Annotated in this window: 59 protein-coding genes and 3 tRNA genes (2 of these 62 cut by a window edge); 24 read left to right on the plus strand and 38 right to left on the minus strand. The window is 54.6% G+C overall.

Annotation, left to right across the window (positions count from 1 at the left end; genetic code table 11):
* Positions 1-70, minus strand: the start of a protein-coding gene (gene glmM / locus JMG82_RS07530) for a phosphoglucosamine mutase (RefSeq protein ID WP_201352095.1). It extends 1,271 nt beyond the left edge of the window; only the first 70 of its 1,341 coding nucleotides appear in the window; the start codon lies at positions 68-70; the stop codon falls past the left edge of the window.
* 95 nt (positions 71-165) lie between these two features.
* On the opposite strand from glmM, the gene rpsT reads away from it, so the two are divergent.
* The gene (rpsT, locus tag JMG82_RS07535; protein WP_201352096.1) at positions 166-435 is read left to right on the plus strand and encodes a 30S ribosomal protein S20; all 270 of its coding nucleotides are present in this window, start codon (positions 166-168) and stop codon (positions 433-435) included.
* Positions 436-457: 22 nt separating this feature from the next.
* On the plus strand, positions 458-1,525 hold the full coding sequence (prfA, locus tag JMG82_RS07540) for a peptide chain release factor 1 (RefSeq protein ID WP_201352097.1): 1,068 nt from the start codon (positions 458-460) through the stop codon (positions 1,523-1,525).
* 31 nt (positions 1,526-1,556) lie between these two features.
* On the opposite strand, the gene JMG82_RS07545 is transcribed toward prfA, so the two are convergent.
* The 5 genes from JMG82_RS07545 to JMG82_RS07565 form a co-directional block, all read right to left on the minus strand.
* Entirely contained in the window at positions 1,557-2,342 is a 786-nt protein-coding gene (locus JMG82_RS07545; RefSeq protein WP_201352098.1) for a glucosaminidase domain-containing protein, read from the minus strand.
* Positions 2,339-3,103, minus strand: a complete 765-nt coding sequence (dapF, locus tag JMG82_RS07550) for a diaminopimelate epimerase (protein WP_201352099.1) — start codon at positions 3,101-3,103, stop codon at positions 2,339-2,341. The genes JMG82_RS07545 and dapF overlap by 4 nt, the downstream gene beginning before the upstream one ends.
* Positions 3,104-3,181: 78 nt before the next feature.
* Positions 3,182-3,781: a dephospho-CoA kinase gene (gene coaE / locus JMG82_RS07555; RefSeq protein WP_201352100.1), complete on the minus strand. Its 600-nt coding sequence runs from the start codon at positions 3,779-3,781 to the stop codon at positions 3,182-3,184.
* 1 nt (position 3,782) lies between these two features.
* Positions 3,783-4,598, minus strand: coding sequence for a spermine/spermidine synthase domain-containing protein (locus JMG82_RS07560; RefSeq protein WP_201352101.1), 816 nt, complete (start codon positions 4,596-4,598; stop codon positions 3,783-3,785).
* A gap of 96 nt (positions 4,599-4,694) precedes the next feature.
* Positions 4,695-4,994 (minus strand): hypothetical protein, encoded by a 300-nt coding sequence (locus JMG82_RS07565; RefSeq protein ID WP_236579116.1) that lies wholly within the window; start codon positions 4,992-4,994, stop codon positions 4,695-4,697.
* Positions 4,995-5,057: 63 nt separating this feature from the next.
* Here JMG82_RS07565 and JMG82_RS07570 point away from each other — a divergent pair, with 63 nt between their 5' ends.
* The 4 genes from JMG82_RS07570 to JMG82_RS07585 are packed head-to-tail and all read left to right on the plus strand — an operon-like array spanning position 5,058 to position 7,406.
* Positions 5,058-5,369: an MTH1187 family thiamine-binding protein gene (locus JMG82_RS07570; RefSeq protein ID WP_201352102.1), complete on the plus strand. Its 312-nt coding sequence runs from the start codon at positions 5,058-5,060 to the stop codon at positions 5,367-5,369.
* A gap of 38 nt (positions 5,370-5,407) precedes the next feature.
* Positions 5,408-5,644 carry a phosphoribosylaminoimidazole synthetase gene (locus JMG82_RS07575; protein WP_201352103.1) on the plus strand — a complete coding sequence of 79 codons (237 nt, stop codon included), beginning with the start codon at positions 5,408-5,410 and terminating at the stop codon, positions 5,642-5,644.
* Positions 5,641-6,636 carry a phosphoribosylformylglycinamidine cyclo-ligase gene (purM, locus tag JMG82_RS07580; RefSeq protein WP_201352104.1) on the plus strand — a complete coding sequence of 332 codons (996 nt, stop codon included), beginning with the start codon at positions 5,641-5,643 and terminating at the stop codon, positions 6,634-6,636. Before JMG82_RS07575 ends, purM begins: the two co-directional genes overlap by 4 nt.
* Positions 6,633-7,406 (plus strand): YdcF family protein, encoded by a 774-nt coding sequence (locus JMG82_RS07585; protein ID WP_201352105.1) that lies wholly within the window; start codon positions 6,633-6,635, stop codon positions 7,404-7,406. Before purM ends, JMG82_RS07585 begins: the two co-directional genes overlap by 4 nt.
* A 78-nt stretch (positions 7,407-7,484) precedes the next feature.
* Here JMG82_RS07585 and JMG82_RS07590 read toward each other — a convergent pair.
* The 5 genes from JMG82_RS07590 to JMG82_RS07610 form a co-directional block, all read right to left on the minus strand.
* A tRNA-Asp gene (locus JMG82_RS07590) sits at positions 7,485-7,561 on the minus strand.
* Positions 7,562-7,577: 16 nt separating this feature from the next.
* A tRNA-Lys gene (locus tag JMG82_RS07595) sits at positions 7,578-7,653 on the minus strand.
* Positions 7,654-7,736: 83 nt separating this feature from the next.
* Positions 7,737-8,963 (minus strand): ArsS family sensor histidine kinase, encoded by a 1,227-nt coding sequence (locus tag JMG82_RS07600; RefSeq protein ID WP_201352106.1) that lies wholly within the window; start codon positions 8,961-8,963, stop codon positions 7,737-7,739.
* Positions 8,960-9,634, minus strand: a complete 675-nt coding sequence (locus JMG82_RS07605) for a response regulator transcription factor (RefSeq protein WP_201352107.1) — start codon at positions 9,632-9,634, stop codon at positions 8,960-8,962. The genes JMG82_RS07600 and JMG82_RS07605 overlap by 4 nt, the downstream gene beginning before the upstream one ends.
* Positions 9,635-9,653: 19 nt before the next feature.
* Complete coding sequence (locus JMG82_RS07610; protein ID WP_201352108.1) at positions 9,654-11,051, minus strand: DegQ family serine endoprotease; 1,398 nt, start codon at positions 11,049-11,051, stop codon at positions 9,654-9,656.
* 412 nt (positions 11,052-11,463) lie between these two features.
* Here JMG82_RS07610 and JMG82_RS07615 point away from each other — a divergent pair, with 412 nt between their 5' ends.
* Complete coding sequence (locus tag JMG82_RS07615) at positions 11,464-12,270, plus strand: DUF6544 family protein (protein ID WP_201352109.1); 807 nt, start codon at positions 11,464-11,466, stop codon at positions 12,268-12,270.
* The gene (pgeF, locus tag JMG82_RS07620) at positions 12,267-12,959 is read left to right on the plus strand and encodes a peptidoglycan editing factor PgeF (protein ID WP_201352110.1); all 693 of its coding nucleotides are present in this window, start codon (positions 12,267-12,269) and stop codon (positions 12,957-12,959) included. Before JMG82_RS07615 ends, pgeF begins: the two co-directional genes overlap by 4 nt.
* 109 nt (positions 12,960-13,068) lie before the next feature.
* On the opposite strand, the gene JMG82_RS07625 is transcribed toward pgeF, so the two are convergent.
* The 6 genes from JMG82_RS07625 to rsmA all read right to left on the minus strand — a co-directional run bounded on the left by JMG82_RS07625 (position 13,069) and on the right by rsmA (position 19,455).
* Positions 13,069-14,262, minus strand: coding sequence for a replication-associated recombination protein A (locus JMG82_RS07625; RefSeq protein ID WP_201352111.1), 1,194 nt, complete (start codon positions 14,260-14,262; stop codon positions 13,069-13,071).
* Positions 14,263-14,304: 42 nt separating this feature from the next.
* Positions 14,305-14,697 carry a secondary thiamine-phosphate synthase enzyme YjbQ gene (locus JMG82_RS07630; protein ID WP_201352112.1) on the minus strand — a complete coding sequence of 131 codons (393 nt, stop codon included), beginning with the start codon at positions 14,695-14,697 and terminating at the stop codon, positions 14,305-14,307.
* A gap of 6 nt (positions 14,698-14,703) precedes the next feature.
* On the minus strand, positions 14,704-15,540 hold the full coding sequence (locus JMG82_RS07635; protein WP_201352113.1) for a pseudouridine synthase: 837 nt from the start codon (positions 15,538-15,540) through the stop codon (positions 14,704-14,706).
* A complete protein-coding gene (locus JMG82_RS07640) occupies positions 15,537-16,502 on the minus strand; it encodes a KpsF/GutQ family sugar-phosphate isomerase (RefSeq protein WP_201352114.1) in 966 nt (321 codons plus the stop codon). Before JMG82_RS07640 ends, JMG82_RS07635 begins: the two co-directional genes overlap by 4 nt.
* Before the next feature lie 78 nt (positions 16,503-16,580).
* The gene (locus JMG82_RS07645) at positions 16,581-18,650 is read right to left on the minus strand and encodes a ribonuclease J (protein WP_201352115.1); all 2,070 of its coding nucleotides are present in this window, start codon (positions 18,648-18,650) and stop codon (positions 16,581-16,583) included.
* Positions 18,595-19,455, minus strand: a complete 861-nt coding sequence (gene rsmA / locus JMG82_RS07650; protein WP_201352116.1) for a 16S rRNA (adenine(1518)-N(6)/adenine(1519)-N(6))-dimethyltransferase RsmA — start codon at positions 19,453-19,455, stop codon at positions 18,595-18,597. Before rsmA ends, JMG82_RS07645 begins: the two co-directional genes overlap by 56 nt.
* A gap of 179 nt (positions 19,456-19,634) precedes the next feature.
* Here rsmA and hisF point away from each other — a divergent pair, with 179 nt between their 5' ends.
* Genes hisF through rlmN form a run of 3 tightly spaced genes read left to right on the plus strand, consistent with a single transcriptional unit; the run spans position 19,635 to position 22,046 of the window.
* A complete protein-coding gene (gene hisF / locus JMG82_RS07655; protein ID WP_236579215.1) occupies positions 19,635-20,396 on the plus strand; it encodes an imidazole glycerol phosphate synthase subunit HisF in 762 nt (253 codons plus the stop codon).
* Positions 20,393-20,980, plus strand: coding sequence for a 5'-methylthioadenosine/S-adenosylhomocysteine nucleosidase family protein (locus JMG82_RS07660; protein WP_201352118.1), 588 nt, complete (start codon positions 20,393-20,395; stop codon positions 20,978-20,980). Before hisF ends, JMG82_RS07660 begins: the two co-directional genes overlap by 4 nt.
* Entirely contained in the window at positions 20,961-22,046 is a 1,086-nt protein-coding gene (gene rlmN / locus JMG82_RS07665; protein ID WP_201352119.1) for a dual-specificity RNA methyltransferase RlmN, read from the plus strand. The genes JMG82_RS07660 and rlmN overlap by 20 nt, the downstream gene beginning before the upstream one ends.
* 198 nt (positions 22,047-22,244) lie before the next feature.
* Here the strand turns inward: rlmN and JMG82_RS07670 are convergent, their stop codons facing one another.
* Positions 22,245-23,177 carry an RluA family pseudouridine synthase gene (locus tag JMG82_RS07670; protein ID WP_201352120.1) on the minus strand — a complete coding sequence of 311 codons (933 nt, stop codon included), beginning with the start codon at positions 23,175-23,177 and terminating at the stop codon, positions 22,245-22,247.
* Between the two features lie 128 nt (positions 23,178-23,305).
* On the opposite strand from JMG82_RS07670, the gene purB reads away from it, so the two are divergent.
* The 7 genes from purB to JMG82_RS07705 all read left to right on the plus strand — a co-directional run bounded on the left by purB (position 23,306) and on the right by JMG82_RS07705 (position 30,489).
* Entirely contained in the window at positions 23,306-24,637 is a 1,332-nt protein-coding gene (purB, locus tag JMG82_RS07675) for an adenylosuccinate lyase (RefSeq protein ID WP_201352121.1), read from the plus strand.
* A gap of 35 nt (positions 24,638-24,672) precedes the next feature.
* Positions 24,673-27,036: a ribonucleoside-diphosphate reductase subunit alpha gene (locus tag JMG82_RS07680; protein ID WP_201354279.1), complete on the plus strand. Its 2,364-nt coding sequence runs from the start codon at positions 24,673-24,675 to the stop codon at positions 27,034-27,036.
* Between the two features lie 163 nt (positions 27,037-27,199).
* A complete protein-coding gene (locus JMG82_RS07685) occupies positions 27,200-28,222 on the plus strand; it encodes a ribonucleotide-diphosphate reductase subunit beta (RefSeq protein WP_201352122.1) in 1,023 nt (340 codons plus the stop codon).
* Positions 28,209-28,955 carry a carbon-nitrogen hydrolase family protein gene (locus JMG82_RS07690; RefSeq protein ID WP_201352123.1) on the plus strand — a complete coding sequence of 249 codons (747 nt, stop codon included), beginning with the start codon at positions 28,209-28,211 and terminating at the stop codon, positions 28,953-28,955. The genes JMG82_RS07685 and JMG82_RS07690 overlap by 14 nt, the downstream gene beginning before the upstream one ends.
* Positions 28,948-29,586, plus strand: coding sequence for a protein-L-isoaspartate(D-aspartate) O-methyltransferase (locus JMG82_RS07695; RefSeq protein WP_201352124.1), 639 nt, complete (start codon positions 28,948-28,950; stop codon positions 29,584-29,586). The genes JMG82_RS07690 and JMG82_RS07695 overlap by 8 nt, the downstream gene beginning before the upstream one ends.
* Before the next feature lie 92 nt (positions 29,587-29,678).
* Positions 29,679-30,377: a DUF3972 domain-containing protein gene (locus JMG82_RS07700; protein WP_201352125.1), complete on the plus strand. Its 699-nt coding sequence runs from the start codon at positions 29,679-29,681 to the stop codon at positions 30,375-30,377.
* A 34-nt stretch (positions 30,378-30,411) separates the two neighbouring features.
* Positions 30,412-30,489, plus strand: a tRNA-Pro gene (locus JMG82_RS07705).
* Positions 30,490-30,622: 133 nt separating this feature from the next.
* On the opposite strand, the gene JMG82_RS07710 is transcribed toward JMG82_RS07705, so the two are convergent.
* The 6 genes from JMG82_RS07710 to JMG82_RS07735 are packed head-to-tail and all read right to left on the minus strand — an operon-like array spanning position 30,623 to position 35,008.
* The gene (locus tag JMG82_RS07710) at positions 30,623-32,095 is read right to left on the minus strand and encodes a sensor domain-containing diguanylate cyclase (protein WP_201352126.1); all 1,473 of its coding nucleotides are present in this window, start codon (positions 32,093-32,095) and stop codon (positions 30,623-30,625) included.
* A gap of 16 nt (positions 32,096-32,111) precedes the next feature.
* On the minus strand, positions 32,112-33,413 hold the full coding sequence (locus JMG82_RS07715) for a nitroreductase family protein (protein ID WP_201352127.1): 1,302 nt from the start codon (positions 33,411-33,413) through the stop codon (positions 32,112-32,114).
* On the minus strand, positions 33,391-33,711 hold the full coding sequence (locus tag JMG82_RS07720) for a DUF309 domain-containing protein (protein WP_201352128.1): 321 nt from the start codon (positions 33,709-33,711) through the stop codon (positions 33,391-33,393). The genes JMG82_RS07715 and JMG82_RS07720 overlap by 23 nt, the downstream gene beginning before the upstream one ends.
* Before the next feature lie 7 nt (positions 33,712-33,718).
* A complete protein-coding gene (locus tag JMG82_RS07725; RefSeq protein ID WP_201352129.1) occupies positions 33,719-34,024 on the minus strand; it encodes a hypothetical protein in 306 nt (101 codons plus the stop codon).
* 10 nt (positions 34,025-34,034) lie between these two features.
* Entirely contained in the window at positions 34,035-34,532 is a 498-nt protein-coding gene (locus tag JMG82_RS07730; protein ID WP_201352130.1) for a YajQ family cyclic di-GMP-binding protein, read from the minus strand.
* Positions 34,533-34,534: 2 nt separating this feature from the next.
* Positions 34,535-35,008 carry a CZB domain-containing protein gene (locus JMG82_RS07735; protein ID WP_201352131.1) on the minus strand — a complete coding sequence of 158 codons (474 nt, stop codon included), beginning with the start codon at positions 35,006-35,008 and terminating at the stop codon, positions 34,535-34,537.
* Between the two features lie 168 nt (positions 35,009-35,176).
* On the opposite strand from JMG82_RS07735, the gene JMG82_RS07740 reads away from it, so the two are divergent.
* Positions 35,177-35,740: a PAS domain-containing protein gene (locus JMG82_RS07740; protein ID WP_201352132.1), complete on the plus strand. Its 564-nt coding sequence runs from the start codon at positions 35,177-35,179 to the stop codon at positions 35,738-35,740.
* 43 nt (positions 35,741-35,783) lie between these two features.
* Here the strand turns inward: JMG82_RS07740 and JMG82_RS07745 are convergent, their stop codons facing one another.
* The 9 genes from JMG82_RS07745 to JMG82_RS07785 form a co-directional block, all read right to left on the minus strand.
* Positions 35,784-36,353 (minus strand): peroxiredoxin, encoded by a 570-nt coding sequence (locus JMG82_RS07745; protein WP_346727056.1) that lies wholly within the window; start codon positions 36,351-36,353, stop codon positions 35,784-35,786.
* A 539-nt stretch (positions 36,354-36,892) separates the two neighbouring features.
* Positions 36,893-37,495: an HdeD family acid-resistance protein gene (locus JMG82_RS07750; RefSeq protein ID WP_201352134.1), complete on the minus strand. Its 603-nt coding sequence runs from the start codon at positions 37,493-37,495 to the stop codon at positions 36,893-36,895.
* Positions 37,492-38,376: a YfdX family protein gene (locus JMG82_RS07755; RefSeq protein WP_201352135.1), complete on the minus strand. Its 885-nt coding sequence runs from the start codon at positions 38,374-38,376 to the stop codon at positions 37,492-37,494. Before JMG82_RS07755 ends, JMG82_RS07750 begins: the two co-directional genes overlap by 4 nt.
* Before the next feature lie 293 nt (positions 38,377-38,669).
* Positions 38,670-39,479 carry a CorA family divalent cation transporter gene (locus JMG82_RS07760; RefSeq protein ID WP_201352136.1) on the minus strand — a complete coding sequence of 270 codons (810 nt, stop codon included), beginning with the start codon at positions 39,477-39,479 and terminating at the stop codon, positions 38,670-38,672.
* Positions 39,479-40,156 (minus strand): Crp/Fnr family transcriptional regulator, encoded by a 678-nt coding sequence (locus tag JMG82_RS07765; RefSeq protein WP_201352137.1) that lies wholly within the window; start codon positions 40,154-40,156, stop codon positions 39,479-39,481. Before JMG82_RS07765 ends, JMG82_RS07760 begins: the two co-directional genes overlap by 1 nt.
* The gene (locus JMG82_RS07770; RefSeq protein ID WP_201352138.1) at positions 40,134-41,246 is read right to left on the minus strand and encodes a GGDEF domain-containing protein; all 1,113 of its coding nucleotides are present in this window, start codon (positions 41,244-41,246) and stop codon (positions 40,134-40,136) included. Before JMG82_RS07770 ends, JMG82_RS07765 begins: the two co-directional genes overlap by 23 nt.
* Before the next feature lie 10 nt (positions 41,247-41,256).
* Complete coding sequence (locus tag JMG82_RS07775) at positions 41,257-41,967, minus strand: succinate dehydrogenase/fumarate reductase iron-sulfur subunit (RefSeq protein ID WP_201352139.1); 711 nt, start codon at positions 41,965-41,967, stop codon at positions 41,257-41,259.
* Entirely contained in the window at positions 41,964-42,170 is a 207-nt protein-coding gene (locus JMG82_RS07780; protein WP_201352140.1) for a hypothetical protein, read from the minus strand. The genes JMG82_RS07775 and JMG82_RS07780 overlap by 4 nt, the downstream gene beginning before the upstream one ends.
* Positions 42,167-43,777 carry an FAD-dependent oxidoreductase gene (locus tag JMG82_RS07785; RefSeq protein ID WP_201352141.1) on the minus strand — a complete coding sequence of 537 codons (1,611 nt, stop codon included), beginning with the start codon at positions 43,775-43,777 and terminating at the stop codon, positions 42,167-42,169. The genes JMG82_RS07780 and JMG82_RS07785 overlap by 4 nt, the downstream gene beginning before the upstream one ends.
* Positions 43,778-43,871: 94 nt before the next feature.
* On the opposite strand from JMG82_RS07785, the gene JMG82_RS07790 reads away from it, so the two are divergent.
* Both JMG82_RS07790 and JMG82_RS07795 read left to right on the plus strand, forming a co-directional pair.
* A complete protein-coding gene (locus tag JMG82_RS07790; RefSeq protein ID WP_201352142.1) occupies positions 43,872-44,678 on the plus strand; it encodes an EI24 domain-containing protein in 807 nt (268 codons plus the stop codon).
* A 117-nt stretch (positions 44,679-44,795) separates the two neighbouring features.
* The gene (locus JMG82_RS07795; protein WP_201352143.1) at positions 44,796-47,063 is read left to right on the plus strand and encodes a glutamine--tRNA ligase/YqeY domain fusion protein; all 2,268 of its coding nucleotides are present in this window, start codon (positions 44,796-44,798) and stop codon (positions 47,061-47,063) included.
* Positions 47,064-47,244: 181 nt separating this feature from the next.
* On the opposite strand, the gene JMG82_RS07800 is transcribed toward JMG82_RS07795, so the two are convergent.
* The 5 genes from JMG82_RS07800 to JMG82_RS07820 all read right to left on the minus strand — a co-directional run bounded on the left by JMG82_RS07800 (position 47,245) and on the right by JMG82_RS07820 (position 54,257).
* Positions 47,245-49,839 (minus strand): M14 family zinc carboxypeptidase, encoded by a 2,595-nt coding sequence (locus tag JMG82_RS07800; RefSeq protein ID WP_201352144.1) that lies wholly within the window; start codon positions 49,837-49,839, stop codon positions 47,245-47,247.
* A gap of 83 nt (positions 49,840-49,922) precedes the next feature.
* Complete coding sequence (locus JMG82_RS07805; RefSeq protein WP_201352145.1) at positions 49,923-51,446, minus strand: helix-hairpin-helix domain-containing protein; 1,524 nt, start codon at positions 51,444-51,446, stop codon at positions 49,923-49,925.
* 14 nt (positions 51,447-51,460) lie between these two features.
* Positions 51,461-52,381, minus strand: a complete 921-nt coding sequence (locus tag JMG82_RS07810) for an ATP-grasp domain-containing protein (protein WP_201352146.1) — start codon at positions 52,379-52,381, stop codon at positions 51,461-51,463.
* The gene (locus tag JMG82_RS07815; protein WP_201352147.1) at positions 52,378-53,484 is read right to left on the minus strand and encodes a M20 family metallopeptidase; all 1,107 of its coding nucleotides are present in this window, start codon (positions 53,482-53,484) and stop codon (positions 52,378-52,380) included. The genes JMG82_RS07810 and JMG82_RS07815 overlap by 4 nt, the downstream gene beginning before the upstream one ends.
* 56 nt (positions 53,485-53,540) lie before the next feature.
* A complete protein-coding gene (locus tag JMG82_RS07820) occupies positions 53,541-54,257 on the minus strand; it encodes a methyltransferase (RefSeq protein WP_201352148.1) in 717 nt (238 codons plus the stop codon).
* Between the two features lie 65 nt (positions 54,258-54,322).
* On the opposite strand from JMG82_RS07820, the gene secG reads away from it, so the two are divergent.
* From secG to frr, 3 genes are all read left to right on the plus strand, one after another.
* A complete protein-coding gene (gene secG, locus JMG82_RS07825) occupies positions 54,323-54,670 on the plus strand; it encodes a preprotein translocase subunit SecG (RefSeq protein WP_201352149.1) in 348 nt (115 codons plus the stop codon).
* A gap of 102 nt (positions 54,671-54,772) precedes the next feature.
* A complete protein-coding gene (locus JMG82_RS07830) occupies positions 54,773-55,723 on the plus strand; it encodes a polysaccharide deacetylase family protein (protein ID WP_201352150.1) in 951 nt (316 codons plus the stop codon).
* An 11-nt stretch (positions 55,724-55,734) separates the two neighbouring features.
* Positions 55,735-55,922, plus strand: partial view of a ribosome recycling factor gene (frr, locus tag JMG82_RS07835; protein WP_201352151.1) — the beginning only. 376 nt of this gene lie beyond the right edge of the window; the window shows 188 of its 564 coding nt (coding positions 1-188); the start codon lies at positions 55,735-55,737; the stop codon falls past the right edge of the window.

Here is a 55,922-nt window from a genome sequence, read left to right on the forward strand (position 1 = left end):
TCATCGCGACGAACGCATCGAGATCCCTGCCCGCCATGCCGCGGACACCGTCAGTGCCGAAAAGTCTCATTTTTCTCCCTCTTCGGAAATCTTACATTTAATTTAAATTTAATAAATTTTAAGCTATGATTCCCCAAAATTTTCTAATGACAAGGATTATACCACATGGCACATCATAAATCGGCAATCAAACGCATTCGTCAAACAGCGAAGCGTACAGCCCGCAATCGCTACTACAAAACGCGCATCAAAAACATCACAAAAGCCGTTATCGCCGCCGTCGAGGCAGGTGACAAAGAGGCGGCGGCAGCCGCGATGAAAGTCGCCAACCGCGAACTTCACAAGTATGTCAGCAAAGGCATTCTCAAGAAAAACACCGCGGCACGCAAAGTAAGCCGCCTCCAATCCAAAGTCAACGCTCTCAGCGCCGCGTAATCCGCGCGCCTGAGGCACCCCCATGCTACGAGAAAAACTTCAGCCTTTTATCGACCGCTACAACGAAATCACCACCCTTTTAAGTTCTCCCGAAATCACCAGCGACATCAAAAAGATGACCGAACTCTCGAAAGAGCAGTCGGATCTCGAACCGCTTGTAGAGAAAGCGAAAGCCTACATCGCTACGGTCGAGGCGATCGAAGAGAACAGGTCGCTTCTTTCCGATCCGGAGCTGGGTGAGCTGGCGGCAGAGGAGCTCAAAGAGCTGGAACCGCAGCTGGAGAAGATGAACGACGAAATCAAACTTCTCCTGATCCCCAAAGATCCCAACGACGACAAAAACATCTACCTGGAGATCAGAGCGGGAACCGGCGGGGACGAAGCGGCCCTCTTTGTCGGCGATCTTTTTAAAGCCTACGTCCGCTATGCCGAAAACAAAGGGTGGAAGATCGTTATCGAAAGCTCCAGCGAAAGCGAAGCCGGAGGCTACAAGGAGATCGTGGCGCTCATCAAAGGCGAGAAGGTCTACAGCCGCCTCAAATACGAAGCCGGCACCCACAGGGTCCAGCGGGTACCGGCGACCGAATCACAGGGGCGCATCCACACCTCCGCCGTGACCGTCGCCGTGCTTCCGGAGGTCGAGGATGTGGATGTGCAGATCAACCCGAACGATCTGAAAATCGATGTCTATCGTTCCAGCGGCTGCGGGGGACAGTCGGTCAACACCACCGATTCTGCGGTGCGCATCACCCACATTCCCACCGGCATCGTCGTCTCGATGCAGGATGAAAAATCCCAGCACAAAAACAAGGAGAAGGCACTCAAAATCCTCAAGGCCCGCATCTACGAAAAGCATCTTCAAGAGCAGCTCGCTGCCTCCAGCGCCGACAGGAAGGCACAGGTCGGCTCGGGAGACAGAAGCGAGCGCATCCGCACCTACAACTATCCCCAGAACCGAATCACCGATCACCGCATCGGATTGACACTGTACCGTCTGAACGAAATCATGGAAGGGGGTCTGCTCGACGAGATTATCGAGCCGCTGATCGCCCATTTCCAGGCAGAAGCGATCAAAGAAGCGGGGCTGTAGAAAGATGCCCCGCCATGGCGGGGTCGAAATTTCAGTTGGTGTTGGCGAAAATCCGGTAGGAGAGCATCGCCATCTCGTTTCCGCTCTGCAGCGCCGGGGTCCGCTCCGGCGCATCGTAAAGATTCCACGCATACTCTTCGATGCGGTTTTTTACCATCACGGTGTACTTCTCACGCAGTTGCGAATAGCGAAGAAGATAGGCCGCCGCGACGAAGCCGTTGAAAGCTTTTCCCTCTTTTCTCGCACGATAACGCGCCTCCCTGAATTCTTCGTAGGCCCAATGGCGGTTGAGGTTTTTCATGTAGGAGGCGATGGACTCTTCCAGGGAATCGAAAATGCGGATTTTGTGGTGTTTCCCAGGTTCCCGTTTTTTTGGGATGATCCCTTTTTTGCCCCAGGTCCACTCTCCGAACAGGTTGTTGGCTTCGCGGACGAAGCGGCTGCGTCCCCAGTTGCTCTCGATCGACGCCTGGGCAAGCACCAGCGAAACAGGGATCGTATCGATCCGCTTTCTATACTCCTCTTTGGCGTAGAGGTTTTTGATACGGTACTTTTTCGCAAGCGCCCGAAGCTTCGCCTGCTCTAGGGGCGTGACGATTTCGTTGCGTTCGAGTTTGGCGAAAAAGGTTTCGACAAAAGTCCGCTCCGTTTTGATCTTTTCCTCCGCTTTTACAATTAGCGGATAGAGAATCTTGACGAATGCCTCTTTCTGTTTTTTAGCATCTTTGATGGCATAGTACTCTTTTGGAAACGATTTCACCGCATCGGCGAAAAGCAGCGCCGATGTCAGCAGAAATCCTGTAATCAATCTGGTCAAATATCTTCTCCGGTAGTCAATTTGTCAATGGCGGCGTCAAAGGTGTGACGCACCTCTCCTTTCAGAGTCAGCGTCTCCCCTTTTTTCGCCAGATGCAGCCGTTCGCCGCTTCTTGGAACGACGCTCATGCGATCGGGCACCCTCTTTTCGAGATTGGCCCGGTAGAAACAGGCCGCCATGCCTGTGCCGCAGGCGAGTGTCTCCTCTTCGACCCCCCGCTCATAGGTGCGCACACGAAGGATGTCGCCGTCGACGGCTGCGATATTGACATTGGCGTTGTAACGCTGCCGCAGCGTGCGCGCCTCTTCGATATCGAAGCGGTCGACACTCTCTTTGAGCGCCACGAGATGGGGCACACCGGTATTGATGAGCCACCAAGTTTCCCCGAAGGCTTCGATGGTTTTGTCGATCATGACAGGTGGTGTCAACTCGCTGGTGACAACGTTGCCTTCCACTTCGGCCTCGATGAGACCGGCCAGTGTCAGAAAACGCATACGCGCGCCCGCCAGCCCGTTGCTGTGCGCGTAGAGTGCCGCCGCACGGCTTCCGTTGCCGCACATCTCCGCTTCGCTGCCGTCGGCATTGTAAAACTGCCACTGAAAATCGTATTCCGGATGGGGCAGCAGGACGATAAGCCCGTCAGCGCCTATGCCTTCGTGACGGTGGCAGAGACGTCTGGCAAGGTCGCTTCTGTCAACCTTGACAAAGGTATGGAAAATAACGAAGTCATTCCCGCTTGCCGAATATTTGCCGGCCGTCATCGTGGCTCCTTTAAGGGAGTGTTAAAAAACTGCGGAATTATACCATACCTTAAAAGGTGCTTATATTAAGAGAAATTGTTAGTTTGATGCCCGGGATTTGGTGATTTCGTCGAAGATGCGTTCCGTTTCACGCTGAAGATATTTAAGGTTCCGGCTGTTGTCGATGAGCCATGTGGCATGCCGTCTTTTCTCTTCGATATCGATCTGCGCATTCAGGCGCGCTTCGGCTTCCTCTTCGTCAAGCCCCTCCCGTTCCATCAGACGCTTCTTCTGTATTTCACGTGGCGCATAGACGACGATAACCTTTTCGATCGGATAGCTGCCGGTTTCGAAAAAAAGAGGAATGTCGACGATGTAGGGGCCTTTGAGAGCATCCTGTTTTTCACTCTGGCGGGCAATCTCCTCCCTGATTTTCGGATGGATAAAAGCCTCAAGCTCCCGGCGGGCGACAGCATCCGAAAAGATCAGTTTTCCGAGTGCCTGACGGTCGATGCGGCCCTCTTTGAGATATCGGGGACCGAAAAGTTCTCCGATTGCGGCGGCCTCCTCGTCCAGTATACGGCGGGCGATGGCGTCGGCATCGATGATTCGCAGACCGTAGAGTTTCAGAAGGTTGCATACCGTGGATTTGCCGCTTGCGATACCTCCGGTCAGTGCGATCGCGTACTCAAATGCCATGTCAACGCTTGATATACTCTTTAAGAAGTTCGAACGTGCCTGTCGAAAGGGCGAACTGGGCGATGTGAAGATCGCTGTTGTACCAGGTAAATCCGTCGGTCAGGTCGGCGCGCTGAAGATTGATATCGGCCGTGGGGTGGAAAAACTTGCTTCCTAAAGCAAACCACTGCTCGCCGCCTGTGCGTACCATCGACGTGTAGCGAAAGGGCATGACGATCTTGAATTCCCGTCCCAGTGCGGCAAGAACGCTTTTGTGGCCCGCCATGTCGAAAAGCTGGCTGCTCGCATCCATGACGACCAGACCCTTTTGTGTCAAAACACGGTTGGTCTGCGCCATCACCGCTGCGTCATCGAGGTAGATTTCGTCGAATCGGTTGAAGATGACAATGTCGTAGGTTCCCTCTTTTGCTTCGGCAAGGAAGGCGAGGGGGTCTTCCGTCTTGAAAGTGACACGTTCATCCTCCAGCGCTCTGTCGTAACAGCCGAAGATTTTGGCGGCATCGACGATATCGCTGTCGCGCTCCACCACATCGATGCTCACCCTCTTGTGCTTGAGCAGTTCCGCCGCCACCGCACCGTCACCGCCGTCAATGACCAGCACCTTTCGGGGTTCTTCATGGCTGCACATTGCCGTATGCGCCAGCACTTCGTGCCGCATGGCGCTGTCGTGCTCGCAATAGAGCGCCACGTCGTCTTCTACGAGAATCTTTCCGAAAAATCCGGAATCGAGGACGGCGACACCGTCTTGGTCAAAGAGTTTCTCTTTTACTTTGTATTCGTTTTTTACAATATCTACGACTCCCTGAGTCAGCCACATATTCTTTCTCCGTCGGGAAGTTTTGAACGATTGTAGCAAAATCGGTTAAAAGTTTTTTGAAGAAAAAGAGCGCTTCCGAAACAATGGCTCCCCTCTTCAGCCAAAAAAACCTTTCCCCGCCAAAAAGGTGATGAAGATGAGAATCACCATCACCCCGAACCGGTTGATATAGCGTTTGTTGTTGATGAAGATGGCAACGGTCGTTCCCGCAAGCGTGGAGAGAACCAGAATGCCGTAGAGTATGAAAAGCAGCGCCACCCGATCTTCGGGGAATTCGGAACGGGTGGCGTCACCGAGGACGAAAGTCTGCACCGCCACCCAGATAATCCAGAGATAAAGCATGACGGAGAGGGAAAAGAGCCAAAAAAGAAATTGAACTTTGCCGCTTTGTTTCACGTTTGCATCTTTATTGAAGAATGGATTTCATATTATATTCAAAAGCACAAATAAGGAGTCTCAATGAGCGCTTTGGTTGAGTTCGCCATGTTTCCGACCGACAAGGGCGAAAGTGTCAGCGCCTATGTGAGCCGTATCATGAAAGTTTTCAAGGAGCGCGGCATCGATTTTCAGCTCACGCCCATGGGCACGATTTTCGAATGCGAGAGTGTCGAAGAGGCGACCCGTCTCATCAATCTGGCCTATTCGGTTCTAGAACCCGACTGCAACCGGGTCTATACGACGATCAAAATGGATATCCGCAAAGGAAAATCGGGACGGATGAGGCAGAAAATCGCATCGATCAACCAACATCTTTCCCGCGATGAGTTGTGATATAATTTTGCAAAATTTTATCCTTCGGAGGGAATGGTATGTGCGCGGAAAGAGTTCAAAGAATTTTGACGGCGATCATGCTGGGACTCGCCCTGATGTTTCTGGCCCAGGGCGCTGCCGGCAATGCGCTTTCGCTTAAAATCGGTGTGGCGCTGCAGCTTTTCATCATCCTGATGATGCTGGTGTGGGCATTCACCAATTTCTGTCCCTCACTTTGGTTCTTCAACAAGATATTCGGACCGTGCGACTGGAACAAACAAAAGAGTGACAAATGAGCAGAGTCAGCTATAAGGATGCCGGTGTCGATATCGATGCGGGCAACGCCTTCGTCGAAGCGATCAAACCCGCCGTCAAATCGACATTCGATGCCAACGTGATCGGCGGGATCGGCTCCTTTGCCGGCGCCTACGCGGTCCCGAAAGGGTACAAAGAGCCCGTCATGCTGGCTGCCACCGACGGCGTCGGAACAAAACTCAAGCTCGCGATAGAGAGCGGCAGGCTCGACACCGTCGGCATAGACCTGGTCGCCATGTGTGTCAACGACCTCATCTGCAATTTCGGAACCCCTCTCTTTTTTCTCGATTACTACGCGACGGGCAGACTCGATGTCAACGACGCCAAAGCGGTCGTGGAGGGAATCGCGGAAGGGTGCCGCCAGAGCGAATGCGCCCTCATCGGCGGTGAGACGGCGGAGATGCCCGGAATGTACAGCGACAGCGATTTCGACCTGGCCGGTTTCTCCGTCGGCATCGCCGAAAAGGGGGAGATGAACCGCCTCGAACATGTCAGGGAGGGGGATGTCCTGGTTGCCCTTCCAAGCAGCGGCATCCACTCCAACGGTTTCTCGCTGGTGCGCAAACTGCTCTTCGAAAAGCTGGGGATGAGTTTCGACGATCCGTTCGACGGCAAACCGCTTATCGAAACGTTGCTGACGCCGACACGTATCTATGTGAGGACCTTCAAGGCGCTGAAGAAGAAAATCAATGCCCTTGCCCACATTACCGGCGGCGGTCTTGTCGAAAACCTCCCCCGCGTCCTTCCCGACAATATGCACGCCGTGATCGAAATCGAGAAGATTCGCACCCTGCCCATCTTCGAGCTAATCGGACAGCATGTCGCAAAAGAGGAGATGTTCCGCACTTTCAATATGGGAGTGGGGATGGTGCTGGTGGTCAGTCCCGACAATGTCGACGATGTCCTCGCCCAAAGCGACGGTTATGTCATCGGGTCTCTCAAGCTCGGTGAAAAGGGTGTGACCCTCTTTTGATCTACACCCTCTCCAAACTCTTCGGTGCCCTCTTCCTGCCGCCGGGCGTCTTCATCCTCGTGCTGGTCCTTGCGGCCCTTCTCGCCAGGCGTTGGCGCCCCTTTTTCGCCACATCTGCCGCGCTCTTCTATCTGTTGAGTCTCGAGCCTGTCGGGCACGCCCTGCTGGAACCGCTGGAGGCGCCCTATCGGAAAGTGCAGCTTCCCGCCGATGCCGATGCCGTCGTCATGCTGGGTGGCGGAAAGATTGAAGAGAGTCCAAACTTCCCGCTCAAAACGCTGGCGTTCAAACGTGCCGTCTACGCTCTGATTGTCGCCAAAAAACTCGATCTGCCACTCATTGTCAGCGGCGGCGGACTGCACGGCTACACGGAGGGCGACGCTTTCCTCGATACACTTAAGGATCTCGGACCCATTCTGGCCACCCAACCTCCGCGCATAGAGGCCTACGAAAAACGGTTCGCCATTCTGCCGGAAAAGAGGAGTCTCGATACCTACCAGAATGTCCTCTACACCCGGCAGCTTCTTCCCCCATCACCCAAAGTTGTTGTCGTCACATCGGCCTCGCATATGAGGCGCGCCCTGATGATTTTCGCCCATTTCGGCATCGATGCGGTTCCGGCCGCCACGGATTTCCACGTCTCGAAAGAGCCTTGGGACGGATACGACTTACTTCCGCAAATCGACGCCCTGTATAACAGCTGCCGGGCGCTTCACGAATATTTCGGGATTGTCAAAATTTCGCTAAGAGATGCGGCAGAAACGAAATGAAGCCGCAGAGGTTAAGCGAAGCGGGTGGTGTTTTCTCGTAAAATTTCGATTTTCTGAAATGGAATGTCTGTGACAGGATGGCGCGGTGGACGGGACTCGAACCCGCGACCTCCGCCGTGACAGGGCGGCATTCTAACCAACTGAACTACCACCGCACCATGAAGAAGAAAGTGGTGACCCGTGTTGGATTCGAACCAACGGCCCATTCCTTAAAAGGGAATTGCTCTACCAGCTGAGCTAACGGGTCAACCGGGACCGAAATTATACTCTCTTTTCTTTAAATTCCGTTTAGAATTCGTTCCCGTGACAGAAGCGGCTTCGCAATGGAGCCTAAAATTTTACGATGAAGCGGTTTTTGCCATCTTCGTAGCGGTATTCGAAGCCAAAGCCATGGGCTTTTGCGATCATGTCGACAATATAAAGTCCCAGCCCCAGTCCACTGATCGCATCGCTTCCTTGCGTATAGGGCTGAATGTAATACGCCAGGGAATGGGGGAGTTTCTTGCCGCGGTTTTCCACGATGATCGCCTCCTCGTCGGCGATGAGACGGAAGGTTTTGTCGGGCGAGTATTTGATCGCGTTGTCAATGAGGTTCTTCAGGGCGATGCTGAGCAGCTTGAAATCCCCCTCGATGCGTGCGGGCTTGATATCGTAGCTGCCCTTCTCCTTTTCGATCATGGCCAGGTCGATCGCCTGATCCACCAGATCCTGCATGACGATGGGTCGGAGGCTAAGGGGAAATTTCCCGCTGCTGAGCTGCTCGATTGTCCCGAATTCGCTGATGGTGCTGTCAAGACGCATGAATATGCGCTCCAGCCGCTCCTTCTGCTTGCATTCGGGCAGCATCTGGACTGTCAAAAGCCCTTTGGTCAGGGGGGTTTTGAGTTCGTGCATGATGTTTCGGATAAAGAGATTGCGGGAGCTGATGAGCAGGCGGATGCGACCGATCGCTTCGTCGATGGCCTGGGAAACCTGGGCGATTTCGTCGCTCCCGTCGATCCGGCAGTGAATCTCGAGCTCCCCCTCCCCGAATTTCCTGATACACCGCTGCAGGTATTTGAGAGGCCGCAGTTTGAACCAGATGGCCCAGAAAATCAGAAGCATGATGAAAGCGGTGACTCCGAAATAGACCCAGACGACAAGCGGGTCGTAGGGCCTGAATTTCAGATCCTCGAACAGGATCAGCTTGCCGCGGGCATTGATCAGCACATAGATGTGATCGCCTTTTTTTAGCATATCGATAAACCCGGAGGGTGTCGGCTGCCGCCCCAGGAGTCTGGCGCCCATCAGCAGCGCTTTCCCCTCTTCCCTGTCGAGAATCCATTTCATACCGTACTTCCTGGATGTTTCCGCAATTTTGTCGGCTGTATCCCCGCGCTCGATGCGCAGAAGAATATTCTGGGCGAAGAGGATATTGCGCTGTACCACCATCTGGTTGTGGCGAAACCGGTCGTTGATGCTGTAGAAGTAGAAGGCGGTTCCGGCGGCGAGAAAGGCGATCGCGAAGATCGCGGCGATGAAGACGAAGATCGATACGCGGCGAAGCGGCTGTCTCATGGTGTCAGGCGGTACCCAAGGCCACGCACGGAGCGTATGAAACGGGGGTGCTTGGGATTGTCGCCCAGCTTATGGCGTATGCGGCTGATGATCACGTCGATACTTTTTAGGGAGCTCTCTTCATGGACCGCATCGACATTGTAGATAAGGTCTTCGCGGGAGACCACTTCGTTGGCGTGTTCGAGCAGATAGGCCAAAATGCCGTACTCCGCCGCCGTGAGATTGAGCGGCTCGCCATAGAGATAGATCATCTTCGTCGATTCGTCGAGATAGAGGTCGGCGCGCTGGCTTTCATGCTCGCTTTTGTCACGTCCGATACGGCGCAGAATCGTTTTGATGCGCGCCACCAGCTCCCTGGGGTCGTAGGGTTTGGGCAGATAGTCGTCCGCACCTTTCTCCAAACCGACGATCTTGTCGGTAATGTCGCTGCGTGCGGAGGAGATGATGATGGGCACATTGGTCTTTTTCCGAATCTCTTCGCACACCTCCAGCCCATCCATCCCCGGCAGGGTCAGGTCGAGGATCACCAGGTCGAAGTGTTCGGTTTCCAGCGCGCTCAGCCCCAAAAAAGGGTCCGGCACGGAGGTCACCTCGATATTGAAACGCTGCAGATACTCGGTCAGTATCTCCGCAAGCTCCTCGTCATCTTCGATCATCAACACTTTGACCATTGATCCCCTTTGTCTCGACCTATTCGACGACGAGAATGCGAATCATGCCGCGACGGTTGATATAGACACGTTTCTTTCCGCTGTATCGTTTCATCGCTTTTTCAACATCCTTGACATCTTTGATCATCGTATCTTCTATCTGAATGATAATATCTCCCGGCATAAATCCGGCTTTATCGGCTTCGCTTCCCTGCTTGACTTCCGAAACGATCACCCCTTCGATATCGTCCGGAATGCCGAGCTGGTTGCGAATCTGCGGTGTCAGATTCTGGAGTGTCAACCCATTGACGACACCCCTGTCCCCTTCGATTTTGAATTTGCTGTCGGGGAATTCGGCCAGTTTCACCTTCACATGTTCGACCTTCTTGTTGCGCTCGTAGGCAATCGTCACCTCTTTGCCGGGCGGAATCGATCCGATCACGTTTTTCAGGTCGCTGGCATCCTTGATCTTCTTGCCGTTCACTTCGATGATCAGGTCGCCCCGCTTCAATCCCGCCTTTTTCGCCGGCGTATCTTCGTCGACATCGAGAATGACGGCCCCCTCTTTGTTCTTGTACACTTTTTGCAACGTTGGATCGAGATTGCTGATGCTCACACCCAAATAGCCGTATTCCACCTTCCCGTGTTCGATCAGCTGGGTGGCGACCCGTTTGACCATATTGACGGGAATCGCGAACCCGATTCCGTTGTTGGCACCGCTTCGCGTCAGAATGGCACTGTTGATGCCGATGAGAACACCGCGGCTGTCCACAAGCGCCCCGCCGCTGTTGCCGGGGTTGATCGCCGCATCGGTCTGGATGAAGTTTTCATACTGGTTGATCCCCATGCTGTCTTTGCCCAGAGCCGAAATGATTCCCTGGCTGACACTCTCGCCCACACCGAAGGGATTGCCGATGGCAAAAACCAGATCGCCTGTTTTGAGGGTATCGGAATCGCCCATTTTAATCGCCGGAAGATCCTTTTTTTCGATCTTGATGACGGCGACATCAGTTTTGGGGTCGGTGCCGACAATCTTCGCCTTGTACTCATTCGTGTCCCCGGGAAGTGTCACATGCACCTCATCCGCACCGTCGACCACATGGTTGTTGGTAACGATGTAGCCGTCCTTCGTCACGATGACACCGGAACCGAGCGATCGCTGAATCCGCTCTCTGGGCATCATCTGTCCGAAAGGCATATTGAAAAACTGGCGGAAAAAGGGATCCATGAACGCCTGGGGGATATTCTCCTTGATCCTTTTCTTGGCCGAAATGTTGACAACGCACCGGCTGGCATGTTCGATCGCTTTGTTGAACGAAAGAATCTTGCCCGCTTCCGGCATGACTCGTTCGGCGGCGGGCGCCTGGCTGAAATGGACATTGCCCGCCACCAGGGCAGCGGACAATACTGCTGAAAGAACCCATACTTTTCCGTTCATAGAAATCTCCTTCGTCTGTTTCTTTTTCTCTGTTGCACACTAGCGCTTTTCAGGGATAGAAAATCGGCGTGTGACATTTTTGTCAATCGTCACGATGACACACTGTCTGTCGCCTTTTCCTTGATTCATGAGGCAAAAATGAGGATCGGCTCTCTTTCAAACCCTATGCGCTTCTACGGTCTTTTAGGAAAGGAGGCAATTTGCGCGGCACCCCTACAAGGTGCCCAAGGGAGTAAGAATGCAATTTGCGTGCATAGGGTTTGAAAGAGAGCCGACACCATTGACGCCCTGTCAAATGGTTAAGAGTATTGTAGAACATGTAAAGTAAACGCCTTCCAACGAATAGTAAACAGAAAGTAAATATTGGTATAATTTCCCAAAAATTCTACAAGGAAACCGTGTGGCTCCTCTCATGAAAAAAATCATCGCTGTCGCGATTTTGCTCATTCTGGCCAATGCCGGGTTTGTCTGGTACGGCCAAGCGAGCTTCGACACCACCTTCCAGACGCTCGCGAAAGCTTTCAGTGAAAACAACGGTACGCTGCCGCGCCGGGAGGTTCTGCCTTCCCTCATCGAACGATACCTGAACCGTACCGGCATCCCTCAAAAAGAGTACCGAACGATCGTCCTGGAGACGGCGGGCGATTTCAGGCGCAAACCCTCCTCCCGTCCCATCGGCATGCATGCCCTCACCCTGCTGCGCCCTTCTGCCGACATGCTCTGGGCCATCCGTCTCAAAAGCAATCCCCTCCTTACCTTCAATGCCCTCGAAACCTATCATGCCGGCCATTCGAAAATGGAGACGATGCTCTTTGGCATCATCCCGACCGGCACATTCGATTCGGAAGCTTTCTCCCGCTCCGAACTGGCACGCCTGCTGGCCTATGGCCTTTTCAATCCCGCGCTTCTGCGCTGTAGCTGTATCCGTTACGAACCGATCGACGAACGGCATGTCAAAGCAATCATCGAAGACGGCAACCTCACCGCATCCGTCGTTTTTGAAAGCGACGAAGATGGTGATCTCGTCAAAGCGATCAGCGGCGACAGGATACGTCCGGGCAAAAACGAAAAAAGAGCGGCTACATGGCAGATGATCGTCCATGCCTATGGCGAATACGACGGTCTTCATCTGCCTCAGTCGGTCGAGGAGGCATGGATCATCGGAAACAAGCCGATCGTCTATACCCGCTACAGGCTGACATCCGCCAAACGTCTGTGACCATCAAAACCCTCTTCACCGATCGCGGCGGCGGTGTGAGCCGACCACCCTACACCTCTTTCAACCTCGCCCTGCACGTAGGCGACCGCAGAGAGGATGTCCTGCGCAACCGCACTCTTCTCTCCCGCGCCATCGGCAATGTGCCCATCGTTTGGATGGAACAGGTTCATGGCGATCTCATCCGCCTTGTCGCCAAGGCGGAAACTGCCACCTTTCCGGCCTGCGACGCCCTGGTTACCGACCTTTCGGGTGTCGCTCTTGCCGTCATGACAGCCGACTGCATTCCCCTGCTTCTTTACGACACCGTCCGGCACGTCATTGCCGCCGTCCATGCCGGGCGCAACGGCACCTTCCTGAAAATCGCTCCAAAAACCGTTCGAACGATGCAGGAGAGGTTCGGATGCGAAGCCGCCGACATTCATGCCCTCATGGGTCCTTCGATCGGCCCGTGTTGCTACGAAATCGGCGAAGATCTGGCCGCTATTGTCGAAAAAAGTTTCGGTCCGCACTATATGAACGGTCGTTATCTTGATCTGCAGCGGCTCAATGCCGATATGCTCGAAGACGTTGGAGTGAAAGCCCGGAATATCGAGATTTCCGCCACCTGCACCGCCTGCTCTCCCAACCACTACTCTTATCGGAAAGAGGGGAAAACGGGGCGATTCGCGGGTCTCATCTGGATGGCATAGAGCCGGTACAAAATCCTATGAACCGAACCGGCCGCCGCATCGTCGACCGGGATGCCGTCACGTGCATGGACGACGAGTTCGAAGGCATCGGGCGGGCATAAAAGAGAGATCAGTGCTCCTTGCCTTTGATCTTCTTGATCCACTCGTCGAGACGTTTTTCGTACCCGACACCTTTTGAGTCGTAGAAATGCAGAGGCTTTTCAAGATAGGCCTGCTCGACCCAGCCGCCGAAATCGTGAGGGTAGAGGTAGCCGGGATGGTCCGGGCTTCGCAGATGTTTCGGTACGGGCTGGATCACTCCCTTCTCCACCGCCTTGACCGCTTTGTTGACGGCGACATAGGCGGCGTTGGATTTGGGAGAGGATGCGAGATAGACCAGGCACTGGGCCAGGATGATACGCGCTTCGGGATAGCCGATACGGCTTACGGCATTCATCGTATCGACCGCGACACCCAGGGCGTTGGGATTGGCGTTGCCGATATCCTCGCTTGCGAAGATGACCATGCGCCGGGCGATGAATTCGGGCGGTTCGCCTCCGACGATGAGCCGCGCCATCCAGTAAAAGGCTGCATCGATGTCGCTTCCCCGCATGCTCTTGATCATAGCGCTGATGAGGTTGTAGTGGGTGTCGGCACTGTTGCTGCCGTCATGCAGTGCGCCAGGACGGAGACTTCTGAGCGTCGGCAGATCGATGGAACGTTTCACGCCGGCAGCGGCCTCGAGAAGATTGAGCATCGCACGCATATCGCCGCCACTGGAGTCGAGCAGATAGTTTCTCGCCTCCGCGTCGAGTTCGATCCCCTCTTTGGCTGTCACGCGCGCGAGCATCTTCTCCAGATCCTCGCGCCGGAGGGGTTTGAATTCGAAAAGAAGCGATCGGGAGCGCATCGCCGCCGTCAGCGAGAAGTAGGGGTTCTCGGTCGATGCACCGATGATTAACGCATCGTAACGCTCCATAAAGGGCAGGAGAACCTCCTGCTGGGTCCTGGTAAGCCTGTGGACCTCATCGATGAAAACAAGCGGCTTTCTGAGCGCGTGGGCGTGCTTTTTGAATATGGACCGGAGTTCGTCGACTTTGAGTGTCGTGGCATTGAACTCGTAGAAGGGGTAATCGAGTCTCTCGGCAACGATGCGGGCGAGAGTGGTTTTGCCCACGCCCGGAGGGCCATAGAAGAAGCTGTGCTGCAGTGCATCCTCTTCGATCAGTCTGCGAAGGGGGGAAGAGGGCGCGAGCAGGTGGGCCTGTCCGATGAAATCCCCAAGCGTTCTGGGACGGTAGAGGAGAGCAAGATTTTTACGCATGATTCAGCGACGCCGCGGAAGCCGCTTCCGGTATTTGGGAGACTACCCGATGACCTGGACGATCACTCTTCTCTCCCTCGGACCGTCGAACTCGCAGAGAAAAATCCCCTGCCATTGGCCTACCATCAGTTTCGCGTTCTCCATCGGAACGACAACGCGCGCGCCGCAGATGGCGGATTTGATATGGGCCGCCGCATTCTCCCCCTGATGGTGGTAACCGTAGCCGGCGGGAGCGATGCGCCCCATCGCCTCGAGAAAATCGCGCCGCAGTTTCGGATCGATGTTTTCAAAAAGCACGATACTGCAGGTCGTATGGGGGGTGAAGACGGCGACAAGCCCGCTTTTGATCCCTTTCTTGATCGCGGCTTCACGCACCTCTTCGGTGATATCCACCATTTCGGATGTATGCCGAGTATTGATTTTCAATTCCGTCATCTGCTTTTACTCCTCCTCTCGTTGTTTTTTCTTTTTCCCGAGAAATTCCGCCTCCTGCTGCGCCTTGATGAAAGCGTGCAGGTCATCGTACTCTTTTTGGGTCAGAAAGCGGGTTTTCCCCTTGGGCAGGTTGTTGAGGCTGATGCCGCCGAAACTGATGCGGTGCAGGTCGAGAACCTCCCGTTCGAAATGGGCGAAAAAGCGCCGCAGTTCCCGGTTTTTTCCCTCGCCGATCGCCACCCGGATCTTCGAATAGTTGGATTCGTTTTTGAGTATCTGATAGGCGAAGAAAGGGGCGAACGCCATCTCATCGATCTCACTCTTTTCATGGGCTCCCTTTTTCCCTTTGATCCGGATCCCCTCCTGCATCGCTTTCTCCATGGCGGGGGTGATGCTGCCCCGGAGCTTGAGATTGTAGACCCGTTCGAGGTTGCTTCGCATCAGAATGTCGGCCACACGGGGGGAATCGGTCAAAAGCAGCAGCCCTTCGCTGGCAAAATCGAGCCGTCCGATAGGCACGAAATGGGCGAATCGTTTCGGCAGTGAGTCGTAAATGGTTCTGCGACCACGGGGATCTCTTTTTGTCACCAGCTCCCCTTTGGGTTTGTGGTAGACAACAACCGTCATTTCATGCATTGGCCGCGGTTTGACGAACCGGCCGTTGACCTTGACCCTGTCATCCTCCCCGATGCGGGTCGAAAGGTCGGTCACCACTTTGCCGTTGACCTCGACCTTTTCCTCACCAATCAGCCTGTCGGCTTCGCGCCGGGAGTATTTCGTATTGTGGGAGATGAATTTGTTAAGACGCACTCCCTCTCTTGTTTTTGGCCTTTGTCGGCTCATGATTTGATTCCTGCTTCTACCAGATCGTGAAGGTGCAGCACACCCTTCACACGTCCCTCTTCGTCAACGATGGGAAGCATCTGGATTTTATGGTTTTCTATCATCTCAAGCGCTTCGGCAGCGAGCATACGGGGATTTTTACATGTTTTTGGCGAGAGATTGGCATATTTCAAGGCATCGGTATCGATCGAAAAATCCTTTTTCATCAGTGCGCGCCGGACATCGCCGTCACTCAGCACCCCGACAAGCCGTTTTTCATCATCGAGAATCAGCACATTCCCCAGGCGCCCCTCGCTCATCACCACCACCGCCTCTTTGAGAGGGGTTTTCGTGCCGATGACAGGCAGGTTTTCCCGGCGCATCAGATCCTCAATCTTGACAAAGAGGCGTTTGCCCAGTGTGCCTCCAGGGTGGAACGAAGCGAAATCTTCGGCCCTGAACCGGCGCTTTTTCATCAGCGCCACGGCCAGCGCATCCCCAAGTGCCAGGGTCAGCGTGGTCGATGAGGTGGGTGCGGCCCCCAGAGGACACGCCTCTTTTTCGACATGGATCGAAAGAAAGACATCCCCGTAGCCGGCCAGCGTCGATCGGGGATTTCCCGCCATCGCGATCAGGGGGATATCGAACCGTTTGATATGGGGGAGGATGTTGATCAGCTCTTCGCTTTCGCCACTGTAGCTGATGGCGAGAACCGAATCCTCCGGGCCGATCATTCCCAGATCGCCGTGGAGCGCTTCGGTGGGGTGGATGAAGAAGCTTGGCGTTCCCGTGCTCGCCAGTGTCGCGGCGATCTTCGTACCGATCAGCCCCGACTTTCCGACACCTGTCACGATGCATTTGCCCCGCGTGCCGTATATGATTTCGACGGCTTTGTCGAAGTTTTCATCGATACGCCGGGTCGCATCCAAAAGCGCCTGCGCTTCGGTCTGCAGGACCTCTTTGGCAATGTCGCGAAGATTCATCGATCTCCCTGTCTTTTTTGGTAGATTTTATCATAATTGCGAAAGAGGGGAGGGCATGCCCTCCCCGTGCCGGAGATGTCAGACGACGTAGATTGTCGGAACGATGAGCGGATAGCGCTTCATCTTTCTGAGTACATGCTTGCGTACCGCCTGCCGTATATCGTTTTCGATGGTCCGCGTATCGAGCTGCTCGGCATCTTTTTGATGCATCATATAGGTTTCGATGATCGCCTCCACCTCTTTGGCGAATTTTTTGTCATCTTTGTCGGCAACAAGACCGAAGGAGCTGACCCTCGGATGGCCCATGAGCTTGTGGGTGCGCTGATCAATCTGAGCCACGATCATGATGATTCCCTCCGTCGCCAGCTTCTGTCGATCGAGGACGATATCGTTCTGGATTTCGGCGTTGGCCTGGTTGTCGATATAGGTCTTGCCGGTTTTGATCGCCTTGACCTTTTTCATGTATTTGGGGGTGATCTCCACCTGGTCGCCGTCGCTCATCAGTAGAATGTTGCGCTCGTCGACACCGCACTCGACCGCCGTTTTGGCATGGCGGGCGATGTGGTTGTACTCCCCGTGGACCGGCAGGAAAAATTTGGGCTGGGTCAGGCGCAGCATCAGCTTCTGCTCCTCCTGCGCGGCATGGCCCGAGACGTGTATTTCGCTGAAATCCTGGTAGGCTACCGTCGCGCCCGCTTTCATGAGGTGATTCATGACCCTCGAAACGCTCCCTTCGTTGCCCGGAATCGCCTTGGCGGAGATGATGACGGTGTCGCTGGGCTTGATCTTGATGTGCCGATGCTCATCCGTCGCCATGCGGTAGAGCGCGCTCATCGGCTCTCCCTGGCTTCCGGTCGTGACGATCAGCACTTCCTCGTCGCTGTAGCGAACCACTTCGTGCGCATCAATGAAGATATCTTCGGGCAGATCGATGTAGCCAAGCTGCCTGGCTGTCTCCAGATTGCGTTCCATCGACCGGCCGATGACCGCCACCTTGCGGCCGTATTTGATACCGTGTTCGATCGCCTGGTAGACCCGGTGGATATTGGAGGAGAACGTCGACATAATCACCCGTCCCTTCGCTTTGGCAAAGAGGTGGTCGAAGGTCGGCCCCACCGTCTTTTCGCTGCGGGTGAAGCCGGGTTTGTGCGAGTTGGTGCTATCGGAGAGCAGCAGCAGCACCCCCTCTTCGCCGTAGCGGGCCAGCCGGTGCAGGTCGGCGGGATAGCCGTCGACCGGTGTGTGGTCGATCTTGAAGTCTCCGGTATGGATAATGATGCCGGCCGGCGTACGGATCGCCAGCGAGGAGGCGTCGATGATCGAGTGGGTCATGTGGATCCACTCGATTTCGAAATCGCCTATTTTGATCGGTTTGCGTTTCTCCACGTAACGGAAATATTTGGCTTTGTCGTTTTTCAGACCGTGCTCGTCGAATTTGTTGGCGATCATCCCCAGCGGCAGCGGCGTGCCGTAAATGGGAAACTTCATCTCTTTGAAGAGGTAGGGAACCGCTCCGATATGATCTTCGTGGGCATGGGTGATGACGATGCCCGCGATTTTGTCCTTTATGGTACGGAGGTAGCTGAAATCGGGAACGAGGATGTCGACACCGTGCATCTCCTCGGTGGGGAAACTCATTCCCACATCGATGATGATGGCGCTGTTTTCCGTCTCGAGAACCGCCATGTTCCCGCCGATTTCGCCCAGGCCGCCCAATGGGGTGAAGCGGACGCGTGCCTTGTTGCCGATGTCGATCTTGGCAGCGGTGTTGAGACGCTCCTCATGGACCGCTTTGTTGGCCGCGATCGCCTGGTTGATGTCGGTATAGATGCCGTCGCTGCTGCGTTTGACGTTGGCGGGTGTTTTATAGTGGGACTCGGGGTTTCGTGCGCTGCCGCGTCCCCGACCTCTCTGCCCACCGCGTCCTCTCTGTCCGCCGCGCGATCTGCCCTGACCGCCGGATGGGCCGCTCTTTTGCTGATCCTGCCGTTTCTCGCCCTGCTGTTGGCTCTTTCCTGTGCTGTTTTTCGGGCGCCGTGGGCGCCGGCCGCGGCTGCCGGAACCGCTGTTTTGCTGATTGCTTCCGCTGCTGTTACCGCTGCCGCTGTTTGATGCGTTGCTCTTTTCCTGTGGTTTCTTTTCGTCCATCTGTATCACCTTTTAAAATGTTGTATAGGTGGTGATAGAGGGATGTTTCCACTTCGTGGGGGCGGACAGAGGGAGCGAGACCGAGGGCATCGAGTGCCGTGGCGACATCTTTTCTGTCAAAACGGGCCGAGAGGTTCCTGGCCAGCGTTTTGCGCGGCTGGGTAAAAGCCGTTTTCAGAAAAGATTCGAACGCCGGATCGTCAAGCGTGCATTTTTTGACGATCTGCAGCACTGACGACATCACTTTGGGCGCCGGAACGAAAGCTTCGGGTGGCACGTCGAAAATCCGGCGCACCTCTCCGGCACTCTGTGCGAGTATGGCCAAACCCGAGAAGGCCTTTTCGCCCGCTTTCGCGCTGAATTTTTCGGCCACCTCTTTTTGCACCATGACCAGAAGAGTGGAGCAGTTCGGGTCTTTTAGCGCACGTAAAATGATGTTTGTCGCGATGTAATAGGGGAGGTTGGCAACCAGATGATAAGGCCGGTCTTCCAAACTCTCTCGTTCCCAGTGACTCAGAACATCTCCGCATCGCAGTTTCAGCCGGCCCTTTTTTATGGCTGCTTTGAAACGTTCACGCAAATGTTCGCAAAGGTCTCTGTCCACCTCATAAGCGGTGACATCCTTTTCCTCGACCAGGTACCTGGTCAAATCACCTAATCCAGGCCCAATCTCCACGACCGGTTTGTCGTCGTTGGGCATCGATTCGATGATCCTGCGCAGCACACTTTCGTCTTTCAGAAAATTCTGGCCAAATTTTTTCTTGGCTCGCTTTCTGTCGGTCGAATGGGAATTGCGGTTAATCATACTGAAACTTTTCTTAAATAAAGATTATTTTTTTAAAAAACGCTTAAATCATGAAGCGTCAGCGCGACAAAATTGGATATAATGCGGAAAGAAATACACAAGCGAATCTGTGCCGGGTCCTCACGCTTTGCGCACGGTTTGATTGTGTATTATACAAAAATAGCGAACGGATGTGTTATTTGGAAACTTTTGCGAAACGTATCATCCCATGTCTCGATGTCAAAGACGGGCGAGTGGTCAAAGGTGTCAACTTCGTCGGTCTCAAGGATGCCGGCGACCCCGTGGAGGTTGCCAAACGCTACAACGAAGAGGGTGCGGACGAGGTCACCTTCCTCGACATTACCGCCAGCCACGAAAACCGTGACACCATTGTCCATATTGTCGAAGAAGTCGCCAAAGAGGTATTCATTCCATTGACAGTGGGCGGCGGCATTCGCAAACTCGATGACATCTACGCCCTGCTCAATGTCGGATGCGACAAAGTGAGTGTCAACTCCGCTGCCATCAAGCGTCCCGATTTTATCGACGAAGGCGCGAAGCGTTTCGGTTCCCAATGTATCGTCGTGGCCATCGATGCCAAGCGGGTCGCACCCGAAAAATGGCACGTGTTCATCAACGGCGGGCGCATCGATACCGGCATCGATGTGCTTGAATGGGCCAAAGAAGTGGTCGACAGAGGGGCGGGGGAGATACTTCTTACCTCGATGGATGCCGACGGCACGAAAGCCGGATACGACAATGTGCTCAACCATGCCGTCGGGACGGCAGTGCATGTTCCGGTTATCGCGAGCGGCGGCGCCGGCACGATGGAGCATATCAAGGAAGCGTTCGATGCAGGCGCGGACGCCGCCCTGGCCGCTTCGATTTTTCACTTCAGGGAGATCGAAATCATGGATTTGAAGCGATATCTGCACGAACACAACATTCCGGTTCGCCTATGATCGTCTGTGCCGGCAACAGCGAAACGTTTCCCTTTGCCACGCCAATTGGCATGGGCCTGTGCGAAAGCGCCGTGAATCTGACACGGCTCGTCATGATAACACCGCCCGAATTTCTGCTCTTTGTCGGCAGTGCAGGGAGTTACGGGCAGTATCGGATTTTCGACATTGTGGAATCGAAAGCGGCGAGCCAGATCGAACTCTCTTTTCTCCAGAAGAAAAGCTACACGCCGCTGGAGGAGAATGTAATCGTTTCGGACGAGAATGTTTCACGTGAAACACCCTTTGAAAGGTTAGCCCATTCGAAACATCCGGTCATTGTCAACTCAAGCAACTATATCACGACAGATTTCAAACTTGCCAGCGCATTCAATCGACTTGGCATCGGATTGGAGAATATGGAGTTCTATTCCGTTATGCAGGTGGCGAAAAGTTTCAATATTCCATGCGGCGGCATTTTTGTGGTAACGAATATGTGCGACGAAAACGCCCACAGGGATTTTGTGACAAATCACGAGGAGGCGATGCGTCGCCTGACAAATTTTTTGACCAAGAGGATACCGAACCTTGAAACCATCGATTCTTGACTACACACAAGAAGAGCTTGAAAGGCTGTTTCCGCCCAAATTCAGGGCCAAGCAGATTTACAACTGGGTTTATCAGCACCACATCTCCGATTTCATGCAGATGGAGAATGTGCCAAAAAAACTTCGCGAGGAATTGCAGAGCCGTTTCGTTATATCTCCGCTCAAAACCGTTCAGAAACAAAAAAGCATCGACGGAAGCATCAAATATCTTTTCGAGCTGCAGGATGGCCATACAGTGGAAGCGGTACTTCTGAAGATGAAAGATGCCGTTTACGACGAAAACGGCGAACTGCTGCATCATCCCAAATTTACCGTTTGCGTCTCAAGCCAGGTAGGCTGCAAGGTGGGATGCGCCTTCTGCCTTACAGCAAAAGGCGGCTTTGTGCGCAACCTGACTGCAGGGGAGATCGTGGGGCAGGTGCTCGAAATAAAAAAGGACAATGACATTGCCAGCAACCGGCGCGTCAATATTGTCTATATGGGCATGGGGGAACCGCTGGACAACCTTGACAATCTTTCAAAATCGATTGCGATATTCGCGAACGAGAATGGACTGAGCATCTCTCCAAAGCGACAGACTGTGTCGACAAGCGGCATCAGTTCCAAAATAAAAAAGCTCGGAGAAATGGAGCTTGGCGTCCAGTTGGCTATTAGTCTCCATGCCGTTGACGATGCGTTAAGGGAAGAGTTGATACCCATGAACAAAGCCTACAATATCGCTTCGATCATCGACGCTGTAAAAGCTTTTCCTGTCAACACACGAAAACGCGTCATGTTCGAATATCTTGTCATCAAGGATGTCAATGACGACATCGCCAGCGCAAAAAAACTTCTCAAGCTGCTGCAAGGGATCAAATCCAAAGTCAACCTCATCTATTTCAACCCCTATCCCGGAACAACCTTCCAGCGTCCGGAGCCGGAGAAAATGAAAGCCTTTCAGGATTATCTGCTGAACAGGGGTCTGCTGTGCACGATCCGTGAATCGAAGGGGCTCGACATCAGTGCCGCCTGCGGACAGTTGAGAGAGCAGGAGCTGGCTGAGGAGAGAAGGGAGTCCGTTTCATGACCTATCTCGACTACGGCATGATTCTTTTTTTGGTCCTCGTCGTCATCGTCGGAGTCGGCGGTTTCATTCTCGCCAACAAAGAAGATTGACATTTTCCTTTCAGTTTGTCATGCCGATGCTTGATTGACAACATATTGTCGGAATTTTCCTTTTCCCGACAAATTCGGATGAGTCTCTAAGCGTCAGTCCCGCGATATATCATTGGAACATTGCGGCTCTTTGGCTCGGCTTGACAATCAAACGTTTCAGATTTTCAAAATCGATCTTCGACTCAAACCGGTAATTGACACCTTGATAGTCAAATGTCAAGCTTTGGGCATGCAGCAGCATCCGTTCCGCTCCCATATAGAAAAGTCTCTTGTCGTGCGGCAGCTTTTTGTCGAGATATTCGATCGCGATATCGACGGGAACGCCGTAAATCGGATCGCCGATGATGGGATGTTTCACGTGAAACAAATGTACGCGTATTTGATGTTGCCTGCCCGTATAAGGAAAAGCCCGCACAAGCGTGGCGTCGTGTTCACTGTCGTACTCGACCGGCTCAAAATGGGTAAAAGAGGGTTTGCCTTCGGGGTCAACGAGTACTTTGAGTTTGATGCTTGAGAAATCGTCGTTTCGCTTCAGGGGGACATCCACATCGAAAGGGGCGTCGATGCGCCCGCGCACCCAGGCGAGATAGCTCTTTTCCACGCCCCGGTCCTCGAACATGGTTTTAAGGCGTCGTTCAGCCGCTTTGTTTCGGCTGACCAGCAGCAGCCCACTGGTCTCCATGTCGATACGGTGGATTGCATTGGCGAACCCGCCGTAGACATGCCGGATATCGTCGAGCATGGAGTGGGGAGTCCTGTGGGTCGTAGGGTGGACCAGAACACCGCTTGGTTTGTCAAACAGACCGAAGTCCGGTGTCGAGAAGAGGGGAGTGATGCCCCTTGACTGCGGAACGAACTGTTTGACCGCCACATCCCCGCTGATTTTTTCTCCGCTGTTTTCACAGACGACACCGTTGACGACGAGTCGCCCCGACGCTACAATTTTTTGGGCCTCTCCCTGACGAACACCCAGTCGGCGCATCAGGAAGAGAAAGGCCGGCATGGGTTTTTCGACTTGGTACCGTTGCGTGACAAATGCCATCTCGATCCTTGGAAACGATTTTTTCTTTTTTACCTCTTTTTAACACAATTTTCTATAAAATCTTTATATTTTCTCAGAAGTAAATCTGAACAAAAAACTTCCAATCACACTTGTCGCAAAGGATTGAAATGGTCGAACGGTACGCCAGAGAAGAGATGAAGTCGAAATGGACGATGCAGGCCAAATACCAGGCATGGCTGGATGTGGAAATCGCCGCTGTCAAAGCGTGGAATCGCCTCGGGCTCATTCCCGACGAAGATGCGAAAAAGATCGAAGAGAACGCTTCGTTCGACATCGCGAGAATCGACGAGATCGAAAAAGAGACGCGGCACGATGTCATCGCCTTTCTTACATCCGTCGCCGAAAGCCTCGGGGAGGAGAGCCGGTGGGTCCATTACGGCATGACAAGTTCCGACACGATTGACACCGCTGTCGCCCTGCAGATGCGCGAGAGCCTGAAACTGATCATCGAGGATGTCCGGCAGGTCATGGAGACGATCAAGCGGCGCGCGATGGAACACAAATTCACCCTGATGGTGGGGCGCAGCCACGGGATTCACGGCGAACCGATCACTTTCGGCCTCGTGCTGGCCATCTGGTACGACGAGATGAAGCGGCACCTCAAAAATCTCGAAGAGACCTACGAGGTGATCAATGTCGGCAAAATAAGCGGCGCCATGGGGAATTTCGCCCACGCCCCGATGGAGCTGGAAGAGTATGTCTGCGAAGAACTCGGTCTCAAACCGGCCCCCGTATCCAACCAGGTGATACAGCGCGACCGGTACGCACGCCTGATGAGCGCCCTGGCGCTGATGGCTTCGACGGTCGAAAAGATTGCCGTCAACATCCGCCACTTCCAGCGAACCGAAGTCTACGAATGCGAAGAGTATTTCCACAAAGGCCAAAAGGGAAGCTCGGCAATGCCCCACAAACGCAATCCCGTTCTGAGCGAGAATCTGACGGGCCTGGCACGCATGGTAAGGAGCTACTGCATGCCCGCCATGGAAAATGTGGCACTCTGGCACGAGCGCGATATCAGCCACAGTTCCGTTGAGCGGTTCATTCTTCCGGACGGCTTTGTCACCGCCGATTTCATGCTGATGCGCCTCAACGGCCTGCTCGACAAACTGGTGGTTTATCCGGAAAACATGATGAAAAACCTGAACCTTACCGGCGGTCTTGTCTTTTCGCAGAGGGTTCTGCTCGAACTTCCAAAGCGTGGAATGACACGGGAGGATGCCTACAAGATCGTTCAGCGCAATGCCATGAAAGTGTGGGAGGATCTGCAGAAGGGCAAACCTGCCCTGAACGAAAAAGGGGAGAGCCTCTACCTGCAGTATCTTCTCTCGGACGAAGAGCTTCGCAGCAAGCTCAGCGAAGAGGAGATCCGAGACTGCTTCGATTACGGGTATTATACGAAAAACGTCGACCGCATTTTTGCGCGCGTCTTTGAAAACTGAAAAACAGAAGAGGGAGAGAGATGTCACTGGGAGTGTTGACAGTCATCAAGCGAAACGGTCGGGCCGAACCGCTCGACATTACGAAAATTCAGAAATATACGTCGGCCGCAGTCGAAGGACTGGAAGGCGTGAGCCAGAGCGAACTGGAAGTCGATGCCAAAATCCAGTTCAGGGACCGTATCACGACGGAAGAGATTCAGCAGACACTGATAAAAACGGCCGTTGACAAGATCGACATAGACCGTCCCAACTGGACCTTCGTCGCGGCACGCCTTTTCCTTTACGACCTCTATCACAAAGTCAACGGCTTTACAGGCTACAACCATCTTCGCGACTATTTCGAGAAAGGGGAAAAAGAGGGACGGATCGTGCTTGGCCTGAAGGAGAAGTACGATCTCGATGATCTAAACGACTACATCAAACCGGAACGGGATCTGCAGTTTACCTACCTGGGCATCCGCACCCTCTACGACCGTTATCTCCTCAAGGACAGGCAGAACCATCCGATCGAACTGCCGCAGCATCTTTTCATGGGTGTGGCAATGTTCCTGGCACAGAACGAGCTCAACTGCCAGGAGTGGGCAAAGAAGTTTTACGACGTCATCAGCCGATTCGAGGTGATGGTGGCCACACCGACCCTCTCCAACGCCCGGACACCCCGTCACCAGCTCTCCTCCTGCTACATCGGAAGCACGCCCGACAAGATCGAGGGAATCTTCGACGCCTACAAGGAGATGGCTCTTCTTTCCAAATTCGGCGGGGGCATCGGCTGGGACTGGAGCAAAGTGCGGGCCATGGGCAGCTACATCGACAGCCACAAAAATGCCGCCGGGGGCATCGTGCCTTTTCTGAAGATCACCAACGACATCGCCATCGCCGTCGACCAGCTGGGAACCCGCAAAGGGGCGATCGCCGTCTATATCGAACCGTGGCATCTTGATATCTGGGATTTCATCGATCTCAAGAAAAACTCGGGCGAAGAGCGCCGCCGCGCCCATGACCTCTTCCCCGCGCTGTGGATCAACGACCTTTTTATGAAACGTGTCGAAGAGGATGGTGTCTGGACCCTCTTCGACCCTTACGAGACGGGCGACCTGACCGATCTGTATGGCGAGGCTTTCGAAAAACGCTACATCGAGTACGAAAACGACCCGAACATTCTCAAAGAGAGAGTCAAGGCCAAGGAACTTTGGAAAAAGATCCTGATGAGCTACTTCGAGGTCGGCAACCCTTTCCTCTGTTTCAAAGATACCGCCAACAAGATCAATCCCAATGACCACTGCGGCATCATCCGCAGCTCCAATCTTTGCACGGAGATTTTCCAGAACACCGAGCCGAACCGCTACAAAGTGCAGGTGAAGTTCACTGACGGCACCGTCGCCTACTACGAAGAGGAAGAGGATGTCACCGTTGACAGCGGCATTACAAAAAAGGCGAAAAAGATCACGGCACTCGACGCGATCGGCGGCAAGGAGATCTATATCGTCGAGAAGGTCGGGGAGGACGGCAGAACGGCGGTGTGCAACCTCGCGAGCGTCAACCTCTCGAAAATCCATACCAAAGAAGACATAGAGCGCGTAATTCCGATCGCCGTAAGAATGCTCGACAATGTGATCGATCTCAACTTCTACCCCCTCGAAAAGGTCAAAAAAACGAACGAGCGTTCACGTGCCATCGGGCTTGGCGTCATGGGAGAAGCGCAGATGGTGGCGGAAAAACAGGTCAAGTGGGGCAGCAGCGAACACCTCAACCTGATCGACGAAGTGATGGAGATGATCAGCTACAATGCCATCAAGGCCTCTTCGAATCTCGCCATCGAAAAGGGGATCTATCCCGATTACGAAGGCTCCAAGTGGAGTCGTGGCATTCTGCCCATCGACAACGCGAACGACAGGGCGCGTGCGCTGACCGACCGGGGTGGGCTCTTCGGCTATATCTACGACTGGGAGGCGCTGCGCAAAAAAGTGAAGGAAGACGGCATGCGCAACGGGTACCTGATGGCCATCGCGCCAACAAGCTCCATCTCCATACTCGTGGGCACGACCCAGACCATCGAACCGGTGTACAAGCGCAAATGGTTCGAAGAGAACCTCAGCGGCCTGATTCCGGTGGTCGTTCCCAATCTGAGTCCGGATACGTGGGAATACTACACTCCGGCCTACGAGCTCGACCAGAAGATTCTGGTGCGCGCCGCGGCGGTCCGCCAAAAATGGATCGACCAGGGGCAGAGTCTCAATATCTTCATGTCCCTCGACAAGGCGAGTGGACGCTACCTTCACGAAATCTATACCGAAGCGTGGCGGCTGGGCATCAAGTCGACCTACTATCTGCGGAGCCAGTCTCCCGAAATGGTCGAAGAGGTGGCGGATAGAAGCATGGAGTGTCTGGGCTGTCAATAAAAAATTCCTCTCCCGGCTGCCCATTCACGGGGAGTTCGGGAGATTTTTATAACTGTTTTTTATATGTAAAACTACTTTTATATTCTTTTGGATACAATCGATTTCTCACTAGGGCACCTCCGAAGCCCTCATATATCTCACATTCAAGAGGTACGATACAACAATGAAAAAGAAGCTCTACAGCACCGAATGCGATACCTCGCGTTCGACTACCTCGATCATCAACGGCTGTACGCCGGGGATCATCAACCTCAACCGCTGCAGCTACGAATGGGCTTACAACCTTTGGGAAGTGATGATGGCCAACACCTGGTTTCCCAAGGAGGTCGACCTCACGGAAGATGCCCGGGACTACAAGCATCTGCTGCCCGCAGAGCGACGCATGTACGACAAGGTCCTGGCCCAGCTCATCTTCATGGATTCGATACAGACCAACAACACCGTCGACAATGTCAATCCCTGGATCACCGCCCCGGAGGTCAATATGTGCCTGGTGCGCCAGGCTTTCGAGGAGGCGCTGCACTCCCAGAGCTACGCCGTCATGGTCGACTCCATCTCGATCAACACCGACGAAATCTACGACATGTGGAAAAGCGATACGGAACTGCTGCGCAAAAACTCCTTCATCGGGAATGTCTACGAAAAGTACGGCGGTCTCGCACAGGACGACGACGAAGCGAAACTCTACATGCTCGTCGCCAACCAGTGTCTCGAGGGCATCTACTTCTACAGCGGCTTTTCGGCGATGTACGCGCTGGCACGCAGCGGCAAAATGCTGGGCTCCGCCCAGATGATCCGTTTTATCCAGCGTGACGAAGTGACGCATCTAGCACTTTACAGCAATATCATCAAGGAGATCAAGAAAGAGTACCCCCACCTCTTCAACGAACGGGTCGTGAGCAATATGCGAAAGATGTATCGGCAGGCCTACGAACTGGAGCGCAACTGGGGATGGTATGTGACCGAAGACCAGATTCTGGGTCTTAATCAGCAGATTATCGACGAATATATCCAGTACCTGACCGACAAGCGGCTCAGGGCAATCGGCCTGGAACCGATGTTCGGCGCGGACAATCCGATCAAATGGGTTGACAGTTTCTCGACATTCAACGACCAGAAAACCAACTTTTTCGAAGGCAACGTCACCAACTACTCCAAAGGCAGCATAAGCTTTGACGACTTCTAAGCCGACGATGCGCTGCTACGCCCTCCAGTTGCCGACCGATCCGTACGATTTTCGTGCCAACGTATCGCGGCTTTGCCGCGAGATCGAAGCCCTACCACCGCACTCCATCGTTGTCACACCGGAAGTCTATGTGACAGGTTATCCCTACGACAGGATGGAGGAGGCCGCAGGCATGGCCAAAGAGGCGCTGGCGGAGATCCTCCCGTACTCGGCGGAGAGAATCGTCACCTTGACACTCATCGTCAAAGAGAATGACAACTTTTACAACCGCACCTATGTCCTGCACAACGGCAGAGTCGTCCATACCCAGGACAAGATAAGGCTTTTCCTGCTTGGCGACGAAGACAAATATTTTGCCGCGGGCAGCGAAGAGAAGCTGGAGATTTTCGAAATCGAGGGCATAAAATTGGGCCTGATGGTCTGCTTCGAAGTCCGCTATAGCGAATACTGGCTCAAACTCCGCGGCGCGGACATCATTCTTCTGCCTGCACGGTGGGGACTCCCGAGAAAAAAACATCTCGATATTCTGCCCCGGGCTCTCGCCATCTGCAACCAGTGCTACTGCGTCGTCGCCAACAGCGCCGATGAGGAGATGGCAAAGAGCAGTGCCGTCATCGACCCCAACGGGAAGTGTGTCAAAAACGACGATGCCTCCGTCATCGAAGGCACCCTCGATTTCAGACGCATCAGACTCATACGTCGCTATATCCGCATGGGGCTATTCAATGATTGACACCGCCAAACAGATCAAGCTTGAAAATTTCGCCGATGACATCGCCTCGGAAATCCCTTTGACACCCACCATTTACAAAGCCTTTACGGCCATCGACAGGGAGATGTTCGTCCCTGTCGGCTTCAGGCACTGGGCCTACCGCCTGGATGCCCTTCCCATCAAGGCGGATCAGTGGATAAGCTCACCGCTGACCGTGGCGAAGATGACCGTCTATCTCGAACCCGACGGAGCGGACAATGTTCTTGAAATCGGCTGCGGCAGCGGTTACCAGGCCGCCATCCTCAGCCGGCTCTTCCGACGCGTCTTCACGATCGAACGGATCGAGGCCTTGCTCAAGGAGGCGAAAGAGCGCTTCAGGCAACTCGACATCCACAACATCCATACACGCCTGGACGACGGACAGCGCGGTTGGCGCCAATACGCCCCCTTCGACCGCATTCTCTTCTCCGCTTCGATTCGGGAAGTTCCCGATACACTTTTTAAACAGCTCGCGGAGGGGGGCATTCTCGTCGCCCCGATCGAAAGAGGCGGCGAGCAGATCATCACCCAGTTCAGAAAAGAGGGCGGCACCATTGCGGCCACGGCCAAAGAGAGCTGCCTCTTCGTTCCGGTGAAGTCAGGCATCGAGTAAACGCCACCTTGACAAAAAGAAGCGCGCAATGCGGGCCTTTGGCGCGACTTTTTGGTATAATGCATCAAATATGACAATGATGGGACAAAACGATGCAACAACTTGTCAAACCCTCCGAATATGCCAAAATGCACGGTCTCTCCAGGCAGAGTGTCTACGCCAAAATCAAACGCGGCACGCTTCCCTCGCGCAAGATCGATGGGCGGTACTATGTCATTGTGGCTTCGGACATTGAATCGGAGGTTGACAAGCCGACAATGGAGGAGAAGATCGAACAGGTCTCCCTGATTGACGAATACCGAGAGATCGTGCGTGCCAAAGACGAAACCATCGAAGTCCTCAAAGCCGCTATCGAGGATCTCAAGGAAGCGAACGCCCAGATCACCCAGACCCTCCAGCAGGAGATCACACTGCTCAAGCAGGCTTTCCACGAAATGAAAGTGATCTATCAGCACAACTACCACCTCACCCATAGCGAGAGCGAACCGACTCCCAAAAGCGAGGAGGCCCACATCGAGGTCCGTCCCGAAGAGGAGAAAGCTCCCCGTGCGGAGAAACCCAAAGGGGAAAAAGAGAAAAAGAACAAAAAAAAGAACAAAAAAGAGAGCGAGGAGGAGTGCTGGATTCCTCTGGGCGACCTCATCCAGAGACAGAAATACAACTACAACAAAGCCAAACAGGTGGTCAAACGTTTCAAGAAAGCCTACAAGAAGGGAGACAGCCGCATCAAAAAACAAAACGGCATCTATTATATCTCCTGTTACGATTTTTACGAAGACATTTTGGAATAAACGAACTTTTTGGTATAATTCCCGTCTCCAATGTCGGGGTGTGGCGCAGCCTGGTTAGCGTGCTACCTTGGGGTGGTAGAGGCCGCGGGTTCGAATCCCGCCACTCCGACCATTGCTTCGACACTTTTTTCAAATTCGATACTCCAGAATTTCGATCATCACCGGATAAAAAAGAAGTCTTCCGCACATTCAGAGCGAACCCTCTTTTGTGCTTTCTTTTTTGAACGGACTTTTTGTGCCCTATTTTAGGCCTTTTGGCCGTTTTCATCCTCATCGGCGACGCGACGCGTTTCAATCTCTTTGCGTGCCCGGGATATCAGCGTGGCGAGCGATTCGTTGTGGTGACGGATGGCGATGCCGATGCCCACCGTCACCTTTCCTATCCCATCGAACGTGTGGATGGCGATATATCTGCGGGCTTTGTCGGCGATGATGCGCGCCTGCTCCTCCGTGGCGTTGGCGATAAAAAGAAGGAATTCATCCCCTTCGTACCGGCAGAAAAGATCGTCCTGGCGGATATGGGAATCGATGATATGCGCGATCGTTTTCAGCACTTCGTCCCCCTTTTTTCGCCCGTAGGAGGTATTGATCCCTTCGAGGTTGTCTATATCGATTAGAATAAGACCGTACCGCCTGCCTATATGTCCGAGGGCGACCATGCAGCCTTGTTTGTTGTAGATGCCTGTCAGAGGATCGATAATGGCCCGGCGCGCCCTGATACGGTAAAGCTGAAGCATCAAGATCAAAAGGACCGCGACAGAGACGGTGAGAATCACCGCCATCCGGGCCACCTGGAGATTCGAGCGCAAAGACTCTGCCGCATCGCCGCCTTCCTGCAGGATGATATGATAGCCGCCATGGCTTCCCTCAATCGTCTTCAGCGGCAGAAAGCTCACGATGATGCGGCCACCCGTTTTGGAAAGCAACGAAACGGAAAATTCCCGATAAGGCTTCAAGGATGCCGTAAAACCGGCATCACGAAGGATCCGGGCGCCTTCCACCTCTGTTGATCTCATAACGAAAGCGTCGTCGATATGGCACTTGCGATACTCCCGAAGCCGCTCGCCATTGCCGCCCGCTTCGATCCCTCTCTTCTCGAATACCAGAAAGTAGTGCGTTTTGCCGCCGTGCACCTTTTCAAGAATCCGCTTCATCGGGGCGAAAGCGAAAGAGAGTTCCGCAATCCCGACAAAATCCTTTTTGTGAAAGATCGGATAGAGCCCCCTGTAAAGCCCCGACTCGAAGCCATGAAGGGGTTTGTGCTCCTGGACGATCATCGCGATCGACGTACGCTTTGCCAGCAGAGAATCGCCATATTTTTCCGGCGCATGCAGGCGCAGAAGGACCGTGCCGTCAGGCAGATAGAAATTGATATGTTTCAAACCGTGCCGATGAAGCCTCTCGTAAATCGGTCCAAAGTGCTTGAGAAGTTTTTTGCGGACTGTCACGTTGTTCTCTTCGCCGCTGTAGAGGCTAACAAGCGACGAAGCGGCATCACGGCCGAAAAGGATGGCGGCAATGGTATCTGTCGTATTTTTAAAAGATTCCAGCTCCACGGCCAGAAGCTCTTTTTCCCTCTTCAGGGTCTGCCGCGACATCTCCTCCAGCGCGTTTTTGGCGTAATAGTCGATCCCCATGTAGAGAAAGAGCCCGAGAATAATGATACCGGCGCACTTCAGCGCGGTCACGAGCCATTCGTTGTTTGTTTTTTGCATCATCTTTCTCTCTGGTTTTTCATCGCTCTTCGGGACCGACCGCCAGCGCATAGAGGACCATCGCATCCTTTCTGCCGAGCCAATCTGCCACCTCGTCGTCGTAATAGGCGCCGATACCGCTGCACCCGAGCCCAAGATAGCCGGAAGCCAGATAGACCCTATGACCCAGCAGCCCGGCTTTCTGGCAGAGCGCGCGATAGTTGCACCCGCCCGAAAGAAGAAAAAACGTGATGGCGCTGTCGGCGACAAAACTCTGCTCAAGGCAGAGATAGGCCGCTTTTTTTGCAAAATCACCTTCACGTATCAGCTTTTTGCCACTGTAGATACCTATCGGCATATCGGTGCTTCTATTGAGAACCGCATATATTTCGACAGGTTCGTCGCAATCCGAGGGAATCGGCTGTTCCAAAATCTCCGCAAGCATCTGAAACTGCGCCCTTGTCACACCTTTTCCCGCAGAAAAGGCACGCGCCGACCGCCTCTTTACGATCACCTCCCGCCACGCCTCTTTGTGAAAGGCGAATCTGGGAAATCCCGGCTCTTTTCTGCAGCCGTGCAGCGTCATCGTCTCCCTGTAGGCCCGTTCGATGAGGGGAGAGGCTTCAAACGCGCCCACCGGGTCGACCTGTTCGATACCGCTGTCGGGCACAACAGCCTCACCCTGCGTATCCGGGACTGCCGCGATGGCCGAGGAGAGGAAAAATTCCCTCTCCCTGAAGCCGAAAAAGCGGTTCAATCCTTCCAGGTCGGCCGCATAGGTGATACGGTAGGCATGCTTGTAGAGATAGCTTCCCGCCTCGATGGCCCCCAGCAGGTGGCCGGCATCGAGCAGAGTGTAGCGAAAGGCCCGGTCTTTGTATTTCCAGGCCGAGCGGTACCAGGGAGAGCTGATGAAAAAGAGCAGGCCGCGCATCGGATGCCGCAGCCGCAAAAACGGCTCCAGTCCCTCGTCTTTCCCGATGGACCGCAAGAGCACCGCCGAGGAGGAACCGACCTCGAAATGGTAGATGCCATCCTTGAAACCTTCGACCCCGCGGGCCTGAAAATAGAGTTCGTTCGGGTAGAGCGCGCCGGCGCTGGGAACGGTGCGAAGGTAGTACTCGACACCGGGGTAGCTCTTCTTGGCCGTGATGCCACCGATGTGGTAGATGAAGATGTGGGCAGGGCACTCTTTTTCGAGGCGGATACGAGGGTATCGGCGAGGATAGGACTTCATCGGCGAGGGTCGGTTTTCCCAATCAAGGCGATTGGGATGCTGGCGCACAGAGAGCCAGGAGTGCTTCGTCGATTCGTGATATTCACGGCCCAAACAGTTGTTCATGCGTCTTTTCCAGGGTCCGTTCGATTTCTCGATAGAGCGCGACATGCCCGCTTTCGATTTCATTCAGCAAAGGACGGTATTTCAGGTAGACACTCCATGTTTTGCGGGCAGGCTCCATTCGGTTCCGTTTGGCCAATTCGAAAGCGACCGATGCGTTGATAAAGCCTTTGATCAGCCTGATTTCGTCGTTTTTTTCGAAGCGTCGGGGAAACCAGACCTCCTCCAGCGCTTCATGCGCCTCATAATACTCTCCTGCGCGGATCAGTCGAATGAAGCTTCTGCACGCCTCGCCCATCATTTTCCCCTCAAACCCGCAGCGTTTTTCGCCAGTAACCGCGACCGCCCCGCAGGGAGATGCAGATTTTGTCGGGAAATTTCTTTCGAAACTCGGGCAATCGCTCTTTCGTCTCTTTGCCCGTATCGCAATAAAAGACCAGCACGGTCCCTTCCGGATAATCTTTTAGCTCGTAGGGATTGTAGAGCACCGTACCGGCCCCCTCGATCTCCTTGGCGATCGTATCGACCAGCAGCACTTTGCGTCCCCGGGCCTCCAACTCTTTTTTGGCCCGCAGAAACTCCTCCTGTGTCCATTCGTCCCTGAATTCGGCCATATCCCGAAACTCAGCGGTAATTTCCGAAATTGATGGGGAAATCGAGATCGAGCGATTTGAGGTGGGCCATCACCGCCTGAAGATCGTCCAGCGATTTCCCGCTGACGCGGATCTCGTCACCCTGGATAGCGGCCTGCACCTTGAGTTTGAGCCCCTTGATCTCTTTGACGATACGTTTGGCGTCCTCTTTGGCGATGGCGTCGACGATGGCGAAAACCGCCCGCCGTGTGCCGCCGCTGGCATCTTCACGGCTCGTCTCTTTGAGCACTTTGGGGTCAAGCCCCCGCTTGATGATCTTGCCGATAAGAATATCGATCAACGCATCGAGTTTGTTGTCGCTGGAACTGGTCACTGTGATCGTCTTGGCCTTTTCATTCAGCGTTATCTCTTTGACCAGCCCCTTGAAATCGTATCTGTTTTCCGCCTCTTTCTGTGCCTGCTGAATCGCGTTTTTGATCTCCTGCATATCCGCTTTGGCCGATATGTCGAAACTGTGCTCTTTCGCCATTTCTACTCCTTCGTCTCTCTCTTTATCTTTTCGTAATCGTCTTCCGGCCGCGACTTGGCACGCACCAGCAGAAGCTTCATGCGTTTGACCAGCTCTTCCGTCAGCTTTTTCAACTCTTCGTAATAGGCTTTCGCCCGGTCGAGATCCCCCTCTTCGAACCGCTTTTTCCCCAGCAGCTTCCCAAACAGGCCGCGTCCCTCTTTTTTGCGGGAGTAGATCTCGTATATCTTGCGGTTTTCATTATGCCAGAGTGTGTGGATTTTTTCAATCTCTTCGATCGTGGCGGTTCCGAAAAAGCGTTTGAGCCATGCCATGTTGTCGTAGAGCCATCTTCCGAAAGCGCATCGCCTCTCGTTCAGGGCCGCCCCCTCTTTGTCCACCTGCATCCCGTAAGCCATGAGCCGGCTCGTTTTGAGCTGCTCCTCATGCGAGGTGATAGCCTTTTCTATCTCTTTGAGCGCTTCATCTTTTTTCATGCCGATGCTCCAATCCAGAACCCCTCTTTGGAATTTCCGTCTGCTTCCGCAAAAGATAAGTTCTATAGTCTATTGTAATATATTTTTCATTAAAGACGATATATAGAGTGCCCTGTTTACGGGGGTTCAAACCTATTTTTAACAATTTTGTTCATAAGGTGTTAAGCGATGAAAAGACCCGAACCTATCGACGAAGAGATCGTGCTCGATCCCAAGCGCTACATTGTCAGCAAAACCGACCCGAAAGGGATCATCGAGTACGGCAACGACTACTTTGTCCAGATCTGCGGATACAAGGAGACGGAGCTGCTGGGGCAGCCCCACAGCATCATCCGCCATCCCGACATGCCCAAAATCGTCTTCAAGATGATGTGGGACCGGATCAAAAACCGGAAAAACATCTATGCGCTCGTCAAGAATCTTGCCAAAGACGGTCGCTACTACTGGGTCGTCACCGAATTCGAGACCAAGGTGGATCCGTTGAGCGACGAGATCGTCGGGTATACCGCCTTTCGGAAAGCGGCCCCCAAAAAGGCTGTCAAAGCGATCGAACCGATTTACGAAAAGCTGCTGGAAATCGAAGAGGCGGGCGGCATGGAAGCCTCCGAAAAGTACCTGCGGGGCTATCTGGAAGAGAGAGGAAAAACCTACGACGAATTTATCGACGAACTGATCGGAAACAAAGGACTTTTCAAAACCTTTTTCAAAATGATGAAGCGGATGTTCGGATAAAGCGGCGGCGAACCTTCGCCGCCGGCTTCGCAAGCGAGACGTTTTATTGCGGTTTGTGACAGAACCACCAGTCGAAGCACTCGTACTCTTTGACGCGCGTTTCGGCGGTTTCGCAGTCGGTCGCCGGCGGAATGATGACATGGTCGCCGATTAGTTCGTTGTCGGGCCAGTTGGCCGGCGTGGCGACGCCGTCGGCATCACTCTTCTGCAGCGCCTTGAGCGCGCGGACGATTTCGCCGATATTCCGTCCGATCTCCTGCGGATAGTAGAGAATGGTCCGCACCGTTCCTTCCGGATCGATGATGAAGACAGCCCGTACCGTATTGGTCCCTTTGGCCGGATGCAGCATGCCGATCTCGGCCGCCAGCGTGTCGGTGCCGGCGATGATCGGGAACTCGATCTGCACGTTAAGCTTCTCCTTGATCCACTCGACCCATTTGATATGGCTGAAGACCTGGTCGATGGAGAAGCCTACCAGCTCGGCACCCAGGGCGTCGAACTGCTCTTTGTGTTTCTGAAACGACACGAATTCGGTCGTACATACCGGCGTGAAATCGGCCGGATGGCTGAACAGCACGACCCACTTTCCTTTATAACTGATGTTACGCAGTATACACCATCATCCGTCCAACGAGAATACATGCAATGCGAGGCGAAAAGGTTCGAGCGTAGCCAAAGCTACATTCGGTTGTTTTCAACGAAGCAGTGCGTGCGTTCTCGTTGGACCCCGAAGGGGCGGTACCATCGCCGCACAATCTCCGTGTTGCGACGGCATCGGCGTAGCTTCAGCTACGCCTCACCGTGGCGCCTTGAGCTTGCACGACGTTGATGCCGCGGATGGTGGTGTATACCGCGTAACATCAGTTTATAATCTTCGGGAAATTTCATCGGTCCATGGGTGGTCTGCACCTCGATGGACGGGAATTTCTCTCCAAGCAATGGCATACTCATGGCATTCCTCCTTTTTTGATATTCGTCCGATATTTTGTGGAATCTACTGCGATTGCTTTTTATTTCATTTCTGTTTTATTCTCTGATATTACGCAAACCATGAGCAAAGCCCATGGTTTGGCGGGGACTGGCCGTCCCCTGCACCCCCCTAAAGCTACGAAATCGGAGATTTCGAGATGACGTTCCGCTTTTTGCGTAACGTCAGTTATTCTTTTCACTTTTGCGACTCTTTTTCTCTGTTTCGATCTCCTCGTCGCCGATCTTCTTGGCGCCCAGCCCCATGCCGACCAGGGCCGCGCCGTCGAAAAAGAGGCTGATGCCAACAAAAAGCCCGACCAGCACCAAGGAGCTGACGGGCCATCCCACCAGCAGAATGATGGCCAGGACGATGGAAAGGATACCGTTGGTCAGCATCAACCACCACCCTTTGTTGGGTTTGTAGTGCCAGCCCAGAGTCAGGCTCGAATAGGCGTCCATCAACAGATAGACCACCAGCAAAATCGCCGTGGCCGCCACACCCGGCAGCGGGAAGAACATCAGCAAAAAGGCGGTGATGACGGAGATCGTTGGCTTGACCCACGCTCCGATGTGCCCGCCGTAGTTCTTCCAGGTGTTGTATCCCTGCACGAGGCCGCTGAAAAGAAAGAGCCACGCCAGGAAATAGACGGTCACCACCGACATCAATGTCGGCGCCAAGAGGCCGACGAGTCCCAGCACCATCATTAAAACACCCGCGATGACGGTCTGGCCGCTATACTTTTTCAGCGTCTCCTTGTCGAACTGGAATCGCCCGATGATGGTCATTTTTCACTCTTTTTCCCGCTGACGTTCTTCGTCGCGTTCTCTTTGAATTCTTTGAGTTTTTCGATCAGCTCCTTGAAGAGCTTTTCCGCTTTGTTGGGCCCTTTCACCTCTTTTTCGATCTTCTCGATCGCCTCATCCAGCATTTTATAAGTCGTATCGCTGCTGCTGGTGTATCCCAACGCTTTGGCCACTTTCAGCTCGTTTCGGGCCGCCTCGAGATGCTTGAGAGCCTGCTCTTTGTCCTTTTTGGCCACCGTACTGGCCGCTTCGATCAGCGCCTGGGCTTTCAGCAGAGGCAGGGGAATGACGATCTGGTTCTGCACCAGCGTTCCCAGCGCCATTTCGAGTACATCGCGTGCCTCTTTCACCTTGCCCTCGTTGAGGTATTTGGCCGCCAGTTTCAATGCCTGCGGATAGGATACCAGAGGCAGATTGACGCTGATGACGTCGATTTCGCTCTGAAGAGTGTTCAAAAGGCGCCGTGCCGCCTGGACATCGCCCACCGCCAGCAGTTTCTTGACCGCCGCCAGGCTCTTTTCGATGCTCTTTGCATCACCTATGTACTCGGTGGCGACGATGGAGGAGTCGATGGGCAGCAGAGCCGGTGCATCGGGATGCTCCAGCACCACTTCCAGCTTGCCGATCGCTTTCTCAAGGTCGGCCTTCGCTTTTTTCACATTTTTCTTGTCCAGATCCACCAGAACCTGCTGGGTCAAAGCCACGGCTTCCACCGCTTCCTGAACCACTTCGAGCTGCTCGTTCTTCGCTCTTTTCTCCGCTTTCTGGACCGCATGTTTGCTGACCTGCGCGGAAGTTTCCGCCATCGCGGCCGGAGCAGCGAGCAGGGCTGCCGCCACGAGGGAAATCCATACTTTTTTCATCTGTCGCTCCTTTTTCCGGTTGGGGTTGTCAGGGCCCGTTGCATGTGGGCACCTCATCGATTTTACGTGTCGTTATTGTAGAAAAAAGAGAGGAAGGGTTCTGCTACCCAGGTATCATTTAGCAACTGATCTTACGCAAAACATGAGCAAAGCCCATGTTTTCTAAAGAAACATCCCTTCGGGACCGCCTCGCTTGTTTTGGCGGGGACTGGCCGTCCCCTGCACCCCCCTAAAGCTTCGAAATCAGAGATTTCGAGATGACGTTCCGCTTTTTGCGTAACGTCAGTTGGCAACTATTCGGAATGTTTTTTGAATCGCAGGCGGAATTTCCGGGTTTTTTGCATATTCATAAGGATGAAAGGTATCAAAAAGAGCACTTCGAGCAGAAGAGATATAATCACCACTTTCACGGTGCCGTGGGGATCGTCGGTGTAGGGTAAACCACCCGTATTCATGCCGAAAAATCCGGTTACCAGGGTCAGCGGCAGGAAAATGGCGGAGATAATGGTGAGCCAGTACATGTTGCGGTTCATCCGCTCGTCCACTTTGGCCCGGTAGAAGTCGTAGAGGTTGTCCAGTTTGTCCATCGCCGCCTTGGCCAGGTCGCGGATGCGCCCCATATGCTCCATCAAATCGGCGAAGGCGAGCGCCTGGAACCCTTCTTGCTTTTTGTGATAACGGACGAAAAGTTCGAACGCCAGGGAGGCATGGAACATAAGACGGTGAATCAGCGAAACGTCTTTTTTGTAGGCGATCCACCGGGCCATGAAATCTTTCGGAAGCGACCCGTCGTAAAGCGTCTCTTCGAGCTGCTCTATCTCGAAATGGTAGCGCTGCATATCCTTGATGAGCCTCTCGGTTTTGGTATCCAAAAACTCGTACATATCTTCCAAAGTCCCGGAGGTCTCCAGCCTTTTCGCTTTTCTGTCGAAACGGTAGCAGAGACCGTTTTCTACGACAAAAGCGTAGGAAACGATATCGAGCCCTCTCTCCGTCATTTCCGGCAGACGCAGAATCAACACGGCATAATCCTCTCCCATCTCGAAATGGGAAGGGTGGCTGGCGTTTTCGATATCTTCCAGCAGCAGCGCGTCGATTTTCATCAATACTCCTCTTCCACTTTCTCCAGCAGTTTCTTCACATCGTTGACGGCGAGTTTCTTGCGCTCGATATTGAGGATTCCCTCTTTTTTGAGCTGCTGCAGGTGGCGGTTGACCACGTGGCGCACCGTTCCAATCATTGAGGCGATCTCGTCGTGGGAGAGGTTCTGCAGCAGTCCCAGACGCCTGGCCGGATTTTTCAGGTCGAGGTTCTTCAATATCAGTTTCATCAGGCGCGTGGAAGTGTCGTAGAGCGAAAGGTCCGTCGCCAGCTCCTCGACCTGGCGCATCTGCCTGGCCAGATAGGGGAAAAAGGCGCGGTTGAAGGCCGGGTTGGTGTCGAGCCACTCCCGCACCTTGTCGATGGGGAGCTCCAGCGCCTTGACATGATCGATCGCTTCGGTCATCACCTCGTGGCGACGGCCGTCCAGCACCGTCAGCACGTCGAACATGTCGTGAGGTCCAAGCAGATAGAGTGTCTGCTCCCGATTGTTCTGGGGGTTGTAGCGATAGACCTTGATACGCCCTTCCAGCAGGATGTAAAAATGGCGCAATGTGTCGTCGGAGTCCATCGCCGGCGAGCCTTTTGGGTACTCCCGTATCACGCCGATGCGGTTGATTTGGTCGATGAGATGCCGGCTGAGGCCGTGAAAAGGTTCAAGTTTGGTCAGATGCAACACGGAAAGTCCTTCGATCGTAGAGTTGGTAGCGGTTTTTCCCGCTCTGTTTGGCCAGATACATGGCCATATCTGCGAATTTTTTCAGATCCGATGCGTTTTCGCTGTCGAGGGGGCAGCGGCTGATGCCGATACTGGCGGAGATGGCCCCGATTTTTCCCTCGGCATAGGGCTGGGAAAGGGCGTGGAGCAGTGTGCCCGCCAGACGGTCCAGGACATCCGGCGCCACACCAGGAACCAAAACCGCGAATTCGTCACCTCCGAGCCGAAATACGGAAAGATCGTTTCGTGAAGCGAATCTTTCAAGGCGTCCGGCCACCTCTTTGAGCACCCGGTCGCCCACACCGTGGCCAAAACGGTCGTTAACCTGCTTGAATCCGTCCAGGTCGATGAACATCATGGCAAAAGGGGTGCGTAACGCCAAAGATTCACGCAGCCGGCTGTCGAAGGCGAAGCGGTTCCCGAGTTCGGTCAGGCTGTCATGCATCGCGTTGTACTCCATGTTGTTCAAAATCGCCTTGAGCTGAAGCCGGTTGCGTTCGATCCGATAGATAAGCCGCAGCATGAAAAGGGGCAGTATCAGGGTGGCAAGGGCAAGATAGAGCATAAAGATTGTATGGGTGTGCCAGTAGGGGACGAAGAGATAGAGACCCGCCAGTGCCATCAGGACAAAACCCATGGCGACATAAAGATATTTCGGACCGAACCGCATCCCGTTGCCCAGAATGACCCAGATATAAAGAAGGCTGAAAAGAAATCCCGTCTCTTTCAATGTCGCGACCAGGAGTGAAGTGACGGCGATATCGAGGAAAATGACAAAGATTTTTCTGGCCCGACGAAACCGCTCGGGTGCGTTGGCCAGCAGTCGAAAGTGTACAAAAGCCAGAACGATGTACAGAACGATACCGCTCCAGAAAGGATGAAGCGCAATCTTGCGTTCCGGGGTAAGCCAGGCAAGAATCGGTACGAGAATGACGATAAAAAGAAGACGTGTAACCGCCTGACGCCGCTCTTCGCTGTATTCGTTTTCGGTTTCCGCCGTATCACCCGTTTTAGGAAGCGGCGGTGGGAGAGTGTACTTGTTTTTTCTCATGGAGCGGTCTTCAGAAGTCGAGCCCGAAACTGCCGAAGCTGCCCATGGTGGGATCCATATGCCCCATCTGCGTGCTTTTTGTCCTCAGCATCAGGATGTCGCTTTTCGGATCGATCCCCTGGGGACAGACGGCTGTGCATTCACCGCAGAGGGTGCAATCCCAGACGCCGTTTTGCTGGATGGCGTCGATTTTGCTTTTGGCATCGCCCTCCCGGGGATCGGCCACATAGCGCCATGCCCGTGTCAGGGCGAAGGGGCCGGCGAAGAGGGGGAGGGTCTCGAAAACGGGGCAGGCGCTGTAGCAGGAGTGGCAGAGAATGCAGTCGCTCTGCACTTCGGTACGCTTCTCTTCTTCGGGCGTCACGACCGCATCCGCAACCGGTGCCTCCAGCCACGCCTTGACGCGCCTGAGGGTGTCAAATCCCCCGTTCTGGTCGGTTACGAGATCCTTGATGACCGGTGCGAAACGCAGCGGCTCCACCAGATCCCCCTCTTTGGGTTTGTAGGCGCACGCCAGCACTTCACGCCCGTTGACCCGAACGGCGCAGCTGCCGCAGACACAGCTTCGGCAGCCCGACCGGAAGGTCAGTGTGGGATCTTTTTGGGTTTTGATAAAAGTGAGCGCCTCCAGCAGCGTCTGTCCCTCCTCGACGGCCCACTCCTGCACCACCTCCGAGGGTTTGCGGGCAGCGTGAAAGCGCCGGATGCGTATGGTAATCATTTCAAATCCCCTTCGTAATCATCCTCGCAGCAGTTGCCGCCCGCTTCGTACTCCTCTTCCCACGGCCGCAGCTCTCTTTCGACCGTCTCGATCAGCTGCTCCACCTCTTCGAGCCTCTTTTCCGCTTCGTCCAACTCCTTTTCGAGCCTCTCCGCCGTAATCTCGTCCCGTTTCCCGTTTCCGATTTCCCGTTTTTCGTTCATTCCATTCCCTCAAATTCATTGCAGAGCGTTTCCGCTTCCTTCCATGAAAGCGAATGAACGCCCGCAAACTTTTCGTCATCTTCTGCGGGATAGTCCTCCCGCTGATGGGCCCCACGCGATTCATTGCGGCTGATCATGCATACCAGTGCCGCTTCGGCAAGCTCCACCATGTTGCCGAATTCGATGAATTCGATCAGGTTCGTATTGTATTCACGGCTCTTGTCGGCGATGCCCATGAACGGCAGTTCTCTTTGCATCTGCCGAATCGCCGACAAGACCCCTTTGAGCCCCATTTCGTCACGTACGATGCCGGCGTTGCGATAGAAAATCTTACCCATGAAGTCGCGTTTTTCGTAAAAGTCGATCTGATTCGTAAAGTGGGGAACCGCCGCGACGAAGGCACGGTCTTTTTCAAACTGCGCACTCCCTTTCGGTGTCGCCTCGCCGTTTTGGCGCGCGAATGTTACGGCATTCTCACCCGCTTCGCGTCCGAACACGATCGTCTCCAGCAGCGAATTGCCTCCCAGTCTGTTGGCACCATGCACGCGGGCGTTGGCACACTCTCCCGCTGCGAAGAGCCCTTTGACCTTCGTCATATGCCCCCTATCGACGTCGATGCCTCCCATCGTGTAATGGGCCACCGGTTTGATCGGAATCAGGTCGGTGACGGGGTCGACACCTTCGTAGAGTTTCGCGAGCTTCCTCTCCTGGGGAAGATTCTCTTCGATGAAAGCCTCTCCCAGATGGCGGATATCCAGAAACACAACTTCACCGCTCTCGAGTTGTTCCCAGATCGCTTTGGCGATCTCGTCCCGCGTCTTGAGTTCGTCGACGAAACGCTCCCCCCTGGAGTTGAGCAGCTTTCCGCCCGCGCCTCTGGCGCTTTCACTAATGAGGATACCGCTGCGTTTTAGAGCGGTTGGATGGAACTGGACGAACTCCAGATCGCTCAAAATACAACCTGCCCGGATCGCCGCCGCCACGCCGTCTCCGGTGGTGGCGGTGGAGTTGGTCGTGAATCCCCGGTAGAGCCCCGCGTATCCGCCGCTGGCGATGACAACACTTTTGGCCCCCAGCGCCTTCACCTCACCGCTTCGCATTTCGATCGCCGTGACACCCAGCACCCGGTTCTCCTCGACGATGAAGTTGAGAAGATAGTACTCGTCCAGGAACTCGATTCCCCTTTTGAGGGCACTGTCGTAGAGGGTGTGAAGGATTTTGAGTCCCGTATAGTCCTGGGCGTAGCATGCCCGCTTGCCGCTGGCACCTCCGAGTCTGCGCTGGGCCACTTTTCCGTTTTCAAGACGGCTGAAGGGAGTCCCGAGTCCGTCGAGCCACGCGATCGCTTCGGGTGCTTTTTCGCAAAGACGGCGGACCATCGCCTCTTCCGCCAGCGTGTGGGCCGAGCGCATCGTGTCCGCGATGTGCGCTTCCACGCTGTCGGGCGCCACATGGCCAAGGGCCGCGTTGATGCCGCCCTGGGCCATCGAAGTCTGGGAGCGGGTAGGCCGCATCTTTCCGAGCACGGCCACTTTCGCACCGCTCTCATGCGCCGCCAGGGCCGCCGAGAGTCCGGCACTTCCGCCGCCGACAATCAAAACATCCATTGTTTTCACTCCGCCATTTTTTCTCCAATTATATCAGCCCGCTATGTTATACTCTATAAAACCGAACATTGATTTTCACAGATAAGGAAAAGTCATGGAAAACCGATCTCCGGCCTATACCGAGGGCGCTCTTTTGGCCAGAGCGCTTTCCGATTTCTTCACGACCAGGTTCATGGTCCTTTCGACCGCTCCTTTCCTGATCACGATGTTTTTGGCATTTTTTCTGCTCTTCCAGGTCTCCGGGGAGTTTTTCGACATGCTCAACGCGGCGGCCCAGGCGTCACAGAATCCCGATGCCGCCGCCGCACAGAACGAACTGGCACAGTTTGCGAAGGAGTATCCCATCATATCCGCCATTGCGGGGAGCTTCGTTTTCAAAGCGGTGGCCGGGACCCTCTTTTACATCGTGGGCGGCGGTGTGGCGGTACTGGCATCGGTCATCATAGCCGTAATCATCGTCGGATTCTTCACCCCGATGATCGTCAGAGAGATACAAAAACGGCACTATCCCCATGTCGAGCGCAAGGCGACGGTACCGGTTTGGGACTATCTGCTTTTTATGCTGGGTCAGCTCACGCTTTTTCTCCTTTTTCTTCTCGTCTCGCTGCCTTTCTGGTTCATCCCGGTGCTTGGCATCGTCGCGATGAACGCCCCGTTCTACTTCCTCTTCCACAAACTTCTGACACGGGATGTCGCCGGGGAGATTTTCGGCAAAGAGGAGATGAAAGCGGTTTTTGCCCAGGCCAAATGGCGCATTATGACCACCACACTCATCCTTTACCTCCTCTCTCTCATTCCCGGGGTCGGTATTTTGGGCCAGGTCTTTTTCGTCATCGTCCTGGCCCACCAGTTTTTCCAGGAGGCGGCGAGGCTGCGCGGCGCGATGATAAAAAGCATCTGAGTCAGCCAGACTGTAATATTCGTGAATAAAACCGCTCTGTGACTTTTGGCTAGGTGACGTTGGCGGAACCTTTGAGATATAATTGCATTTTCAAAAACAAATGGCGGGCAAAATAAGATGAACGAAAAGAAAGATTTTTTACGGGCCATCGTCGAAGCGGATTTGAAATCGGGCAAAATCGAAGAGGTGGTCACCCGTTTCCCTCCCGAACCCAACGGCTATCCCCATATCGGGCACGCCAAGTCGATCGTGCTCAACTTCGGAATCGCCAGGGATTACCATGGGCGCTGCCACCTGCGCATGGACGACACCAACCCCGAAACCGAGGAGATGCGCTACGTCGAGGCGATCAAAGATGCGATCCACTGGCTGGGCTTCGACTGGGGCGAGCACTTCTACTTCACCTCCGACTACTTCGAGCGGCTCTATGACTACGCCGTGCAGCTGATTAAGATGGGCAAAGCCTATGTGGACAGCCTGAGCGAAGAGGAGATTCGCCAATACCGCGGCACGGTCACCGAACCGGGACGCCGAAGCGTCTATGCCGAGCGGAGCGTGGAGGAGAATCTCGATCTGTTCGAGCGGATGCGCCAAGGGGAGTTCGAAGAGGGCGCCCACGTGCTTCGGGCCAGAATCGACATGGCCTCGCCCAACATGAAGATGCGTGACCCGCTACTCTACCGCATCCGCCACACGCCCCACTACCGCACGGGATCGGCCTGGCACATCTACCCGATGTACGACTTCGCCCACTGCCTCTCCGACTACATCGAAGGGATCACCCACTCTTTCTGCACCCTGGAGTTCGAAAACAACCGGGAAGTCTACGACTGGATTCTCGAAACACTGCAGGTAAAGCCGCCCCGGCCCCATCAGTACGAATTCGCCCGCCTCAACATCACCTACACCGTCATGAGCAAGCGCAAACTGCTAGAACTCGTCAAAGGCGGGTACGTCAGCGGCTGGGACGATCCCCGTATGCCCACCATCGCCGGCTACCGCCGCCGGGGCTACACGCCCGAGTCGATCGTCAATTTCTGTGAAATGATCGGCGTGGCCAAAGCCAACTCCGTCGTGGATGTGGCACAGCTGGAGTTCGCAATCCGCGACGACCTCAACCCCAAAGTCCCCCGGGTCATGTGTGTGCTGAGCCCCCTCAAAGTCACCATCGTCAACTACGAAGGCGAAGAGGAGCTCGACGCCTCCTACTATCCGCCGGATGTCCCCAAAGAGGGCTCGCGCAAGCTCCCCTTCTCCAAAGAGATCTATATCGACCGCGACGATTTTTGCGAAAATCCTCCCAAAGGGTACCACCGCCTCACGCCCGATCAGCCGGTGCGCCTCAAACACGCCTACATCATCGCCTGCGAGGAGGTGGTAAAAGACGATGCGGGTAACGTCGTGGAGATCAAAGCCCGCTACTTCCCCGACTCCAGAAGCGGCAGCGACACCAGCGGCATCAAGGTCAAAAGCGCCATCCAATGGGTCGACGCCAAAAAAGGGAAACGGGTGGAGGTGCGCCTCTACGACCGCCTCTTCAAAACGGAAAACCCCCAGGGCGTCGAAGACCTCAACCCCGACTCCCTGCGCATCGTCCAAAACGCCGTCGTCGAGCCCTCAGTCATCGAGGAAAAACCCGACGAACGCTTCCAGTTCGAGCGCATCGGCTACTTCTACGCCGATCCTGTCGACTCCACCGACGAAAACCCGGTCTTCAACCGCATCGTCAGCCTCAAAGACTCCTGGGCGAAAAAGAGCAAGAAAAAAGAGAGCCCGAAACAGGCGAAACCAAGGCCCGAACCGAAACCCCGACCTGCCCAAAAAGAGGAGAGGCCGCCCCTTTCACCCGATCAGCAAAGACACTTCGACCGCTTCACCGAAGAACTGGGCCTGGGCGCCGCCGTAGCCGACACATTGGCCAGGGACGAAGCGCTGAGCGATTTCTTCGAAAAAGCGTGCACATTCGCCGACAACCCGGCCACCCTCGCCAACCTGGTCGCCAACGAGGTGGCCAGAGAGCTTAAAAACAGCGCACCGGATACACTGCGCTTCGGCCCCGAAGCGGTCGCCAGGCTCGCGAAGATGATCGACGAAGAGACCATCTCCACCAAAATCGCCAAACAGGTCTTCGAAGCGATGGCCAAAAGCGGCGAAAACCCCGAAACGATCGTCGAAGCCAAAGGATTGAAACAGATCAGCGACCCCGACGTCATCGGCCCCATTATCGAGCAAATCATCGCCGACAACCCCCAAAACGTCGCCAAATACAAAGCAGGCAACCAAAAACTGCTGGGCTTTTTCGTCGGCCAGGTCCTCAAAGCCACCGGTGGCAAAGCCAACCCCAAAGTGGTCAACGAACTGGTGGCGGAAAAGCTGAAAAGATGACGTTACGCAAAAAGCGTAACGTCATCTCAAAATCTACGATTTTGTAGCTTTAGGGGGGTGCAGGGGACGGTCAGTCCCTGCCAAAGCTTGGGCTTTGCTCAAGCTTTGCGTAACATCAGTGAAAAGTTGATCTGTGCGGAGGGTTGGATATCCTCAACCCTTCCTGCAGAATTGCAAAGAATCACTTCTTCGGTACATACTCCAAAATCACCGGTTCGCTGAAGTTGGGGACATCGTCGTAAGTGAAGACAGCGTAGTACTTTTTCACATCCAACGCGCCGAAATCATCAAATGTCCAGTTGTCGGGGCCGCCGTAGAGTTTGTCGCCGTCGTAGGGGGAGATCGGTTTTCTGAAGGGGTTTTTGATGACGAAGACGCCGCGGAAATCTTTCTCCTGCGGGTTTTTCCAGGTCAGTTTGATTTTGCCGTTTTCGATCTTGTAGCTTAGATCCTTGACGGGGCCGACAGGGCGGCGGCGTTTGTGGAGGTATTCGATGACCAACTTCGGGGTGTATTCGGGGTGGCTGCTGTGCCACTCCACGACCGAGTTTTTCACCACTTTTTTGGCGCTGCTGGGGCGAAGCAAAAAGGCGATCGATTTGCGATCGCGGAGGCGGTTGCCCAGCTCCTGGATGGCATAGGAGTCGAAGACGAAGACCTGCTCCTGGTTTTTGAGTTCGTTGACACTGACGTCGTAGCCGATATTTTCGATGATCTGGCGGTTTCGCATCGCTTCATAGTTGCGCTCGGTGTCGGCGTCGATCATCTCCAGGTGAAAGCGGATATTCTCCTTGGCGTAGACTTTGACCGGGTTGAGCACCACGTAGGCGCGGGTAATCTCCATAAATTCCCAATCGGGCAGCGATCCCAGTTCCACATCGAAGGTGGCGTAGATCTTTTTGCCGTCGCCGTCGAAGCCGCTGACGATGCGCCCCTCTTCCACGCCGTCGGCGCGTACCGTGTAGCCCTGGCGGGGGAAAAGTTCCATACGGTTGGGCTCGAGGGTGTAGGTGATCTCCAGGTGGGGCCTGAAGGCGAGCCCCCCGCCGAATTTGCCATACCCGATATCCCACTGCATCATCTGCGAAGTCCGGCCCACCTCCAGGGTTTTGGGCCCCTCGATGCGGAAGGTGACCTGCTTGTCGGCGATGCACGCCTGAAGCACTTTGCACTCCACTTCGCTGAACTCCCAACTGCGCCAGATGCCCTGGGTCAGGTGGTTGCTGGGGGTGGGGCGGCCGACGTATGAACGGATGTTCATGGCTTCCACATCCTCGAATTTCGTGATGTCGCCGATGCTTTGGGGGTCCACGATCCCCGCATCCCACTCGCCGTACTTCTCCACGGTCACGCCCACCCGGTTCATCGGATAGAGGCGCAGCCGCGCCCGTTTGATGACGGCGTTGTCGGGAATGGTTTTTAAAGGAATCGTGATGACGGCGTAACTGACCCCTTTGGTTTCGTTGACCCCGACAAAGAGCGAATTGACCCCGAAATGGGCGGCATTGTCTTTGGTTTTTTCGGCCACGTAGCCGGTTTTGTCGGGCAGGGGGAAGTAGGTGCGGTGAAATTCGTCGTCGTCGACGTGGGTGCGCACCGCCAGCACCGGTGCAAAAGGCGATTTGCGCCCCGTCTTCTTGTTCACGGCGCGGATATGGTAGAAGTAGGGGGTGTCGCTGAGCAGGTTGTGGTCGGCGAAGCGGTGAGACTGGGTCAGGCCCATCAGGTTGAAGGGGCGGCAGTAGTGCTTCTCCCTGCGGCTTCGGTAGATTTCGAAGTAGACTTCATCCCCCTCGCCGAAGGGGTAGGGCTCCCACTCCAGCGTGACATTGTCTTTGCCCACGTAGGTCGCGCGAAAATTCTCCGGGCGGGGCATCCGTGTCTCTTTGGCGTAATTGGGGACCTCCTTGAGTGCGGCGATAAGGGCGGGGATATGCTCGCGGATATGCTCGATCATCACATCCAGGTAGTCGGAGATGTTGCGGGTACCCACCTCCACGACGGTGGCGATGATCCCCTTGGAGTAGTAGAATTCCCGCCCGCTGCCGGAGATGAGCTTCGCCGGCGGCTTCCCCTGGTGGATGCCGTATTGCCGGTCGGAGATTTTGCGGATCTCTTCGGCCATGTTGGCACAGAGCACGTTCATGTCGGTGGTATCGATGGTATCTTCGTGGCGGAAATCGTGAGCGGGGAAGAAGACGTTGCCCTGGGAGTGGTAATCCAGTGCGATGGCGATGTTGGAGTGGCTCTCGACGAAATCGCGCAGCGCTCTTGTTTCGGGCTCGCTGAAGGGCTCGGGGCCGCCGTAGACGTTGGAGTCGGGTTTGCTCGACTTGACGAAACCCACAGGAAAGTTGCGGTTGAGGTCGACGCCGTAGCTGCCGTCGGCATTCTGGCGGCGGTTTTTGCGCCAGAAGCTGAAGTGGTTGCGGCTGTACTCGAAGCCGTCGGGGTTGGCGCAGGGGACCATGTAGATGGCGGCATGGGCGAGAGCCTGCTGCACGTCGTGGTCGTAGGCGATGTTGCGGTCGACGTACTGGGCGAACCCGATGGCCAGCTCCAGGCCTATCCACTCCCTGGCGTGGATGGTCCCCGTATAGAAAAGCGCCGGCTTCTCATGGGCCCTTTGCACATCCTGGGAGATGGTGACGGCGATGATGTCCCGCTTCTCCCAAGTCTGGCCGATCACCTCCACGGCAAACAGATCGGGCCGCCGCTGCGCCAACTCTTCAAATAGCGCGACGGCTTCGTCGTAGGAATGGTAAAGCTGTTTCAAATGACTCCCTTAATGGATCGTATCGCTACGGAGGAACATCTCATCTTCCCCGATGACCATTGACAATCTCCGCTCCGCGGAGATCACTTGATCGCCAAATGCTCTTTGATCTTCTCGAACTTCTTTTTCCCCAGTCCCTTGACCTTCATCAGATCTTCCAGCTTCTCGAAGGGGCCGTGCTTTTCGCGGAACTCCACGATCTTCTCCGCCAGCTTCTTTCCAATATTCTTGATTTTCGCCAACGCCTTGGTGCTCGCCTTGTTGACGTCAGTTTTGCTGTGGAGCGCTTCGGCCCACACTTTCAGGGTCTGTTTGTCGATGCCCTCGAGCTCCAGCAGTTCGTCGAGACTCTTGATGTCGTGGCTGTGGATGTAGCGGATCACCTCCACGGCGATCTCCTCTTCCATGCCGTGCAGGGTCATCAGCTCCGTCAGGGTGACGCTCTCCAGCGACATTTCGCTATCCTCCAGCGCATCCCGGACATCGGCGCCCTTTTTCGCCTCTTCCAGTACCGCTTCGGGAATCTCCTCCTCTTTTTTCAGGGGTGGCTTGTGGAGGTGGGAGTCGTCGGGAATATCTTCGGGCACACTCTCTTCGGTCAGCTCGATATCCCAGTCCACCTCTTTGTCGTTGAGGTAGTAGGCCCCGTCGGTGGAGGGGATGTAACGGCTGAATTCGATGTGGCGCATGGTGCGCAGCAAAGAGGGGTTGATCTTGCCCAGCTCTTCCCAGTTGTAGAGGGGAATGTGGGGCTTTTTGAAGTAGCCCTCCGAGAAGTCCCACATCAGATACTGGCCGATCCAGTCCCTAAAGTAGGGGAAGGCGGCGAAGGCCGTGGCGCATTCGAGGATGTAGTATTTACCGTCGTACTCGGCGATATCGCAGGCCCAGTATTCGGCTTTGGCCGCTTTGGAGGCTTCCACCGCCAGCTCCAGCGCTCCCATCGGCACGCCGTCGTAGGTCATGTAGCCCCCCTGGGAGGTGTTGGTAAGGTCCATATCCTCTCCCGCGACCCGCCAGAAGGCGCAGGCGGGTTTGTGGCCGATCAGCATGACACGGATATCGGCGCGCAGCGGAATGCACTCCTGGATATACATGGGCATGTACTTCTTCTCGTCGAAGAGCTTTTTCGCCTCCTCTTTGGATTTGACCTTGTGGACATAGTAGCCGCCGTAGTTGGAGGGGCCGTAGCTTCGCTTGACGATGATGGGATAATCGCACTCTTCCAGGTATCTGTACCCCTCTTCCCGGTCATAGAAAATCTTCGTTTCGGGGTGGGAGAGGTTGTGCTTTTCGCAAAAGAGGGTGACATTTTCTTTGGATTTGTTGGCGAACTGGGTCTCCAAAGAGGGGACGAAACGTACATGCGGCAGCGCCTTGGCGATCTCCCGGAAGGTTTCGTAGGCGGTGGCGGGAATGTTGCCCACCAGAATGTCGATCTTTTTGCGCTTCACCTCTTCGATGAAGCGATCTTTGTCGTTGCCCCAGTGGTAGACCACCGTCTCGATTTTGTCGGGCCACCCTTTGAAGTTGGAGCGGTCGAAGAAACGCAGGACGTAGTCGAGGTAGAGGAGGCCTATTTTGGGAAGTTTTCTCTTTTTTGCCATGGTTGTTGTCCTTATTATTGTTTTTTCGATTTTCGGTCGATCAGGTCGACGATTTTCTCTATTTTTCTATCATTAAAGTCGAGCCCCAACTTCTCCTGCTCCGGCGTAGCGAAGGCGGGGATGCCGTTGACTTCGAGGACGATATACTCCTCTTTCGTACGATCATAGATGATATCGACCCCCGCGATCTCCAGCCCCGTCACCTCCGCGGCCTTCAAGGCCAGCTCCACGACGGCGTCGTCGGGCTCGCGCAAAAAGACGCTGCCGCCGCTGGTGATGTTGGTACGCCAGTCGCTGCCGCCCGCCTTGCGTCCGTAGCAGCCGATATAGTCGCCGTCGACGATATCGACCCGGTAATCGGTGCGGTCGTAGTCGATGAATTTCTCCACATAGAAGAAGCGCAGGTCCATCTGGTTCAAGAAGGGCATCAGCATATCGAGCGTCTCCTGGGAGTCGATCTTCGTCAACCCCACGCCGCCCCAGCCGTCGGTGGGCTTGTAGACCATCTGCTTCCACTCGGCGATGAACTGGCGCAGCCGCTCCGTATCGTCCCGGTGGCAAAGCCTGAAATCGGCGGTCGGCACACCGTGGTTGCGCAGCAGGTGGGCGGTCTGGAATTTGTCCTCGGTCAGGGCGAATGAGCGGTAGTTGTTGAGGCAGGGGATGATGCAGTCGATCGCCTCGTACAGAAACATCTGGTACTGGGTCTGCTCGCCGGCATTGTAGCTGAAGAAGGCGTCCAATTCCTCCATCACCACGATGTCGCCCGTTTTGCCAGGGCAGAGGGTCCTGCCGTTTTCCACGTAGGCGTGGCGCAGGTTGAGGCCGGTGACCGCCTCGATGCCCCGCTCCTTCAGTTTCGCGACGATCTTCTCTTCGATCACGTCGCCGCCGCCGTTTTGGTACATCCAAATACCCACTCTCCGTCCGCTCATGCGATGGCTCCTTTTTTCTGGTGATGGCGCAACACCTGTGTCATCAGGTCGATCCGCTCTTTAAAACTCTTTTTCAGCGCCCGCTCTTTGGGGGTGTGGTCCCCGTCGCCGTAGGGCCCCAGCCCGTCGATGGTGACGACCCCCGCCGACGCGACGATATTGGCGTCGCTCACGCCGCCGCGCCGCTCCGTGGGGAGCGACTGCCCCGAAATACGCTCCATCGCTTCGATGAGCGCTCTCTGCCAGGCGTTGGGTTCCATCACGTCCCGCTGGATCGACCCGCCCAGAACCGCTTTTGTCCCCTCGACGAAAGCGGTGCAGACCGCCTCCTCCAGCCCTTTCATCAACCGCTCTTTTTCCTTATGGTCGGCGTAACGCAGCTCCAGCAGCAGTTTCGCCTGGGGGCTGACGGTGTTGGCGCCAATGCCCCCTTCCATCTTCCCCACGTTGACGGTGGAGCCCCTCTCCAGGTCGGTGAGCTCCACCAGTCTCTGCAGTTTGATGGCCGCCTCCAGGTTGGCATCGACCCCTTTGGCGTAACTGGTTCCCGCATGGGCCGCTTTGCCTTCGATGGTGATGTCGAAAGTGCCGATACCCTTGCGTCCGACCACCACCTCCATGTTGGGCCCCGCCGCCTCGAAAACGAAACATTTGTCGTAGTTTTTGGCCAGCTCGGTGGTCAGCATCCGCGAATCGTCGCTTCCGGTCTCTTCGTCGCTCACCAGCAGCACATCGATATCTTCGATGATTCCGTTGGCATCGTAGAGGGCCCGCAACGCCTCTAACGCCACGATGTTGCCCCCCTTCATGTCGCACACCCCAGGCCCGTAGACCCATGTTTCGTCCTCGCGCCAACCATCGAAACTTCCCTGAGGGAAGACCGTATCCAGATGCCCGAGAAGAAGGATTTTTTCTCTTTTTTCTGATTTTGGGGAGAGAAAATGGAGATGATCGCCAATCAAATCCCGCCGATGGCGTTCAGTCCGGTAACCGAGCGCTTCCAGCCATTTTGCAAACAGCTCACCCACCGCATCGACACCCCGCTTGTTGCGGGTATAGGAGTTGATGCGTACCACTTTTTCGAGGTCTTTTTTCCATTGCATGCCATACCAGCCGTTTACGAAATTTCCGCAAATTCTATCATTTCGTCGATATATAATTAATTAATGTAATCGATTCGGCGGCAAATCTCTTTCGATACGGCACACACCACTTCAAATTCGAGATAGGCAAGGGGATAATTCGAAAGTATTTTTTTTGTCTCTTTGTAGCCAAGCACGCCTCTGCCGCCACTGACCCCGCTGCGCTTGATATAACGCAGCATCGAAAGCGTGTCGCGAAAATAGATGCGGTAGCGCAGCAGATCGATCTTCGCATCGAAATGTTTGGCTATCGCCGCTGTCGTCTCTTCCAGGGAGCTAATGGGGGAGGAGGTGCCCGCTATTTGGTGAAGTGTCGCAAAGGTGCCGGAGGTGAACACTGCCATCGCCACGGGACGGTTAAGCCTTGCCATACGCGAGAGCGTCCATTCGAGATTGTCGCACCACTGCAGGGCCGATGAGGAGACCAGCAGGTCAAAATCGAGCCTTCCGAGCGTTTCGAAAAGTGACGGATCGTTGAAATTTCCGATTATTTTTTCGACCCCTTTCCCGCAGGGGTGAAGCGCCAGCATTTCGGGTGCGGCATCGATGGCGAAGTACTTTGTGAACGAATGTTCATAAGCTCTGAAAAAACCGCCGGTACCGCATCCGAGGTCGACGACGACAGGGTACGGGTTTTTTATTTTCGATGCGAGGAAGCGGGCGACACGCTCCTGGATAAGGCTGTAGCGACCGTAACTTCCGGCGAAACGGCAAAACTCTTTATGTGCGGCCATATTTACTTTCAATGGGGGTTTTCGATATAATAGCGCGCTAATTATAACCAAAGGCTTTTTCAACAATGATTACCATCCTTTTTGTGGCACAGATTGTTCTGGCTGTTATTTTGACGATTCTCGTGCTTCTGCAGAAAAGCTCCTCCATCGGGCTGGGGGCCTACAGCGGCTCCAACGAATCGGTTTTTGGCGCGAAAGGGCCGGCCGGTTTTCTGGTCAAGGCCACTTTCACCGTCGGTCTCATCTTCATTTTCAATACGATCGCACTGGGATACATGTACAACAAATCCTATAACAAATCGGTCGTCGACGAGATCAAAACCGAGAAGAAGACGCCGGCGGCCGTACCCCAGACGCCTGCCGTTCCGGCGGCACCTGCGGCACCGGCTGCGCCTCAAACCCCTGCCGGGTAACCTCTCCGCGCCGGGGAGGCAGGGGCCATCCGAAGGTCCCGCCGAACCGGTCCGCCTCTTTTTGGCATTCGAGCATTTCCGCACCATACCGGCAGGTTCATCATGAAAACGTTCGTTACGCTCCTTCTTTTCGCTCTGACACTTTTGGCCGATGCCCACATTTTCGTCTATCATCGTTTCGGTGACGCCCGTCACCCCTCTACGAACACCTCCATCGCGGTGCTCAAAAAGCAGTTCGACTATTTCAAAAACCACGGGTACGATGTCATTCCGCTCTCCACACTGGTTGAAACCCTCGAAAAAGGCAAACACGTTCCCGATAACTGGGTCGTCCTGACGATCGACGACAGTTACAGAAGCTTCTTTGAAAACGCCCTTCCCCTCTTCAGGCGCTACGGCTATCCTTTCACCCTATTCGTCTATACCGGTGCGACCGAAAGGCGCTACGGCGACTTCATGACATGGAAGCAGATCAATGAAGCGAAAAAGTATGGCGAGCTGGGATTTCACTCCCACAGCCACCCCCATATGGTCTCCAAAAGCGACGACTATCTGGCCGAAGATTTCAAGAAGGGACTGGCGCTCATGGCAAAACGCACCGGGGAGCGCGCAAAATATTTCGCCTATCCCTACGGAGAGTACGACAAACGAGTCAAAAAGATCGCAGAAAGCTTCGGGTTCGATGCGATCTGCAATCAGAATGTCGGTGCCGTCTCCGATCGCTCCAGCCGATTCGATCTCGACCGTATCGCCCTGACGGGGGATACATCACTCAAAGAGAAACTCGCCATTCGCTTTCTGCCGGCAGAATGGATCGAGCCTTCCGTATGGCCCGAACATGGGATCGTTCACCGTGTTCGCATTAAAATCGGGGTACCCACCGCCGCGCGGCGCGCTCAACTCTATCTGACCGGTTACGGATGGGAGTGGGTCGATGTCCGCAACGGCGAAATCGACGCAATTCTCGACAAACCGCTCAAAAATCGCCGCAGCCGTCTCATCTTAAAGCTTGAAAAAGATAAAATAAACACCAAAATTCTCGTCAAACCCTAAGGAGAAGAGCAATGGAAACCCTCAACGAAGTCTACGATTACGCCAAAGAGCACATGGAAAAAAGCCTCGACGTACTGAAAAAAGATTTCACCACGATACGCACGGGACGCGTTTCAACCCATATCGTCGACAATATCAAGGTCGACTACTACGGTACGCCCACGCCGCTGAACCAGGTCGGAAGCGTCATCGCCACCGA

It is taken from the genome of Hydrogenimonas urashimensis, assembly GCF_016593255.1.
GTDB classification, from domain to species: Bacteria; Campylobacterota; Campylobacteria; order Campylobacterales; family Hydrogenimonadaceae; genus Hydrogenimonas; species Hydrogenimonas urashimensis.

Bases quoted from the DNA above. Each gene is read 5' to 3' on its own strand.
- rpsT (WP_201352096.1), top strand. From the start codon at position 166: ATGGCACATCATAAATCGGCAATCAAACGCATTCGTCAAACAGCGAAG.
- prfA (WP_201352097.1), top strand. From the start codon at position 458: ATGCTACGAGAAAAACTTCAGCCTTTTATCGACCGCTACAACGAAATC.
- dapF (WP_201352099.1), bottom strand. From the start codon at position 3,103: ATGACGGCCGGCAAATATTCGGCAAGCGGGAATGACTTCGTTATTTTC.
- coaE (WP_201352100.1), bottom strand. From the start codon at position 3,781: ATGGCATTTGAGTACGCGATCGCACTGACCGGAGGTATCGCAAGCGGC.
- JMG82_RS07560 (WP_201352101.1), bottom strand. From the start codon at position 4,598: ATGTGGCTGACTCAGGGAGTCGTAGATATTGTAAAAAACGAATACAAA.
- JMG82_RS07570 (WP_201352102.1), top strand. From the start codon at position 5,058: ATGAGCGCTTTGGTTGAGTTCGCCATGTTTCCGACCGACAAGGGCGAA.
- JMG82_RS07575 (WP_201352103.1), top strand. From the start codon at position 5,408: ATGTGCGCGGAAAGAGTTCAAAGAATTTTGACGGCGATCATGCTGGGA.
- purM (WP_201352104.1), top strand. From the start codon at position 5,641: ATGAGCAGAGTCAGCTATAAGGATGCCGGTGTCGATATCGATGCGGGC.
- JMG82_RS07600 (WP_201352106.1), bottom strand. From the start codon at position 8,963: ATGAGACAGCCGCTTCGCCGCGTATCGATCTTCGTCTTCATCGCCGCG.
- JMG82_RS07605 (WP_201352107.1), bottom strand. From the start codon at position 9,634: ATGGTCAAAGTGTTGATGATCGAAGATGACGAGGAGCTTGCGGAGATA.
- JMG82_RS07610 (WP_201352108.1), bottom strand. From the start codon at position 11,051: ATGAACGGAAAAGTATGGGTTCTTTCAGCAGTATTGTCCGCTGCCCTG.
- JMG82_RS07615 (WP_201352109.1), top strand. From the start codon at position 11,464: ATGAAAAAAATCATCGCTGTCGCGATTTTGCTCATTCTGGCCAATGCC.
- JMG82_RS07625 (WP_201352111.1), bottom strand. From the start codon at position 14,262: ATGCGTAAAAATCTTGCTCTCCTCTACCGTCCCAGAACGCTTGGGGAT.
- JMG82_RS07630 (WP_201352112.1), bottom strand. From the start codon at position 14,697: ATGACGGAATTGAAAATCAATACTCGGCATACATCCGAAATGGTGGAT.
- JMG82_RS07635 (WP_201352113.1), bottom strand. From the start codon at position 15,540: ATGAGCCGACAAAGGCCAAAAACAAGAGAGGGAGTGCGTCTTAACAAA.
- JMG82_RS07640 (WP_201352114.1), bottom strand. From the start codon at position 16,502: ATGAATCTTCGCGACATTGCCAAAGAGGTCCTGCAGACCGAAGCGCAG.
- JMG82_RS07645 (WP_201352115.1), bottom strand. From the start codon at position 18,650: ATGGACGAAAAGAAACCACAGGAAAAGAGCAACGCATCAAACAGCGGC.
- rsmA (WP_201352116.1), bottom strand. From the start codon at position 19,455: ATGATTAACCGCAATTCCCATTCGACCGACAGAAAGCGAGCCAAGAAA.
- JMG82_RS07660 (WP_201352118.1), top strand. From the start codon at position 20,393: ATGATCGTCTGTGCCGGCAACAGCGAAACGTTTCCCTTTGCCACGCCA.
- JMG82_RS07670 (WP_201352120.1), bottom strand. From the start codon at position 23,177: ATGGCATTTGTCACGCAACGGTACCAAGTCGAAAAACCCATGCCGGCC.
- purB (WP_201352121.1), top strand. From the start codon at position 23,306: ATGGTCGAACGGTACGCCAGAGAAGAGATGAAGTCGAAATGGACGATG.
- JMG82_RS07685 (WP_201352122.1), top strand. From the start codon at position 27,200: ATGAAAAAGAAGCTCTACAGCACCGAATGCGATACCTCGCGTTCGACT.
- JMG82_RS07695 (WP_201352124.1), top strand. From the start codon at position 28,948: ATGATTGACACCGCCAAACAGATCAAGCTTGAAAATTTCGCCGATGAC.
- JMG82_RS07700 (WP_201352125.1), top strand. From the start codon at position 29,679: ATGCAACAACTTGTCAAACCCTCCGAATATGCCAAAATGCACGGTCTC.
- JMG82_RS07710 (WP_201352126.1), bottom strand. From the start codon at position 32,095: ATGATGCAAAAAACAAACAACGAATGGCTCGTGACCGCGCTGAAGTGC.
- JMG82_RS07715 (WP_201352127.1), bottom strand. From the start codon at position 33,413: ATGAACAACTGTTTGGGCCGTGAATATCACGAATCGACGAAGCACTCC.
- JMG82_RS07720 (WP_201352128.1), bottom strand. From the start codon at position 33,711: ATGATGGGCGAGGCGTGCAGAAGCTTCATTCGACTGATCCGCGCAGGA.
- JMG82_RS07725 (WP_201352129.1), bottom strand. From the start codon at position 34,024: ATGGCCGAATTCAGGGACGAATGGACACAGGAGGAGTTTCTGCGGGCC.
- JMG82_RS07730 (WP_201352130.1), bottom strand. From the start codon at position 34,532: ATGGCGAAAGAGCACAGTTTCGACATATCGGCCAAAGCGGATATGCAG.
- JMG82_RS07735 (WP_201352131.1), bottom strand. From the start codon at position 35,008: ATGAAAAAAGATGAAGCGCTCAAAGAGATAGAAAAGGCTATCACCTCG.
- JMG82_RS07740 (WP_201352132.1), top strand. From the start codon at position 35,177: ATGAAAAGACCCGAACCTATCGACGAAGAGATCGTGCTCGATCCCAAG.
- JMG82_RS07750 (WP_201352134.1), bottom strand. From the start codon at position 37,495: ATGACCATCATCGGGCGATTCCAGTTCGACAAGGAGACGCTGAAAAAG.
- JMG82_RS07755 (WP_201352135.1), bottom strand. From the start codon at position 38,376: ATGAAAAAAGTATGGATTTCCCTCGTGGCGGCAGCCCTGCTCGCTGCT.
- JMG82_RS07760 (WP_201352136.1), bottom strand. From the start codon at position 39,479: ATGAAAATCGACGCGCTGCTGCTGGAAGATATCGAAAACGCCAGCCAC.
- JMG82_RS07770 (WP_201352138.1), bottom strand. From the start codon at position 41,246: ATGAGAAAAAACAAGTACACTCTCCCACCGCCGCTTCCTAAAACGGGT.
- JMG82_RS07775 (WP_201352139.1), bottom strand. From the start codon at position 41,967: ATGATTACCATACGCATCCGGCGCTTTCACGCTGCCCGCAAACCCTCG.
- JMG82_RS07780 (WP_201352140.1), bottom strand. From the start codon at position 42,170: ATGAACGAAAAACGGGAAATCGGAAACGGGAAACGGGACGAGATTACG.
- JMG82_RS07785 (WP_201352141.1), bottom strand. From the start codon at position 43,777: ATGGATGTTTTGATTGTCGGCGGCGGAAGTGCCGGACTCTCGGCGGCC.
- JMG82_RS07790 (WP_201352142.1), top strand. From the start codon at position 43,872: ATGGAAAACCGATCTCCGGCCTATACCGAGGGCGCTCTTTTGGCCAGA.
- JMG82_RS07795 (WP_201352143.1), top strand. From the start codon at position 44,796: ATGAACGAAAAGAAAGATTTTTTACGGGCCATCGTCGAAGCGGATTTG.
- JMG82_RS07805 (WP_201352145.1), bottom strand. From the start codon at position 51,446: ATGGCAAAAAAGAGAAAACTTCCCAAAATAGGCCTCCTCTACCTCGAC.
- JMG82_RS07810 (WP_201352146.1), bottom strand. From the start codon at position 52,381: ATGAGCGGACGGAGAGTGGGTATTTGGATGTACCAAAACGGCGGCGGC.
- JMG82_RS07815 (WP_201352147.1), bottom strand. From the start codon at position 53,484: ATGCAATGGAAAAAAGACCTCGAAAAAGTGGTACGCATCAACTCCTAT.
- JMG82_RS07820 (WP_201352148.1), bottom strand. From the start codon at position 54,257: ATGGCCGCACATAAAGAGTTTTGCCGTTTCGCCGGAAGTTACGGTCGC.
- secG (WP_201352149.1), top strand. From the start codon at position 54,323: ATGATTACCATCCTTTTTGTGGCACAGATTGTTCTGGCTGTTATTTTG.
- JMG82_RS07830 (WP_201352150.1), top strand. From the start codon at position 54,773: ATGAAAACGTTCGTTACGCTCCTTCTTTTCGCTCTGACACTTTTGGCC.